The organism is Blastococcus saxobsidens (assembly GCF_010682065.1).
In the GTDB taxonomy this organism is placed as follows: Bacteria; Actinomycetota; Actinomycetes; order Mycobacteriales; family Geodermatophilaceae; genus Blastococcus; species Blastococcus saxobsidens_B.
On record NZ_JAAGWG010000009.1, the window covers coordinates 1 to 56265 of the forward strand.

Consider the following 56265-nt stretch of genomic DNA (forward strand, 5'->3'; position numbering starts at 1 on the left):
ACATTCCGGCGCTCAGCGCCTGACCGAACCGAAGATCACGCGGAAGCCGTCACACACCACGCCAGCGGACTTGACCGACCGTTCCAGCCGCTATCTGCGGGTTCGACTGCACGACGGCACGTGGGTGGCAGGGAAGTTCGCCGACCGTTCTTACGCGGGAGGGCATCCCCATCCCACCGATCTCCTGCTGGAGGAGTCGTGGGCGGTGGACCAGGAGACCGGAGAGCTCGCCGACGAACAAGGGCCGGCCTACCCTGTGTACATCCCGGCGGGGGAGATGGTGCTGCTCGAGCAGCTTCCCGCCGGGGACGGGACGAGGGAGGGAGCATGACCATGGCGCAGCGCCCGAACCTTCCGCGGCCGGCCAAGGGCTCCGACAAGTTCGGGGGATACAGCGGCTCCAAGCCGGCGGCTCAGATGCCTCCGCCGGCCAAGATCCCGTCGTCCTTCCCACGCCCGGCTTCCGCCGCCTCGACCAAGGGCGCTGCGCGGCCGAAGTAGCGCCCTGCTGGGCGTCGCCCGGACCTGAGGGTCAGTCGGCGTCGGACCTGTGCACCTTGGCGGCCACCCAGCCGGCCAGGCAGTGCAGCGCGGCGTGGCCCTCGGGGGAGGCGTAGCCCTTCTCGAAGGTGATGGCCTTCAGCAGCTCGGTGCTCTCCACCTCACCGCCCCGGTAGAGGCGGTCCATGAGCTGGCCGGAGTCGGTGGCGCTGGTGAAGAGCCCGGCGATGCCCAGGGCCACCGCGTCGTTGACCGCCAGGCCCACGGGGGGATGGGTCATCGACCCGCGGCGGTCCAGCACCTGCTGGATGCTGGCGATCATCTGGCTCTCGGTGGCGGGCACGGTGGCCCGGCAGGTGATGCGCACTGTTCCCTCCTGCGTTCGACGTCGTCGTCCCCCAGGTTTTCGGCTGATCCCGTCCGGAACTGAAGCTCAGGAGTCAGGCGGTCAGCAGGCCGTTGCCCTGCTCGGTGAGCCGGCCGGAGTCGAGCGCCGCCGCCAGCGCCTTCTCCAGCACCGGGGTGACCGACGCCGCCCGGCGCTTGTGGCCGAACACCACGGCGGTCGCCGTCAGCAGCTCGTCGCGCCGCATGCCGGCCGCCGCCCGGCACAGCGCCGCCATCGCGTTGCCGATCTCCTCGGGGGCCACGTGCTCGATCGGCCGGTCGGTGCTCGACACCTGCCGGCGGAAAGCGGTCCAGGTCTCCCGGTCGGTGCCCTCGGGCCACAGGTAGTCCCCGTCGACGGCCGAGGGGGGCAGCAGCGACAGCAGCGTCTGCTTGCGCGACTCGGTGGCCCGGTTGAGCCCGAACGCGCCGACGGTCAGCTTGGCCAGCCGGTCGACGTGGATCGGGCCCTCGGCCTTGATCCCGGCCAGCAGCACGCGGCGCACCGCGCGGGCCGGCCTGGACGCCGGCAGCTCGTCGAGCACCGACTTCTCCCCGGCCGCCTTCGGGATCCACGGCACGAACGCGGTCTCGCCCTCCAGTGCCACCGGCCCGGCCGGCTTCTTCGCGGCAGTCGCCTTCGGTGCCGGCCGGGACGGCGCGGCGGGCACGGCCATCGACGTCACCGACGAGCGCAGCGCGGCCACACCCTTGAACGACTCCAGGGCCGCGGTGGGCAGCTGCACCGGCTCAGGGACCCGGACCGAGGGCACCGGGGCGGCGTCGACCGCCGCCACCAGCCGGTCCAGCACCAGGTCCGCCGACGACAGCCACGTGGGCAGCCACACCCGCTCGACCACCGGCCAGCGCAGCATCTCGCCGAGCACCTCCACCGGCACGGCGTCGCGGTCGCCCACCGTGCCCCGGCGCGCCCACGCCGGGCCGTCGAGCAGCACGGCCATCAGCGGGGTGTCGGGGTCGACGGGCCGGGAGATCGACAGGTCGACCCGGAACTCCGACAGCCCGACGTCGGTGCGCACGACCAGCCCACGCTCGCGCAGCGCCGCGGCGATCTGCTCGCGGTGCCGGTCGACGACGGCGGCCGACCGGGCCGCCCGCGGCAGCACGTCCGTGCCCCGCTCGGCCATGTCCAGGTAGGCGCGCAGGTGCTTGATGCCGACCGACGACGTCTCCTCGGCCCGCAGCTGCTGCGGGTCGAAGGAGGAGAAGACGACGACCTGCCGCCGTGCCCGCGTGATCGCCACGTTGAGCCGCCGCTCGCCGCCGATCCGGTTCAGCGGCCCGAAGTTCAGCGGCAGCGTGCCGTCGGCGGTGGGGGAGAAGCCGGTGGAGAAGAAGATGACGTCGCGCTCGTCGCCCTGGACGTTCTCCAGGTTCTTGACGAACAGGCCCTCGCCGTCGGTGCGGTCCAGGGCGGCGGCCAGCCGGTCGTCGTCGGCGTCGCGCAGCAGCGCCTCGATGTAGGACCGCTGCTGGGCGTTGAAGGTGACCACGCCGATCGAGGGCACGACGTCCATGCCGTCCCACTTCGAGACGCTGTCGAACCGCCGGCGGATCTCCGCGACGATCGCCTTGGCCTCGATCGGGTTGGTGCGCAGCAGCCGGCCGGCGCCCGAGCGGTGGAAGGTGCCGGGCACCCGCACCAGCGACACCCCGCGACCATCGGGCTCCGAGGACGCCCGCCCGTGGGTGGGCGCCGGGAACGACGACAGCCGGTTCTCGTAGTACTGGGCGTTGGAGAACGCGATGAGCGACTCGTCCTGGCTGCGGTAGTGCCACGACAGCCAGTGCCGCGGCACCCGCGCCTGCACGCACTCGCTGAGGATCGACTCCTCGTCCTCCACCGCCGTCTCGACCTCGACCGAGTCGTCGGTGGTGGTCGCCGTCGGCTCGAGGAACGACGTCGGCGGCATCTGCTTGGAGTCACCGACGACGACGGCCGCCTTGGCCCGGCCCAGCGCGCCGACGGCGTCGGCCACCCGGATCTGCGAGGCCTCGTCGAAGACGACCAGGTCGAACTGGTGCCCCGCCGCCGGGAAGAACCGTGCCACCGAGTCCGGCGACACCAGCACGCACGGCATGACCGTGGTGATCAGCTCGCCGTACCGGGCCAGCAGCTGGCGCACCCCGAGCCCCCGGCGCTGCTTGGCCAGCTCGCGCTGCAGGGCGCCGACCTGGCCGGTGCCCATCGTGGCGTCGAAGGGCCGCGCGCCCAGCACCGAGGCCGGCAGCGCCGCCGTCAGGTGCTCGCGCACCGCCCGTGAGGCGGCGGTGAACCGGTCGATCGCCGACTCGTGCGCGTCGGCGTCGAACGTGTCCAGCCCGGTGGCGTCCAGCCGCTCGGTCACCGAGGCCATGGCCAGGCCGCGGTCGAGCGCGCGGACGGCGTCGTCGGCGGCGATCCGGCCGGTGACCAGCAGCCGCCGGGCGTCGAACAGACCGGCGTAGCGCAGCGGCTCGAGCGTGTCGAGGAAGGAGACCCAGCGGCGCAGCGACATCAGCACCGCGCCGGTCCCGCCCGACGCCGGCGGGGTCAGCGTCCCCCGCTCCGGCCGGGTCATCGACCAGCGCAGCACGAAGCCGTCCTCGCCGGCCCAGTCGGCCAGCTGGTCCGACGTGCTGCCGCACAGCGCCAGCAGCGCCGTCAGCGAGTCACGCAGCCGGGCCACCGCCGCCGCCGTAGGACCGCCCACCGGCATCCCGGCGACGATGAGCTTGCGCAACGCGACGTGGAAGGCCGAGCGGCCGTCGACGGCGATGCCCGCGCGGCGCAGCCAGGCGGTCCGGCGCTCGAGCAGCTGGGGATCGGTGAAGGGGTTCCAGTCGTCCGGGGCGGAGAGCCCCGGCACGGAGTTGGCCCGCGCCACGATGGCCTGCACCGCGGTCTGCACCCGCCACAGGTTCTCCACCAGGGCCGGCACGTCCGTGGGCCGCACCTTGGCGCCCGGCTTCAGGCACGTGGCGAGCTCGTCGCGGACGGCGGTCAGCCGGCGCCGGCGTCCCCACCAGCTGGACGCGGCCGCGGTCTGGGCGCGGACGTAGATGTCGGCCAGCGGCAGCGCCAGCGCCTCGGGGGAGGCGACGTCCAGGCCCGGGTGGCGGAAGGCGGTGAACCCGGCGGCCTCGCCGATGACAGCCCCGGTCGCCGTCGTCCACCGGCTGCTGAAGGTCTCGTCCAGCACGTCGATGCCGACCCGCGGGCCGGAGAGCAGGTGCACCAGGGAGTCGAGGTCCTCGGGCGTGCGGGCGTGCCGCATCACCCCGCCGAGCTCGGCGACGGCCGCGACCTCGCGCACCGCCGCGTCCACCTCCGCGGCGGCCTCGCGGGCGGCGACCAGGTCGATCCCGGGGGAGTCGACGAAGGCCCAGGGGTGCCGCAGGGACGGGCGGGTCAGGTCGGCGATGTCCGGAAGCAGCGCGAGCGCCCGGCGCACCGCGGTGAGCACGTCGGCGGGCGCGTTGGCCACGAAGGGCAGCGGGACCGGCAGCGGCTCGATGTCGGTGCCGGCGGTCAGCTCGGCGGTGCGGGCGGTGTAGAGCGAGAGCCCGACGGCGTTCTCGCTGTGCAGCCGGTCGGCGTAGCGGGCCAGCTGGCGGCGGGCGGAGCGCAGCGTCTCGGAGTCCGCGGCGAGGCCCTGGTCGTCGACGGCGACGGCGTGCTCCAGGGCCAGCCGGATCTGGGCGCGCACCATCGAGGCGCGGCTGCCCTTGTCGTGCAGGTCGAGGGCGAACATGCCCATGCCGACGGCGTCCAGCCGCCGGGCCACGACGTCGAGGGCAGCGCGCTTCTCGGCGACGAACAGCACCCGCTTGCCGTCGGCCACGGCGCGGGTGAGCAGGTTGGTGATGGTCTGCGACTTGCCGGTTCCGGGCGGGCCCTCGAGCACGAAGGTGCGCCCGGCGGCGGCCTCGGCGATCGCGCGCAGCTGCGAGGCGTCGGCCGGCACGGGCAGCTCGGCGGCCAGCGAGTCGAGGTCGACGTAGGCGCCGGAGTCGCGCGCCGGGTCGGGAAACGGCTCGGTCGGCTCGTGCACCAGATGGGCCACCAGCGGGTTCTGGGCGAAGTCCGACCAGTGCTCGTCGAGGTCCTTCCAGAGCCGGTACTTGGCGAACTGCAGGATCGCCAGGTCCGCCGTCGCCTCCACCCGGTAGGGCAGGCCGTGGCCGACCAGGCCCACGCGCATCGCCTCCAGCGCGGCCTCGACGTCCAGCGTCGTCTCGGCGGACTCCGCCAGCGTCGGGACGACCAGCCCGTGCACCTGGCGCAGCTTCTCCAGCAGGCAGTAGTTCGGCGTGCTGGAGCCGGCCTCGTCCAGCGCGAGGCGGTAGGAGCCGGTGCGCCCGACGGGGGTGAGGACGACGGGCACCAGCACGAGCGGGGAGCGCAGCGGACGGCCGTCGAGCTCCCACACCAGCGAACCCATCGCCAGGTACAGGTTGTTGGCGCCGGTTTCCTCCTGCACCGTCTTGGCGCGGTAGGCGAGGTTCCGCAGCCGCGGCAGGTAGCCGCCGGAGGTGACGTCCGCGTGCACCTCGCGCCGCTCCACCAGCAGCTCGGTCAGCTGCTCGGCGGGCAGCTCCCCAGCGGCGGTGAGCCCGCGCTCCTCCTGGACCGCGGCCAGCTGGTCCCCGGGCAGCAGGGTGACCGGCGTCCCGTCCTGGACGAGGTTGTCCAGAACCGGCAGCGCGGCAGGCGGCAGGGTCAGCGGCAGGCCGGACCGCTCGCTGTAGTTGATCAGCCGGTTGCGCAGGCTGAGGTCCAGCAGCGAGTTCTTCCACTGCTGCACCCGGGCCGGTGCCTCGGGGCGGGTGCCGGACTGGTGCGGAGACGTCCCGGCAGGGAACGCCGGGGCGCTGTGCTCGGCCGGGCGGTACTCGACGACCTGGAGCAGGCCCTCCGGCGTCCGGGCGCGGGCGGGCAGCGGCAGGATGCCGTCGCGCCGGGCGCGGTGGACGTCGGTGACACCGAGGACGCGGTCGAGCTCGCCGGCCAGCCAGCCGTCGTAGGCCGGGGTGTGCAGGTCGGTGCCGGGGTCGTCCGTGCTCGTGAGCAGGGTGGTCTCGACCAGGCCGATGAGACGGAGGTCGACCAGGTTCACCAGCGAGGAGACGTCGGTCGTGGCGGCGCTCTCCCAGCTGCGCTCCTCGCGCCAGTAACCCAGGAACGCGTGGCCGTCCGCGAGCCACAGCAGCGGCCGGATGCCGGCCTGCTCGCAGGCGGCGGCGAGCAGGACGACGGTGTCCAGCGGCGTGCCGACGCGCCAGGTCAGCACGTCGCCGGGGGAGCGGACCTGCTGGCCGAGGTCCGACCAGCTGGCCGGCGGCTCGGAGTGGCGGATGCCGCGGCCCCGCACCGCGGCGGCCAGCGCCTGCACGACCTCGTCGACCCGCTCGGCGGTGGCCGCGTAGCCGACCATCGCGCCGCTGCCGGTCCGCTGCTCCAGCAGCTCGGCTGCCTCGGCGACCAGCCCGCTGACGGCCGGGTGGTTGGGCATGACGTGCGCGGCCAGCATCTCCAGCGCGAGCGGCAGGGGAGTGGCCAGCCACTGGTTGGCCGCCAGCACCTGGACCGGCGCCTCGGCCTCGCCCAGCAGCAGGCCGTCCAGCTCCACCTCGACGTCGACGACGCCGGGGCGCTGCTCCTCGACGTGCAGCATCGCGGCCGGGTCCATGACCAGGCCGATCGAGCTGAGCACCGTCGTCCGTCCGGCGTCGACGTCGGCCAGCAGCTCGACCGTCCGGGCGATCGGGCCCTCCGCGTCGCGCACCGACAGCCGGACGGTGAGCCCGCGCAGCGTCTGCTCGCTGGTCAGCGCCAGGCGGGAGACGACCGGGATGCGGTTGTGCGCCAGGGCGTAGCTGAGCACCGGGGTGGAGGTGAGCTCGATGGAGACGCCCGCCGACGGCGCGACGACATCCCCGAGCTGGATGTCGGCAGTGCTCTCCATGTCACCTGTCTACCGGGTCGGACGGACTGGTCCTCCCATGATCCCCGACGGGAGGGGCGGATGTGACGGGTGCGCATGATCGTTGCCCGGGATCACAGGCCTCCGGGCCGTCCGCGGTTCCGACCCCGGGCGGTCCTGCCGATAGGGGTCTCCCGACCCGGGCTTGCCGACGGCCGGCGTTGGCCGCAGGTTGCACCCATGACCGACGCGCACCGCCACGACTCCGGACTGGCCGTCGAGGACCGCGGGCACGTCCGCCTGCTCACCCTCGACCGGCCGGACGCCCGCAACGCGCTCTCCACCGAGCTGCAGGCCGACCTGGTGGAGGAACTGCTCCGGGTCGCCGAGGACGGCGTCCGCGCGGTGGTGCTCACCGGCAACGGGCCGGCGTTCTGCGCCGGCTTCGACCTCAAGGAGATCCGGGCGGCAGACCAGCGGGGGGAGCGCTTCCGCCCGCCGATGAACCGGCCCGCCCGTGCCGTGTTCGAGGTCGTCACCGAGACGCCGGTCCCGGTGATCGCGGCGCTCAACGGCCCCGCGGTGGCCGGTGGCTTCGAACTGGCGCTGGCCTGCGACCTGCGGGTGGCCTCGCCGTCGGTCCGGTTCGCGCTGCCCGAGGCTCAGATCGGCATGGGCGCCAACTTCGGTTCCGTCGTGCTGCCCAAGCGGATCCCGGTCGGCATCGCGATGGAGCTGCTGTTCACCGGGGATCCGATGAGCGCGGAGGAGGCCCAGCGCTGGGGGCTGGTGAACCGGCTGGTCGAGCCCGCGGCCGTGCTGCCCACCGCGCTGGAGCTGGCCGACCGGATCACCGCCAGTGCACCCGTCTCGGTGCGGCGGATGAAGGAGACGGCGGTCAAGGCGCTGGAGCTCCCGCTCTGGCAGGGGCTGCGACTCGACGTCGGCCCCAACCCCTACCTGAGCGAGGACCGCAAGGAGGGCATCGCCGCCCGCCTGGAGAAGCGCCCCCCGCGCTGGACCGGCCGATGACCGGCGACTGTTCCCGACCGGCGGCCGATCGCGACCGCGTGCGCAGCGGAACCGAACCGTTCCCATGACAGTCGGATAACGCCTCGTCACACCAGGCAGAAGTACGTGACGTGCAGGGGTCGTGACTGCCAGTGTCCGGATCGAGCGCCCCGACCGGGGCGTCGAGGAGGTCCCCATGAACTGTGCGCACTGTGGAGCCCTGGAGCAGCGTGGCCGGTACTGCATCGGCTGCGGCAAGCTCGTGCCGCCCGCACCCCGCTCGCCACGGCGCGTGCGGCTCGCGCCGCGCCCCGCGTACGAGATCACCGACGAGATGACCCAGCCGGTGCTGCGCTTCGACGTCCGCCCGCGCCGCCCGGCGGTTCCGGAACGCGTGACCGCCGACGCCAGCTGACCGTCCCGTCCATCGAGGGCGCCACTCCTTCCCGGAGTGGCGCCCTCGTGCGTTCACCCGTCCGGGTGACCAGGCTCACTGCTAGCAATGTGCTTGCTCTAGTTAGCGGTCGGGGGTTCCGGGGCACACCAGTACCCGTCAGGTCATCCTCGATCTCTCTGGAGCTGATCCCCTCATGACTGACAACACCAAGATCATCAACCAGCTGCGCGCCCTCGTCCTGCTCACGCAGACCGAGGAGCAGGTCGCACGTACCCGTGTCTCCCAGGCCCGCACCGACGCCGTGCGCCGGGAGCTCACCAAGAACGCCGACAACGCCGCGGCCCGCAGCCTCGAGATCACCGACGCGCTGCGCTCCCTGGGTGGTGTCCCCGACGTCGTCACCCCGGCGATCGGCCGCCTGTCGGCCGTGCTGAAGGCCACCTTCGAGCAGGCCACGCCCATCGAGGAGGCCCTGCTCACCGACCTGCAGCTCGAGCACCAGCTGCTGGACCGCGCCACCTACGTCAAGGTGCTGGCCCAGTCCGCCGAGCAGCCGAAGGTGGAGCGGCTCGCCGAGAAGCTCGTCACCGCGCACAAGGCGACCGTCGAGTGGCTGACCGTCGTGCTGGCCGAGGAGGCCCTCGGTGGCCCGGCCGCCCTGGTGGCGACCCCGCTGCAGAAGGTCGCCGGCGGCGTGGCCAAGGCCGTCAACGCCCCGGTGCGCTTCGTGGCCAACACGGTGAACCAGGCCGTGGACACCGTGCAGCAGGCCGGTGAGGAGACCAGCGACAACGTCCGCGGGGTCGTGGGCCGGGCCGCCGCGCTCGCCGACGCCGCCCGAGAGACCCTCGTGGTCGGCCGCGCCGCCTCGCTGCGCCGCGCCGAGCGCATCGCCCGGCGCGAGGGCAACAAGGAGGCCGCCGACGTGGCCCGGTCCGCCCGCGAGGAGCTCGGCGACGTGACCGCCGACGAGCTGCCCGTCAAGGGCTTCGACTCGCTGAACACCACGGACGCCGCCAAGGCGGTCAAGGGGCTCACCGAGCCCCACGACATCCGGGTGATCATCCGCTACGAGGAGACCCACAAGAACCGGTCGAGCGTAATCAGCGCCGCCCAGGTCGCCCTCGCCGCGGTCGCCAAGGAGGCCGTCGGCGTCGACGCCTGATCCGGTCGATGCCTGATCCGGTCGACGCCTGATCCGGCAGCGCCTGCAGGGCCCGCACTCCCGCTCGGGAGTGCGGGCCCTCGCCGTCGGTGGGGTCAGGTGCCCCGGGTACGTCCGGTTCCCCCACCGACGGTCAGCGGTTCGGACCGGGGAAGCCCGAGACGTCGACGTAGTCGGCGATCGTCTGCAGTTCGGTGCACGCCTCCAGGGCGGTGATGCCGTGGCCGCGCCCGATGCCGCTGCCCTTGAACCCGCCGAAGGGCATGGACACGTCGGAGGCGCCGATGCGGTGGACGTTGATGAAGACGCTGCCGGACTCCAGTCGGCGGGCGATCCGCAGCGCGTGCTCCCGGTCCTCGCTCCAGACGGAGGCGGCGAGACCGAACTCGGTGGAGTTCGCCATGCCGACGACCTCGTCGTCGGAGTCGAACGGGAGGATGGGGACCACCGGGCCGAACTGCTCGCATGTGACGAGCTCGGCGCCGGGCTCCACGTCGGTCACGACCGTGGGGTGGAGGAAGTAGCCGGCGTCCCAGGTGTCCGGGTCCAGTGCCGTCCCGAGGGTGCGCACCGTCGCGCCGGCCGCGCGGGTGCGGTCCAGGAGGCCCTGGACCCGTTCGAACTGCGGCCGGTTGTTGACCGGCCCGATGGTGCTGCGCGAGTCGAGGCCGTCGCCCACCACCAGCTGGTCGACGGCCGCGGTGTACCGCTCGACGAACTGCTCGTAGTGCGATCGGTGGACGTAGATCCGCTTGACGTTGAAGCAGATCTGGCCGCTGGCGGTGAAGACGCTCTGCACCAGCTCGTCGACGAGGCGGTCGGTGACCACGGCGCTCTCCAGCACGATGGCCGGGTCGTTGCCGCCGAGCTCCAGGCTCACGTTCTTGAGGTTCCCGGCCGCGGCGCGCATGACGTGCTGGCCGGTGGCCGTGCTGCCGGTGAAGAACACCTTGCGGATCCCGGCGTGGGCGGCGATGGCCGCGCCGGCCTCGCCGCCGCCGGGCACGACGTTGACGACCCCCTCGGGCAGCTTCGCGGCGAGGATCTCCAGCACGGCGCTCAGGGTCAGCGGCGCCAGCTCCGAGGGCTTGACGACGACGGTGTTGCCGGCCAGGAGGGCGGGGGAGATGCCGAGGAAGGCCAGGTAGACGGGGCTGTTCCACGGCACGATGACGCCGGTCACGCCCATCGGACGGCGGCCGGAGAAGATCGTGCCGCGGGAGTCGGAGCGGAACACCTCGTCCTCGGCCAGTCGCTCGGCCAGTCCGGTGTAGTACCCGAGGATGTGCGCCGCGCCGCCGACGTCGACCCGGGACTCCCAGAGGACCTTGCCCTGCTCGCGGGTCAGCAGCTCGGCGAGCGGGCCGGCGGCCGCGGTGATGGCCTCGGCGGCCCGGGCGAGGTGCTCGGCGCGCTCCGAGGCGGTCAGCTGCGACCAGGCGGGGAATGCCGCCGACGCCGCGGCGACCGCGCGGTCGACGTGCTCGCCGGTGCCCATGGCCACCTGGCCGACCACCTCGTGCACGCGCGCGGGGTTGACGACGGGCTGGAAATCGGAGTCCAGCCGCTGCCCGGCGACCAGGACGGCCGCCTCGTGCAGGACGGCGTCCTCCCGGTCGGCGACGGCGGTGCGGCTCGGCGTCTGCGCCATGTCGGTGCTCTCTCTCGTCTCGTCAATCGGGCGGGAAGTCGTCCACGAGCGGGGGTCACCGTCGCTCGGCTCGCCGCCGTCCTCGGGGAGCTGCGTGCGAGTTCCGGCGCCGAGGAGACGTGCGCCACAGTAGGGGCGGGGACATGCGCTGTCCACCAGTGCGAAGACCGCAGGCGCCGGTTTCCGCATGCCAGAACGGTGTGTTGGTTCGGCAGGGTCTCGAGCCGGAGCTCGTCCGTGTGCGGTGGAGTGGAGCCGGATCGGCGACTGAGTCCGGTCGTGACCGTCGGAGTACTCGGATTCCGGTGTACGGAATATGTTGGCGGCAGGTTTCCTCCGGGCGCTAGACCCATTAGTGTCCGGGGTCACTACGGCGTCGAGCCAGCTGCCCGTCCCGCGGTTCCTGCCGGAGGCCTTCCGAGCCCGCACGCGGCTTCCACCTGAACTCCGGCCCCCCGTCTCTGCCCGAGGAGCACCACGAATGAGCACCGACCCCGCCACGCCCCGCACCGGCGGCGCCCAGGGATACCTGCGCATCGCCACCGAGGAGGCCTTCGCCACGCCGGATCTCTTCGACGCCTGGGCGCGGACCATGGAGCGGTCCGACGTGGACCCCGGTTTCGCCGGGCTGGCCGGCTTCTACACGACGAGCCAGGCCGAGCGTCCCCGGACCATCAAGCGGCGGCTGCTCGACCTCGGCGAGGAGCGGATCGCCGACATGGACGCCGCCGGCATCGACCGGGCCCTGCTGCTCCTGACCGCCCCGGGTGTGCAGTGGCTCGACCCGGCGGAGGGCGTGGCGCTCGCCGCCTCGACCAACGACCAGCTGGCCGATGCCTGCCGCCGGCACCCCGACCGGTTCAGCGGTCTCGCGGCGGTCGCCCCGCAGGACCCCGCGGCGGCGGCGGAGGAGCTGCGCCGGGGCGTGACCCAGCTGGGGCTGCACGGTGGGGTCATCAACGGGCACACCCAGGGCCGGTACCTGTCCGACCAGGAGTTCTGGCCCATCTTCGAGGCCGCCGAGGACCTGGACGTGCCGATCTACATCCACCCGACCGGCCTTCCGCGGACCATGCTCCAGCCCTTCCAGGAGGCGGGCCTGGACGGCGCCATCTACGGGTTCGGCGTCGACACCGGACTGCACCTGCTGCGGATCATCACCGCCGGCGTCTTCGACCGGTTCCCGCGACTGCGCATCGTGGTCGGGCACGCGGGGGAGGCCCTGCCGTTCTGGCTCTTCCGGCTGGACCACATGCACGCCGCCACGGTCCGCGCCGAGCGGTACGAGTCGATGAAGCCGACGCAGCGCACGATCAGCGAGTACATGCGCGAGAACGTCTACATCACCACCAGCGGCATGGCCTGGGAGCCGGCGATCCGGTTCTGCCAGCAGGTCCTCGGCGCCGACCGGGTCATGTACGCGATGGACTACCCGTACGAGTACGAGGTCTCCGAGGTCCGGACCCACGACGACCTGGACATCGATGCGGAGACGAAGCGGATGCTCTTCCAGACGAACGCCGAGCGCGTCTTCGGTCTGAACGCCACCGCCCAGGTGTGACCCCGGTGGGTGGGAGCCCGGCAGCGGGGGAGTCCGTCCGGTCCCAGGTCGTCGTCGTCGGCGGAGGGCCCGTCGGGACCGGGCTGGCCATCGGGCTCGGGCAGCTCGGCATCCGGTGCGCGCTGATCGAGCGCCGCGCCGAACCCCAGCTCGTGCCGAAGGGGCAGAACCTGACCCAGCGGACCATGGAGCACATGCGGGCCTGGGGGGTCGAGGACCGCGTCCGGGCCGGCCGCACCATCCCGGCCGGGCACTCCCGGGGGCTCACCGCCTACGGGTCGCTGCTCGGGCAGTACTCCTACGAGTGGCTGCGGCGCGGCGCCGTCCGCCGCTTCTACGCGACCGACAACGAGCGCCTCCCGCAGTACGCCACCGAACGGGCGCTGCGCGCCCGCGCTGCCGAGCTGCCGACCGTCTCGGTTCACCACGGCTGGCGGGCGGAGGACGTGAGCCAGTCCGGCGAGGGGGTGGTGGTCCGGGCGCGGGACGCGTCCGGCGCGGTGCTGGAGGTGGCCGGCGAGTACGCGGTGGGTTGCGACGGCAGCCGCTCGACGGTCCGGGAGTCAGCGGGCATCGGTCAGGACCGGACGGACCACGAGCAGTTGATGGTCCTGCTCGTCTTCCGCTCGCGGCAGCTCGACGGCCTGCTGGCGCGCTTCCCCGGCACGTCCTTCTTCAACGTCCTGCACCCCGACCACGCGGGGTACTGGCAGTTCCTGGGTCGCGTGGACGCGAGCGAGACCTGGTTCTTCCACGCGCCCGTGGACGTGGCCGATCCCGGGACCGACTTCCGCCCCCTGGTCTGGAAGGCGGTCGGGGACCGGTTCGACGTCGAGATCGAGCACGTCGGCTTCTGGGACATGCGCTTCGCGCTCGCCGACCGGTACCGCCGGGGCCGGGTCCTCCTCGCCGGGGACGCCGCGCACAGCCATCCGCCGTACGGCGGCTACGGGATCAACACCGGGTTCGAGGACGCCGCCAACCTCGCCTGGAAGCTCGCCGCCACGCTGCGCGGATGGGGCGGCCCCGGCCTGCTGGACTCCTACGACGCGGAACGACGGCCGGTCTTCGCCTCCACCCGGGACGACTTCATCGCCCGCTCCATCCAGGTGGACGGGGACTTCCTCGCCACCCACGATCCCGGCACCGACCGGGCGGCCTTCGAGGCCGAGTGGGGGGCGCGCGCCGAAGCAGCCGCGGCGGAGGTCGCCGCCTACGAGCCGCACTACGAGGGGTCGCCCGTCATCGCGGGATCCGGCGGGGGGCGCTCCGGCGCGTACGGCGACCACGAGACCCGTGCTCGCCCGGGGCACCACCTGGCGTCCCAGCCGGAGGGCACGGACGCCGACCTGTTCGACCGGCTGACCGGCGACGGGTTCGTGCTGCTGCGTGCCGGGGGGAAGGGTGACGAGCTGGTCGCGGCCGCCGAGCGGGCGTCGGTCCCGTTGCGGGTCGTCGACATCGGTGAGGACGTCCGCGCCGCCTACGGTGCGGACCTCGTGCTGGTGCGCCCGGACCAGTACGTCGCCTGGGCGGGGAACGGGTGCGAGGACCCCGGAGCGGTTCTCGCCGTCGCCACCGGGCACGGGTCCGCGCCGGGACGCTGAGCCGCGGCCGGCTCAGGTGGCGGTGCGCAGCGAACGGGTGATCTGGTCCCGGGCCTGGAGCAGCAGGGGGGCGAGCGTCCGTCCCGCCGCCGCGTCGGGGAGGCGGCCGGACGGAACGACGATGGCCAGCGCCACCAGGGGGGTTCCGTGCAGGTCCGGTACCGAGGTGCCGACGGCGCTGATGCCGTACTCGCCCTCCTCGATGTTGATCGCGAAACCGCTGTCGCGGATGCTCTGCAGCTCGTCGAGGAGTTCGTCCAGCGTGGTGATGGACGACTCCGTGAGGCCGGTCAGTTCGCCGTCGGGGTACAGCCGCCGGAGATCGCCGGGTGACATGCCGGCGAGGACCGCCTTGCCCGCCGCCGTGCAGTGCGCAGGCATGACGACGCCGGTGCGGTCGCCGACGCGGACCGGCCGCGGGCTCTCGACGCAGTCGATGAAGCGGACGCTGCGCCCCTCGAGGAGGCACAGGCTCACGGTCTCCTGCGTCGACTCCGCGAGGTCCTCGAGGATGGGCCGGGCGATCCGCCGGATGTCGATCCGGCCGATCGCTGCCAGCCCGATGGCGTTGAGCGCCGGCCCGGGACGGTAGGCGCTGTGCGGCTTGTCCTGGAGGACGAACCCTCGCTGGCGCAGGGCCGTGAGCAGCCGGTGTGCGGTGGAACCGGCGACGCCGAGGGCCTCGGCCGCCTCTGCCACCCGCAGCACCTGGCGCTGGCCGATGAGGTCGAGCAGGCGCAGCGCGTTGTCGACGGATCGCAGACCTCCCCGATCGGCAGGCGAATTCCCCATAGCAGAACGCTATCAGTCGATGCGTCCGTGGCCCGGTCCGCCGCGGCACATTCGAGTTGTCGGCGTCTCGCCATCGCTCTGCGTTGCGGAACCGTTCCGGGGGCCCCGTGGACCCGAGTGCAGACCTGCGAGCACGCCCGGCCGAGACCCTGGCGTGACCATGCTTCCGCAAAGAGGAAAGTCGGAGCTGTTTCTTGTCTCGCTGGGGAAGAGTGAGCTAGCTTACGTGGCGTCCGACACACTCCCGCGCCATTCCGCAGGGGGCAGCCGGACGCCGCGCGCGGCTTCCCGCCGCGCCGGGGGACGAGGCCATCGAGGCCGAGCGACCGGACGGAGAAGCGGGTGCTGCGTTGGCCATGCGGGTAGCCGAGAAGGTGACGACCGCGCCTTCCCCGCAGCCCGGGACGGGCCCGGTGGCAGGGCGGAGCCGTGAGGGCTCCCTCCGACGGCGCGCCCTCGACTGGGTGCCGCGTCTCCTGGGCATCGCGGCGATCCTCGTGGTGCTGGAGGTCTGCTCCCGCACCGGTGTGCTGCCGCGCGAGTCCTTCCCGCCGGTGAGCGAGATCTACGGTTCGCTGCTCGGCCTGGTCGGGGACCCGGGACTGTGGGTCGAGATCGGCCGGACCATGCGCGGATGGGCCGTCGGCCTGCTCCTCGCCGCCGTCCTCGCCGTGCCGCTGGGCATGCTGCTCGGCGCCAGCCGGCGGGCGTTCCAGATGAGCCGGCTGGTCATCGAGTTCCTGCGCCCGGTGCCGTCCGTCGCGCTGATCCCGCTGGCCGTCCTGGTCTTCGGGGTCGGCCAGGACATGAAGGTCTTCCTCGTCGCGTTCGCCTGCTTCTGGCCGATCCTCTTCCAGAGCATCTACGGCGTCCAGGACGTCGACCCGGTCGCGAGGGACACGGCCCGGTCCTACGGGTTGCCCCCGCTGGCCCGCTTCGCCCGGATCATCCTGCCGAGCGCTGCTCCCTACATCGCCACGGGCCTGCGCATCTCGTCGGCCATCGCGCTGATCCTCGCCCTCACCGCGGAGCTGGTGGTCGGCGCACCGGGACTCGGCCGGGCCATCGTCGTCTCGCAGGTCTCGGGGTCGATCACCCAGATGTACGCGCTCATCCTCGCCACCGGCCTGCTCGGCTGGCTGCTCAACACGGTCTTCATCGCCGTCGAGCGCCGGCTGCTGCGGTGGCACCCCTCGCACCGGGAGGTGGCCCTGTGAGGACCGCACCGCGGGTCGGCAACTTCCTGCTGCAGTTCCTGCTGCCCGCTGCTCTCCTCCTCGGCTACGGGGTCTGGAGCGCGCAGGCCGACAGCTTCTACTTCCCGCCGCTGACGGAGATCGGATCCACGTTCGCCGAGACCTGGCTCTTCGAGCGGGTGCCGGTCGACCTCCTGCCCAGCGTGTCCCGGCTGGCCGCGGGCTACGGCCTCGCCGTCGTCGTCGGCGTCACCGCGGGCATCGCGCTGGGGCTCTCCCGCCGGGCGCGGCTCACGGCGGAGCCGGTCGTGGAGTTCCTGCGCGCCCTGCCGGCACCGGCGCTGATCCCCTTCGCCCTGCTGCTGTTCGGCACGGGGACCAATTCCAAGGTCTTCATCATCGCGCTGGGCACGGTGTGGCCCATCCTGCTGAACACCATCGACGGCGTGCGGGGGCTGGAGAGCCAGCAGCTGGACATGGCGCGCTCCTACCGCATCCCGTCCCGCAGCGTCCTGCTGCACATCATCCTGCCCGCGGCCAGCCCGCGGATCTTCGCCGGCATGAGGACGAGCCTGTCGATCGGCATCATCCTCATGGTCATCTCGGAGATGGTCGCCAGCGCCAACGGCCTGGGCTACTTCATCCTGCAGTCCCAGCGCGGGTTCGAGATCCCCGAGATGTGGACCGGCATCGTGGTGATCGGGCTCCTCGGCTTCGTCCTCAACTGGCTCTTCCTCCGTGTCGAGGCCCGCGTCCTCTTCTGGCACCGGGGCGCCAAGGGCCTGCTCGGCGAGTCCGCCGCCGCACCCACGGCCGACGCCGCACCCACGGCCGACGCCGCACCCACGTCCGCTGCCGCACTCACGGCCGACGCCCCGACCCCGGTCGCGGCCACCGCCGACGGCCGTGGGCCGGACACCGCCACCACACCGAACGTCCCGTCCACCGCGCGCTCGTCGCGCCCCGTCTCGTAGTTCTCAGGAGGTCCGGCGTGCTCGAGGTGTCACACCTGCGCAAGGTCTACGGCAGCGAGGAGACCGGCAACGTCGCCGTCGGCGACCTGTCGTTCGTCGTGGGGGAGAAGGAGTTCGTCTGCATCCTCGGCTCCTCCGGCTGCGGCAAGACCACCATGCTCCGCTGCCTGTCCGGGCTGGCGCCCGCCACGAGCGGCCAGATCCTCGTGGAGGGCAACCCGGTCGACGGTCCCCCCGAGGACCTCGCCTACGTGTTCCAGGACTACAGCCGGTCGCTGCTGCCGTGGATGACGGTGGAGCGCAACGTGTCGTTCCCGCTGCGCTACAAGGGGATGTCCAAGCAGGAGGCGAAGAGCGCCACGGCGGACGCCCTGGATGCCGTCGGGCTGGGCGACCGGACCAAGGCCTTCCCCTGGCAGCTGTCCGGCGGCATGCAGCAACGGGTCGCCATCGCCCGGGCCCTGGCCTACCGGCCGCGGGTGCTGCTGATGGACGAGCCCTTCGCCTCCGTCGACGCCCAGACGCGGTCGGACCTCGAGGACCTCCTGCTCGGGATCTGGGAGCGCTATGCCGTGACGATCCTCTTCGTCACCCACGACATCGACGAGGCGGTCTACCTGGCCGATCGGGTGCTCGTGCTCAAGGCGCCGGCGACCGTGACCACGGTGGCCGAGGTCGACCTGCCGCGGCCGCGGGACCAGATCACGACCAAGGCGCTGCCCGAGTTCGCCCGCCTCCGCAGCGAACTGCTCTCCGCCCTCCGGCACTGAGGCGCGGTCGTCCCACCCCGCTCCACCCGCACGGCTCCTGATGGATGGGCACCGACGCCCCCACGCACGTCCCGAGTCACCTGGAGAAACGTCATGAAGTCCTCGATGTTCGCCCGCACGGCCCTGACGGCCAGCGCGCTCCTGCTGCTCTCCGCCTGTGGCGGATCGGAGGGTGGCGGCCTGTCCGACGCCCCGGACGCCGGCTCGGGCGGCGGCAACGCCGACAGCAGCGGCGAGTGCGGCGGCGAGGGGCTGACCGCGCTCACGATGGCCGAGACCCCCGGCGGTCCGCTCTCCTTCGTGTCCTACGGCCTCCAGCAGGGCCACTTCGAGGACGAGGGCATCGACCTGACGCTGACGCCGAGCCCCGGAGGTGGCACCACCAGCGTGCCGGGGCTGCTCCAGGGCGAGTACGACGTCATGGGCCTGGACATGGTGTCGGCCATCACCTCGATCGAGGCGGGCCTGCCGCTCAAGATGATCTCGGGCGGCAGCTCGACGTCGGACGAGCCGGACGGCGACTTCTCGGCGGTGCTGGTGAAGCCGGACAGCCCGATCCAGAGCCGGGAGGACCTCCAGGACGTCCGGATGGGTGTCAACGCGCTCGGCAACGTCAACGAGCTCGCGATCAACGACATCATCGAGGAGAACGGCTCGGCCGAGGGTGCCATCAGCCCGGTCGAGCTGCCCTTCCCGGAGATCATCGCGGCCATCGGCCGGGGGGACGTCGACGCCGGCATCCTCATCGAGCCGTTCGTCACGATCGGTGCGAACCAGGGCCTCCGCGTCGTCGACCGCCCGTGGGTGGGCATCAAGCCCGGTCTGCAGATCGGCACGATGGTCATGACCGAGGAGAAGATCGACGAGTGCCCGGAGGTGGCGGAGAACTTCGCCGCTGCCGTGCAGACGACCGCGGACGACATCCGGGAGGACCCGGAGTCGTTCCGGGCGGCGCTGCCCTCGCTCATCGACCTGGACCCGGCGCTGGCCGAGGAGATCAACCTCATCCAGTGGCGCGGCGCTTCGGACATGGAGTCGGTCGAGCTGACCGGTCAGCTGATGGCCGAGTACGGCCTGATCGACGAGGAGATCGACTACGAGGACGCCGTCATCGGCTGACCGGTCGCTCCACCGGCACCAGGGCCCCGGGGCGGCCGCACGGCCGCCCCGGGGACGTCCGCCGCGCCCGCCGGCGGCCCAGCTCTCGACCCGGTCCCCGCCGGGGCACCTGGAGGACATGCCATGACCATCCCCGCGCAGACCCACGACGACGGCGAGCTCGAAGCGCTGTACCGGGACCTCGCCGCGGTCGACCTGCGACCGCTGTGGACGATCACCGAGCAGCTGCTGACCCCGACCCCGCGCCCCCGGGCCATCCCGTGGCTGTGGTCGGCGGCGACCATGAAGCCGCTGGCCCGGCGGGCCATCCAGCTGGTGCCCGTCGAGCGCGGCGGCGAGCGGCGGGTGCTGTCCCTGCAGAACCCGGGTCTCGGCGGCAAGCCCTATGCGGCCGGCTCCCTCTGGGGGGCGCTGCAGTGCCTGGGCCCGCGGGAGACCGCCCCGGCGCACCGGCACACCCCGGGAGCGGTCCGGTGGGTGCTGGAGGGCGAGGGCGTCTGGACGACGGTGAACGGCGACGCCTGCGACATGCACCCCGGGGACCTCGTGCTCACGCCGTCGTGGAACTGGCACGACCACGTCAACGGTGGCGACTCGGAGATGTTCTGGTTCGACGGGCTCGACCTGCCGATGATCGACGCCCTGGACGGGGTGTTCTTCCAGGAGTACCCGGGTCCGGGGGAGAGCCAGCCGGAGCCGGCCGAGCACAACACCTCCGAACGCACCCACGCCGGCGGCACCCGCTACGTCGAGGGTGAGGTGGCCGACGTCCTGTCCCCGACGGCGTCACCCCTGCTGGTCTACCGGTGGGCCGACACCGCCGCCGAGCTGGACCGGCGTGCCGCGGCGTCGGACGAGCCGCTGATCGCCGTGGAGTACGTGAACCCGACGACCGGGGCCAGCGTGCTGCCGACGCTGGGCTGCGCGGTCCACCGCGTCCGCGCGGGGGCACGCACCCCGGCGGTCCGCCGCTCGGGCAACGCCGTCTACGTCGCCTTCCAGGGGTCCGGATCGTCGGTCATCGACGGCCAGCGCTTCGACTGGGGACCCGGCGACATGTTCGTCGTGCCGTCGTGGTCGGCCGTGGAGCACGCCGCCGACGAGCAGGCCGACCTCTTCCTCCTCACCGACGCACCGGTGCTGCGCGCGCTCGGCATCTACCGCACGGAGTCGCTGCCGGAGCCCCAGCCGGTCACCGGGGTCTTCGTCCCCCGGTGACCGCACCCGACGTCCTCCTGCCCACGCCCGCGCCGACGGCGGTCGTGCCGCCTCCTCCCGTCGTCTGGAGTCCTTCGTGAAGCTCGCGCTGTTCGACGACCACCGGTTGGGTGTGGTCTCCGTCGACGACCGGACGGTCGTCGACGTCACCGACGCCCTGCCGTGGCCGCACGACCCCGACCCGCTGACCGCCGGGTGGTGGCGGGCGCTCTGCCGGGACTTCCGCGCCCTGGCCCCGGCGCTCGCGACGGCCGCAGCGGAGGGCACCCCGCGTGCGGTGACCGACGTGGCGCTGCGCGCGCCGGTGCTGGGCCCCACCAAGGTGGTGGCGGCGGCGAGCAACTACGGCGAGCACGTCGCGGAGATGCACGGGGTCCAGGAGCGCACGCTGGGCCGCGTCGAGGCCTGGATGATGGAGTTCGACGTCTTCCTGAAGGCCCCGTCGTCCATCGTCGGACCGGGCGCGGACATCGTCCTGCCCCGCGACGTGGTCGCCGCCGGGCACGAGGTGCACCACGAGTCCGAGCTGGTGATCGTGATCGGCTCCGGGGGCAAGGACATCCCGGTGGCCTCGGCCATGGAGCACGTGCTCGGGTTCACCGCCGGCCTCGACATCACCGTCCGCTCCGCGGCGGACCGGTCGCGGCGCAAGAGCTACGACTCGTTCAGCCCGCTGGGCCCCTGGATCACGACCACCGACGAGATCGGCGACGGCTCGGGGCTGGACATCCGGCTGACCTGCGGGGGAGAGGTGCGGCAGTCGGTCAACACCGGCGACCTGCTGGTGCCGGTGCCGCAGATCGTGGCCTACGCGTCGACGATCATGACCCTCAACCCCGGTGACGTGCTGTTCACCGGAGCCCCGCCCGGGGTCGGCCCGATCGCCGCCGGAGAGCAGCTGGAGATGTCCATCAGCGGCATCGGTTCCATGACCGTCCAGGTGCGGTGACCGAGATGACGAACGCCGACGTCCTGGTGGAACCGCAGTCCTCCTGGACCACGCCGGTCCGGGTCGGGGTGGAGCTCGTGGAGCTCCGCCGCGACGACGGCCTGCCGATCGACGCGCTCTGGTACGCCGCGGACGAGCCGACGGTCGGGATGCTGCACGTCCACGGCAAGGGCAGCAGCGTCCTCACCGGTCCCGGGCGGTTCCTGCCGCCGCTCCTCCCGGGGATCGCGCACCTGGCCGTCAACATGCGCTGCCACGACCTCGGTTACACGGTCGGCACCGACGACTGGGCCGTCGAGGGCGGCATGTGGGAGGACCTCACGACCGGACACCTGGACCTCGCCGCCGGCGTCGCGCACCTGCGCGAACGCGGCGTGCAGCAGGTGGTCGTCTGCGGCCACTCCTCGGGCGGCTTCTACGCAGCCGACCTGATGCCGCGGGACCCCGCGATCGCCGCTTGGATCCTGCTGTCGCCCCTGACCACGAACAAGAACCCGTTCGCGCTGTGGTGGCCGGACCCCGCCGACCAGGCGCGGGCCGCCGACCTCGCCCGGACGATGGTCGCCGAGGGCCGCGGGCGCGACCTCATCCCGGTGTCCGGCTGGTACCACGCCATCAGCGCCGGCAGCCTCGTCCAGCGGCTGGAGGAGCCCGACGGCATCTGGCTGTCCGACCTGCGGCAGCGCACGGCACCGGTGCTCCTGGCGTGGGGGGACGCCGAGCCGAGGGACGCGCTGTGGAACGAGCTGTTCGCCGAGTTCGCCGGCGACGGCGACCAGCGGCTCGTGCTCCGGGGCGCGGACCACTACTACCGCGGCCAGGAGGGGGAGCTCGCCGCCGGCATCGCGAGCTTCCTGGAGCTCGTGGGGCTCCGTCCGGGGTCCTACCAGCGCGGACCGGAGGCCTGACGCATGGCGATCTGCAATCCCATCGAGCCCATCACCGAGGACGACGAGACGCTGCGTCGCGTGCTGCGCGACGCGGACCTGCCGCCCTTGCTCCCGGCGCTGGCGCACATCACCGGCGACCTCGGCCTGATCGCCTCCGACCTGCGACCACCGCGCCGGGCCAAGGACGCGTTCATCGCGCCCCAGGGCGGCATGGACGAGGAGACCCAGGAACGGGCACGGGAGGCCGCGTTCCAGGCGCTGCGCCGGTTCCGCGACGGCGGCTGCCAGGTCGCCGGTGAACCCGGGACGGAGGAGATGCGGCAGCTGATGCGCTTCCTCACCGGCGAGGTGTCGGAGGACTACGAGCCGCTGCTCATGCAGGAACTCGGCCTGGCCGGCGAGGTCCGGACCCGGTTCGGGCCTCCGCCCGAGGGCGGTGCCGACGTCGACCACGCGGTCGTCGTCGTGGGCGGCGGCATGTCCGGTCTCGCCGCGGCCCATCACCTCGACCAGGCCGGCCTGTCGTTCGTCGTCCTCGAGCGCAACGACGACGTCGGCGGGGTCTGGTTCGAGAACAGCTACCCCGGGTGCCGCCTGGACACGAACAACTTCGCGTACAGCTACTCCTTCGCGCAGAAGGACGACTGGCTCCAGCAGTACTCCCGGCAGAGCGCCATCCACGGGTACTTCCGCGACGTCGCGGCGGAGTTCGGCCTGCGCGACCGGATCCGGTTCGGCACCCAGGTGGTGGAGGCCAGGTACGACGACGAGACGTGCACCTGGACCGTGCTGACCCGGGACCGGGACGGCGTGGAGTCGTCGGTGACCGCGCACGCCGTCATCACCGCCGTCGGCCAGCTGAACCAGCCCAACTACCCGGACGTCCCGGGGCGGGACCGCTTCGCCGGACCGTCCTTCCACACGGCGCGGTGGGACCACGACGTGAAGCTCGCCGGGCAGCGGGTGGCCGTCATCGGGACCGGCGCCAGCGCCTACCAGGTCATCCCGTCGATCGCCGACGAGGTCGCCGAGTTGCTGGTCCTCCAGCGCACCCCTCCGTGGGCGCTGCCGGCCCCCACCTACCACGACGACATCGCGCCCGGGCTGCAGTGGCTGTTCCGGCACGTGCCCTACTACGCCCGCTGGTTCCGCTTCTACCAGTTCTGGATCGCCGTGGACGGCATGCACGCCTTCGCCGTCGTCGATCCCGAGTGGCGGGAGCCCGGATCGGTGTCGGCCCCGAACGCCCGCCTCCGTGCCCAGCTGGCCGAGCACATCCGCGGCCAGTACGCCGATCGCCCCGACCTGCTGGACAAGGTGGTGCCGTCCTATCCGCCGTACGCCAAGCGGATGCTGCGGGACAACGGTGTCTGGGCCGCCACCCTGAAGAAGGACCACGTCTCCCTCGTCACCGAGGGAATCGCCGAGATCACCGAGCGGGGCATCCGGACCCGCGACGGGGTCGAGCACGAGGTCGACGTGATCATCTACGGCACGGGGTTCCGAGCCTCGGACTTCCTGTCCTCGATGACGGTCATCGGACGGGACGGCCGCGACCTGCACGAGCAGTGGAACGGCGACGCGCGGGCCTACCTGGGCATCACGGTCCCGGGGTTCCCGAACTTCTTCTCCCTGTTCGGGCCCAACACGAACCTCGTCCTCAACGGCAGCATCTTCATGTTCTCCGAGCTGGCGATGAACTACGTCCTGGAGTGCCTCTCCCTGCTCAGGTCCACCGGGCGACAGGCCATGGAGGTGCGCCCCGACGTCGTCGACGCCTTCAACGAGCGGATCGACCAGGCGAACCGGTCGATGGCCTGGGGGATCCCCGAGGTCCACAACTGGTACAAGAACGCCACCGGGCGGGTCTCGCAGAACTGGCCGCTGCACACCCTGGAGTACTGGCGGCTCACCCGCCGGCCGGCACCCGACGACTACCTGTTCCTGTGACGGTCGAGCAGCAGCCGCGGACGACGACGCTCGACGTGGACGGCGTGGGCGTCCACGTGCTGAGCGCCGGGCACGGGCCCCCGCTGGTCTACCTGCACGGAGCCGGCGACCTCGGCGGCTGGCTGCCCGCGCTCGGGGCGCTGGCGACCGGCCACCGCGTGCTGCGCCCGGACCACCCGGGCTTCAACCGGAGCGGCGACGACCCCACCGTGACCTCCGTCGGTGACCTCGCCCGGCGCTACCCGGCGATCCTCGACGCCCTCGGGGTCGACCACTTCTCCCTCGTGGGCACCTCGCTCGGCGGCTGGCTGGCCGCCGAGCTGGCCCTCCTGGCGCCCGAACGGGTCGAGCACCTGGTGCTGGTGGATCCGGCGGGGCTGCCGGCCGACCGGCCGATCCCCGACATGTTCCGCACGCCGCCCGGTGAGCTCCTCGCGCTGCTCTGCGGCGACGCGGACTCCCTGGCCGCCGGGCGGGCGCGGGCCGCCGCGGTGCAGGCCGACCCGGCGCTCGTCGAGCGGCGGACGCGGAACACGGCGACCGCTGCCCGCCTGGCCGGGGAGCCGTACATGCACGACCCCGGCCTGGGCCCGCGACTGAGCGGCCTCCGGGTGCCCACCCTCGTGGTGTGGGGAGCGCTGGACGGCCTGTTCCCGGTCGACCTGGCGCAGCAGTGGCTGCGGGCGCTGCCCTCGGCGCGGCTGCACGTCGTCGAGGGCGCCGGGCACCTTCCGCCCGCCGACCGGCCCGAGGAGTTCGTGCGGGTCGTGCGGGACTTCCTGGCCGCCGGCCCGCCCGGGTGATCGGTTCCGGGGGGCCCGGGGTGCCGCAGATCGCGCCCATCGGGGTTTGCCACGCCGGGCAGGGCGGGGAACCACGAACCATGAGCATCACACCCGAGGCCCTCGAGGCGGAGTTCTCGCTGACGACGGCCGCCACCCGGCTGGACTTCCTGAGCCGGCGCGACAACGGCGACACCGCCCTCAACACCGTGCGGGACGACGACGCCGACTCCTGGTCCACCCTGCTGGACGAGCAGACCCAGCTCGACGTGCACGAGTCCCTGGAGCTGCTGGCGCTGGGCGAGGTGATTGCCCGCAAGGCGCACGACAGCCAGCTGGTCGGCATGCGCGCCGCGCTGCGGGGCGGCGCCGGCTGGGACGAGATCGCCGTCGCCCTGGGCGTCACCCCGCAGCAGGCCTGGGACTCCTACACCGAGTCGGTCGCCCGTCAGCTCGACGCCGACGCGGCGGCCTCGGCCCGCGAGCTCGCCGGCAGCCGCCCGAGGCGCTGACCCGTCCCCGCAGGGTCAGCGCACCTCGACGCCCTTCCAGAACGCCACCCGCCCGGTGATCTCCCGGGCGGCGTCCTTCGGCTCCGGGTAGTACCAGGCGGCGTCGGCGTTGACCCGGCCGTCGACCTCCAGGCTGAAGTAGGACGCCGTGCCCTTCCAGGGGCACACGGTGTGCGTGTCCGACGCCCGCAGGACGTCGTCCTTCACCGCCTCCCGCGGGAAGTAGGCGTTGCCCTCGACGGTGACGATGTCGTCGGACTCGGCGATCACTGTGCCGTTCCACGATGCGGTGGTCATGCCCCGATGGTCCTCCCCGGAGGAGGATCGGTCATCCCCGCCGGCCGCTGAACCCCGAGCCGACCCGGCCACGAAGACGAGACAGCAACGGACCGGCCACCGCGGCCGCGGCCGACGACGATCGGAGACCCCCCATGACCGGTGCCCACCCCGTCGGCCGTCCTGACGACGACCGGGACCCGGCCGATCGCGCCGAGCCGCCGATGTCCACCCAGGGCGGCCGCCGACGCGGTCCCTACCTGCTGCTGGCCGTCTTCCTCGGCGGGATCGCGCTGCTCGTCCTGTTCATGGTCCTGGTCGGCACGCTGGCCGGCTGACGCCGGCGGGGACGGTCAGCGCTGCAGCAGGGCGAAGGTGGCGACGGCGTGCACGAGGTCCTTGCCGTCCTGCTCCACGTCGGCCTCGCACACCGTCAGGTGCTCGCCGCGGGTACGCAGCCGGGCCGTGACGGTCAGCGGCCCCGGCTTGCCCGGGCGCAGGTAGGTGACGGTCAGCTGACTGGTCGCCGGCACCTCGCCGTCGTCGGTGGTGGTGCGGACCGCCGCGCCCATCGCGGTGTCCACCAGGGTGGCCAGCACGCCGCCGTGCAGCGTGCCGGCGGGGTTGAGGTGCTCGTCGGTCACCTCGAAGGAGATCCGCGCCGTGCCGTCGTCCGCGGCCTCCGCCCGTGCACCCAGTCGCCCGGCGAACCCACCCGCTGCCACGTTCTCGCTCATGGCCGGGCCCTACCCCCGGTTCCGTCCGCGCACGCCCACGGCCGCACGGGCCCCGGTCACTCCGGCGCGGTGACCGGGGCGGCTTCCCGGCGCTCCAGGAAGTAGGCGCCGAGGGCGCCGGCCACCGTGGCGAAGACGGCGACGGAGTAGACGCCCAGGACGACGTCGAGGAACCGGGCGAGGGTGGTGTCGGCGGACAGCGGCTCACCGCTGATGGTCGCCAGGGCCGCGTCGTAGAGCGCCTCCCCGTAGGAGCCGTACATGCCCAGCACGTAGAGCAGCTGGCTGACGGCGAGCACCACGACGACGGTGACCGCGCCCAGCCAGCCGATCCGCCCGCTGAGCAACCGGCCGGCCGAGCGCGACCCGCGCACGGCCGCCGAGAGCACACCGCCCACCCGGGCGGCCCGCAGCAGGGTGAGGGCGCGGGCGAAGCGCAGGAACGGGAGGGCGAGGAAGAGCAGCTGCCACCAGTTGCGGGCCCAGAACCGGCGCCGGTCCCGGGCGGTGGCGGCCCGGAACACGAACTCGGCGACGAACACCGCCCACAGCAGCCAGCCGACGACGCTCAGCGTGGTCACCAGCCAGGTCTCGCGGGCGAGCGACTGCCCCAGCACGACCAGGATGAAGACCAGACCCAGCACCCCCATCGGCTTGTCCAGCCGCCGCGCCAGCCCCTCCTGCTCGGGCGCGGCCGGATCGTCCACGGCGAGCTCGGGGCCCTCTGGTCCGGGCGTCGGGTGTCGTCGCATCCCCGACGGCTACCCAGCCGGCACGGTTCGACCGCAGTTCGACCGCCGGGGGTCGGTGGGACGAGTGGTGCGGGCGGGTCCGCCGTGGGGTCCCCGCGTGCCCGTCCGGTGGAAAACGACCCTGGTCAGGGTGGCATGGGTCAAGATCTGCGCGTACGCACGTCGACGAATCACCAGGAGCACCCATGAGCCACCCCGGACACGGCCCGGACATGAACCCGTCCGGCGAGCAGCCGGGCCAGGCCGGTCAGCCCGTCCCGCCCGGTCAGCCGTACCAGCCGTTCGACCAGCAGCCGGGGCAGCCCGCCGGAGCCTGGACCCCGCCCGGTGGCGCCTCGGCCGCCGGTGGACCGCAGAAGAGCAGTGTCGTGAAGAAGGTGCTGCCGATCGTCGGTGGCGTCGTCGTCCTCGGGGTCGCGGCGTCCGCGTTCGGCCTGTTCGGTGCCGGTGAGCCCGAGGTCGGGGACTGCGTGAAGGGCGCCATGGGCGAGGACGTCGAGACCGTGGACTGCGGTTCCGACGAGGCCGAGGCCAAGGTCGTCGGGGTCGAGAAGGAAGAGATGACCTACGACGAGTTCATGGCCAACGACGTCTGCCTGGACTTCGCGTCCGCCCAGTCGGCCATCTGGTACGGCCCCGAGGGCGACGACGTGGACGGCACCGTCTACTGCGCCGAGCCCGTCTGATCCCTGCTCCGCCCGAGTGCCCCGCCGGTCCGCCGGCGGGGCACTCGTCGTCTCAGGGGGCCGGCGGTCCCTCGGGCAGCCGGCCGAGGAGCACCCGCGCCAGGGCGACCGCGGCCGGATCGGGCCCACCGGCGGTGGCCGCGGCGGTGAGCCAGGTGGCCAGCGGCTCGGCCACGGCGGGGGAGAGGGCGGTGATCCACGCGGCCGAGCGGGTCCGCGCCTCCGCCACGTGCTCGGTGCCGCCGTCCGGCGCGTGCGCGATCACCTCGGGCCGGCTGGCGAGCAGCCCGCCGATCCGCCAGTCCCCGCCCGTGGTCCGCGCCGCCAGCGTCCTCAGCCGGTCCGCGGCCGCCAGCAGCGTCGTCGCGTCGTCCCCGGTCACACCGCCTCGCGGCGCATCGGCACGTGCGGGATGCCGTCCTCGACGTAGCCCGGCCCGCTACGCCGGAAGCCGAACCGCTCGTACCAGTTCTCCAGGTGGGCCTGTGCGCCGAGCGTCAGCGGGCCGTTCCCGTAGTCGGCCAGCGCGGCCTCGACGAGCTGCGCGGCCAGGCCACGCCCACGGGCGGAGGCCGCCGTCGCCACCCGGCCGATGGCGCGGGTGGCGCCGTCGTCCAGCACCCGGATGGTGGCCAGCACCTCCTCGTCCTGCTCGAACCACAGGTGCTCGGTCCCCGGCTCAAGGTCCCGCCCGTCGAGCTCGGGGTAGGGGCACTCCTGCTCGACGACGAACACGTCGACGCGGAGCCGGCACAGCCGGTAGACCTCGAACGGGGTCAGCTCGGCGAAGCGGGCGCGGCGCAGGATCGGGGCGGAGCTCATGCAGCAGTTCTAACCCAGGCCCACGGCCGCCCGACGCGCGGTGGTCGATCCGGGAAACATCCCGGGCAGCAGGGGACTGCCGGGCCACGGCGGGGTAGGGGAGCGCACATGTCGATGTCCACGCCCTTCGAACCGCACCTCGGCCGTCCCGACGAGGGCATCCCGGCCGCCGACCCCGGGGCCGGCGCACCGCCGCCCGCGGAGGGCTTCGGGGTGGGGGGCGAGGAGCCCGACCGTCCCGAGCAGAGCGACGCCCCGGACACCGGGGACTCCGATGGCCGGGGCGATCCGCCGTTCCGCACCCCCGATCCGGACGAGGTGCGTCGGGACTGACCGGTCAGAGGCCGAGCGCCGTCGTCGCCTTGTCGACCAGCTGGAAGTGGCCGACGGCCCAGAAGGCGACACCAGCGGCGGCCAGTCCACCGACGGTCACGGCCAGCGAGCTGACCGGGTGCTGGCGGGCGTGCCGCCAGGCGGCGACCGCCTTGCGCTTGAAGGTGGCGAAGAACCGGCGGGCCCAGTCGAACTCCGTCGACCACACCCAGAGACCGGCCAGCACCGGCGGGATGGTGAGCGGCCCCGGCAGCACGGTGAGCGCGATGCCGAGCATCACCAGCAGCAGCCCGGCGGTGAACACGGCGACGCGCCAGGTGATGGCCACGGCGGTGTTGCTGTGCACCTTCGCGCGGAACGAGCCCGGCTTGACCTCGCGCGGCCTGCCGAGCCCGTCGGTGCAGTGGGCGCAGACGGTGGAGCCGTGGCGGTTGCGCGCCTCCTCGGCGGTGTTGCCGCTGACGCGGAACTCGGGAGCACGGGCGGTCTGCGGCGCGGTGGGCATGCACGCGTCGTTACCCGCGGTACCACCCGGTCATTCCAGTTGTGGGCAACCGGACTGCTCGGGCCGGTTCAGGTGCCGTACCGGGCAGCGGCCCGGGCCCGCGCCTTGGCCGCCTCCACCTCGCGGTCCTTGGGCGGGGCGGAGGAGACCAGCGACTCGAGCAGCCGGGCCGACGCCGCGGTCACCTCGGCCACCGCCCGGTCGAACGCCTCGGCGTTCGCCCGGGACGGCTTGACCGTTCCGCTGATCTTGCGGACGTACTGCAGCGCGGCGGCCTGGATCTCGTCGTCCGTCGTCGGCGGCTCGAAGTTGGCCAGCGGTCGGATGTTGCGGCACATGCGCTGCAGCGTATGGCCGCGGCCCCCTGCCGGGGCCCGCCGCGAGCGTGCGAGTGGCGGGGAGCAGGGGGTCCTTCTAGGCGTCGAAGCCCGCCCGGTCGACCTTCCGGTGGTAGCGCTCGCCGAGCTTGCCGCCGAGGATCGCGCCGAGCAGCGTGACCAGCAGGATCGCGACGAGGGTGATGATCCCGGCGGTGGTGGCGGTGCCCTCGTCGATCGGGATGCGCGGCAGGTTGAGCTGCTCCAGCACGTTGTACTGGCTGCCGAAGAAGAAGCCGGCGGCGGCGAGCGCGAGCACCACCAGCAGGCCGATCAGCCACACGGCGAGGCCCTGGCGGACGCCGTCGAAGCGGGCCATGCGCCCGGCGACGTACCCGCCGGCCAGGTAGGCCAGGAAGAGGATGACGAGGAGGGCGATGCCCCCGCCGATGCCGACGCCGCTGTTGACCTGGTCGGCCACGTCGTCCGCGTCGTCGATCTCCTGGGCCAGGCCGATCGCGACACCGGCCGCCGACACCAGGGCGATCAGGATCACGGCCAGGCCGTTGGCCGACAGCCAGCCGAAGAAGGCCGCACCCCACTTGATGCCGCCGTAGCGGTCGTGCTGAGCGGTGACGGCGTCCCGGGCGGTGCCGCGGGTGGCCGAGGCGCCCTCGGTGGCGCCCACGGTGCCGTCGCGGTCGGAGTGCGTGTGGTCGTGGTGGTTCCCGGCCATGGTGGTTCCCTTCGTCGGGGCCGCCGTGATCCCCCGGGCGGCAACCGGGTTGCATGCCCGAGCGCAGGGGCCGGGAAACGACGTGGGGCGGAGGAGCCCCGGGCGGAGGACGGATGACGGTGCTGCTGGTCGACGTGGCCAACGTCGTCGGGTCGCGTCCCGACGGCTGGTGGCGGGACCGCGCCGCCGCCGCCGGCCGGCTGCTCGCGGGCCTCGCCGCCCTTCCGGGGCGGCTGCCCGGACCGGACGGCGCCTGGGTCGAGCCGGCGGCCACGGTGGCGGTCGTGGAGGGTGCGGCGCGCGACGTCCCCGGCCCCGACGGGGTGAGGCTGGTCCGGGCCACCGGCTCCGGCGACGACGCCCTGGTCGCCGTCGCCTCGGAGCTGGCCGGCGGCGGGGCGGACCTGCTGGTGGTGACCGCCGATCGCGGCCTGCGGGCGAGGCTGCCCGCCGGGGCGCGCTGCGCGGGGCCAGGCTGGTTGTGGGCGCGGATCGACGAGAACGGCATGACCACGGGACCCGCCGGGTAGTCGGTTGCGGACAACGGATGTCGGTCCCGACGTCCGCCGCCGTGGCGAGGAGAACCCGTGCCGATCCCCGAGACACCCGGAACACCGATCACCGCGCTGGTCACCGGTGCGTCCAGCGGCATCGGCCGGGCGACCGCCGTGCAGCTGGGGCAGCGAGGCGCGAACGTCGTGCTCCTGGCGCGTGGGCGCGAGGCGCTCGAGGACGCGGCGCGCGAGGTGAAGGAGGCCGGGGCCGCCTCGGTCACCGTCTGCCCGGCCGACGTGCTCGACGACGATGCGCTGCGCGCCGTGGTCGAGACCACCGTCACCCAGCACGGCGGGCTCGACGTCGTCGTCCACGCCGCCCAGGTGATGGCCTACGGGCGGATCGAGGACGTGCCCAAGGACGTCTACGAGACGGTGGTGGACACCGCGGTGCACGGCACCGCGAACCTCGCCCGGCACGTGGTCCCCGCCTTCCGGGAGCGGGGTGCCGGGCACCTGGTGATCGTGAACTCCCTGCTGGGCAACGTGGCCACGCCGCTGATGGGCAGCTACATCGCCGCCAAGTGGGGCCAGATGGGCCTGGCCCGGGTGCTGCAGCAGGAGACGCGCGACGTCCCGGGCATCTCGATCTCGATTGTCCAGCCCGGCGGCGTGGACACCCCGATCTACGTCCAGGGTGCTTCCTACGTGGGCAGCACCGGCCGGCCGCCGCCGCCGGTCTACTCCCCGCAGCGGGTGGCGCGGTACATCATGGCGACGCTGGACCGCCCGCGGCGGGTCGTCCAGGCGGGGGTGCTGAACCCGCTGATCACCGCCGGGTTCCGGCTGCTGCCCGGGGTGTTCGACCTGCTGGTCGGCCCGCTGATGAAGGTGGGTGCCCTCTCCAACGAGAAGACGCCGCCGACCGAGGGCAACGTCTTCCGGTCCAACCCCTCGGGCAACGCCACCGAGGGGCGCTGGCGCAGCATCTGAGGGCCGTGCTCCGGCTGTGTGAACAGCGTGTTCCGTCCCGTCGCAGGCCATTGCCCGCGCCGGGGGAACAGGGCCAGGCTGGCAGCCCCGCCGCCGGCGCGGGCTGACCGGAGAGGCCCTCGCCATGACCGCGGAACCAGGAGTCCGGTCCGACCGGACCGCCCACCACCACGCCGGCGTCGAGGCGGAGGCCGTCGACGCCGGCTACCTGCAGAAGCGGCAGCTGCGGACCGGGACCGCGGGCTGGGTGCTGCTGGCCGGGCTCGGGGTCGCGGCGGTCATCTCCGGTGACTACGCCGGCTGGAACTTCGGCCTGGCCGAGGGGGGCTTCGGCGGCCTGCTCATCGCCGTCGCCCTCATGGCGGTCATGTACTCGGCGATGGTCTTCGGGCTGGCCGAGCTCGGGTCGGCGCTGCCGACCGCCGGCGGCGGCTACACCTTCGCCCGGCGGGCGCTGGGCCCGTGGGGCGGGTACGCCACCGGCGTGGCCGTGCTCATCGAGTACGCCATCGCACCCGCGGCGATCGCCACCTTCATCGGCGCCTACGTGGAGTCCCTCGGCCTGTTCGGCATCACCGACGGCTGGTGGGTCTACCTCGTCGTCTACGCCCTCTTCGTCGGCATCCACCTGATGGGCGTCGGGGAGGCGCTGAAGGTCATGCTGGTCATCGCGGGCATCGCCGTCGCCGGGCTGGTCGTGTACCTGGCGGGGGCCATACCGGCGTTCGACTCCGCCAACCTGCTCGACATCGTCCCCACCGACGCCGCCGGAGCCTCGGACTTCCTGCCGTTCGGGCTGATGGGCATCTGGGCGGCGTTCCCGTTCGCCATCTGGTTCTTCCTCGCCGTCGAGTGCGTCCCGCTGGCCGCCGAGGAGGCGCGCGACCCGGCCCGGGCCATGCCCCGCGGCATCGTCGCGGCGATGGGCCTGCTGCTGGTGCTGGCGGTGCTCATGCTGGTCTTCACCGCCGGCGCCGGGGGATCGGAGGCGATGTCGGCGAGCGGCAACCCGCCGGTGGAGGCGCTGCAGGTGGCCGGGTCGTCGGCGGCGCTCACCTCGGTGGTCAACTACGCCGGCCTGTTCGGGCTGGTCGCCAGCTTCTTCTCGATCATCTACGCGTACTCGCGGCAGACCTTCGCGCTGTCGCGGGCGGGCTACCTGCCGCGGGTGCTGTCGGTGACCAACGGTCGCAAGGCGCCGGTGCTCGCGCTGCTGGTGCCCGGCGCCATCGGCTTCGCCCTGTCGCTCACCGGCCAGGGCGCGATGCTGCTCAACATGGCCGTCTTCGGGGCGACGGTCTCCTACGTGCTCATGATGGTCAGCCACATCGTGCTGCGCCGCCGCGAGCCCGACCTGCCCCGGCCGTACCGCACCCCCGGCGGCACCGTCACCACCGGGATCGCACTCGTGCTGGCCGCGGCCGCGGTGGTCGCCACCTTCCTGGTCGACCCGGTCGCCGCGCTGTGGACGCTGGCCGCCTACGCGGTCTTCCTCGGCTACTTCGCCGTGCACAGCCGGCACCACCTGGTCGCCTCCGCGCCCGAGGAGGAGTTCGAGCTGCTCGCCGCCGCGGACGAGGACGTCCGGTGAGCACGCGCCGGACGACGCTGTCCGGGCACACCTTCGAGTTCCCCTCGCTGGTGGAGCTGATGGCGAAGGCCACCCCGGCGCGGTCGGGTGACGTGCTGGCCGGGTGCGCCGCGGAGTCGGCGGCCGAACGGGTGGCGGCCCAGACGGTGCTGGCCGACCTGCCGCTGGCCACCTTCCTGGAGGAGCAGGTGGTCGGCTACGAGGAGGACGACGTCACCCGGCTGATCCTGGACACGCACGACGCCGCCGCCTTCGCGCCGGTGGCCTCGCTGACCGTGGGCGACTTCCGCGACCGGCTGCTCGCGTGGGCCGCGGCCGGGGACGAGGCGGCGATCTCGGGACTGGCCCGGGGGTTGACGCCGGAGATGGTCGCGGCGGTGTCCAAGCTGATGCGCAACGCCGATCTCGTCGCCGTCGGCCGGCGGACCCGGGTGGTGACCGGCCTGCGGTCGACCCTCGGCCTGCCCGGGCGGCTGGCGTCGCGGCTGCAGCCCAACCACCCGACCGACGACCCGGTCGGCGTGACCGCGTCCATCGTCGACGGCCTGCTGCAGGGGTCCGGCGACGCGGTCATCGGCATCAACCCGGCGACGGACTCACCGGCCCGGACGGTGGCGCTGCTGGAGCTGGTCGACGCGGTCATCCGGCGCTACGACATCCCCACCCAGTCCTGCGTGCTCGCCCACGTGACGACGACGCTGCGCGCCCTGGAGCAGGGCGCGCCGGTCGACCTGGTCTTCCAGTCGGTCGCCGGCACCCAGGCGGCCAACCGCGGCTTCGGGGTGACGCTGGACCTGCTGGCGCAGGCACGGGCCGGTGCGCTGGAGCTGGGCCGGGGGACGGTGGGCCGCAACGTCACCTACTTCGAGACCGGCCAGGGGTCGGCGCTCTCGGCGGATGCGCACCGCGGGATCGGCGGCCGGCCGGTGGACCAGCAGACCCTGGAGTGCCGCGCCTACGCGGTGGCCCGGCACTTCGAGCCGCTGCTGGTCAACACCGTCGTCGGCTTCATCGGCCCGGAGTACCTCTACGACGGCAAGCAGGTCGTCCGGGCCGGGCTGGAGGACCACTTCTGCGGCAAGCTGCTCGGCCTGCCCATGGGGGTCGACGTCTGCTACACCAACCACGCCGAGGTCGACGCCGACGACACCGACTCGCTGATGCTGCTGCTCGGCGCGGCCGGCTGCTCGTTCCTCATCGCCGTGCCCGGGTCCGACGACGTGATGCTGCACTACCAGTCGCTGTCGTTCTCCGACGTCCTCACCGCCCGGCAGGTGCTCGGCCTGCGACCGGCGCCGGAGTTCGAGGAGTGGCTGGCGCGGATGGACCTGCTCGACGACGGCGGCCGGGTGCGCGACCTCGCTCCCGATGCCCCCACCGCCCGCGCCCTCCTCGCGGCCGCCGCCCGATGAGCACCCTCCCGGGCCGAAGTGGCGACAATGGCCCTGATCCGTGGGCCGTGCTGCGGGGCGCCACCAGGGCACGGGTGGCGCTGGGCCGGGCCGGGGACGGCCTGCCGACGGCCCGGGAGCTGGAGTTCCGGCTGGCGCACGCGGTGGCCCGGGACGCCGTGCACACGGCCCTGGACCCCGAGGTGGTGCGGGCCGGGCTCGACGGGCTGCCGGTGGTCGAGGTGCACTCGGCCGCCGCCGACCGCGCCGAGTACCTGCAGCGGCCCGACCTCGGCCGGCGGCTGGCGCCGGGGTGGTCGCTGCCGCGACCGGAGGCCGACGTCGCGATCGTGCTCGCCGACGGCCTCTCGCCCCGGGCGGTGCACGAGCACGGCGCGGCGCTGACCACCGCACTCCTGGACCGGCTGGCCGACTGGTCGGTCGGCCCGGTGGTCCTCGCCGCCCAGGCCCGGGTGGCGCTCGGCGACGAGATCGGCGCGGCGCTGGGCGCCCGCGTGGTGCTGGTGCTGATCGGGGAACGGCCCGGGCTCTCCGCGGCGGACTCGCTCGGCATCTACCTCACCTGGGCGCCGCGGCCGGGCCGCACCGACTCGGAGCGCAACTGCGTGTCCAACGTCCGGCCACCGCACGGGCTGGGCTACGCGGAGGCCGCCGACCTGGTGCTGCGGCTGCTGGAGGGCGCCCGCGAGCTGGGCGCCTCCGGTGTGGCGCTCAAGGACGAGGGGCCCTCGCTGCCGTCGGAAAGCGGGCATCGTTCCCCGCCGGGGATCCCTGCGGGGGCCGATCCACGGACCGGATGACCGATACGCACGCAATGCTGACGCCGGCGGTCCGGTGCGGGAAGCTCTCGGCATGACGATCGTCGTGGGCTACGTCCCCACTGCCGAGGGCGAGGCGGCACTGACCGCGGCGATCGCCGAGGCGCGCCGCCGCGCCGAGCCACTGCACGTGCTCAACACCTCGCGCGGCGACGCCTACGTCGACAACCGGCTCCTGTCCGAGGAACTCCTGGTCGCGCTGCGGGAGCAGCTCGGCGCCACGGGCGTCGACTACGAGGTCGAGCAGCGGGTGCGCGGTCACGAAGCGGCCGAGGAGCTGGTCGAGACAGCCGACCGGGTGCAGGCCAGCCTGATCGTCATCGGTATCCGCCGGCGGACCGCCACCGGCAAGTTGCTCACCGGCAGCCAGGCGCAGCGCATCCTGCTCGACGCCAACTGCCCGGTGCTCGCGGTCAAGGCCGGCTGAGCCCGGCCTCGGCCGACGTCGCCGTTCAGCGCCGGCGGCGCAGGACGCGGGCCAGCCGGTGCCGGCGGCCCGCGGTGAGCTCGCCGGCGGTCGCCGGGGCCGGCTCCGGCGGCTCCGGGGCCGCCGCCGCACGCTCGTGCAGGCGGGCCCGCACGTCGTCGGGGGTGTAGGCGCGGCGCTGCCGCTCGTTGCGGGCCAGCACGACACCGCCGGCGGTGACTCCGGCGAGGCCGGCCAGTCCGAGCAGCTTCCAGAGGCGCACGTCCGTACGGTAGCGCCGTGCCGACGCTGACCCTGGACGAGGCGGTCGACCTCACCCGCACCGGCGACGTGTGGATCTTCCGCGGCGCGTCCGTCGCCGACCGGGCCATCCAGACGCTGACCAACGCCCCGGTCAACCACGTCGGGATGGCGGTGGTCCTGGAGGACCTGCCGCCGCTGCTGTGGCACGCCGAGCTGGGGCGCTCGCTGCCCGACGTCTGGACCGGGAAGCACCAGCGCGGCGTCCAGCTGCACGACCTCGGCGACGCCGTCCGCACCTGGCGGCACAAGTACGGCCAGCGACCGTGGCTGCGCCAGCTGGTCGGCCCGTCCGACGACGGCGGCGTGACGCCGGCCATGGAGGACGCGGTCCTGCGCACGATCGCCCGGATGGACGGCCGGCCGTTCCCGACCACCCGGCACCTGGCCGGTGGCTGGATCAACGGGCGGCTGCGCCGCGGGACGACGACGGAGGCCGTCTACTGCGCCGAGCTGGTGGCCGCCACCTACACCGCGATGGGTCTGCTGCCCGCCGACCGGCCGGAGAACTGGTACGACCCGGGCAGCTTCTGGTCCGGCGACCAGCTCGACCTGCTGCAGGGCGCGGCCCTCGGCCCGGAGGTCGCCGTGGAGGTGCCGCCGGCCTGACCGGTCAGCGGCGCACCCGGTAGGTGGTCTGCACCATCCCGCCGGGGAAGGTGCGGGTCCGCTCGTGCTCCAGCCGGATGTCGGCCGGCAGCTCGCCGAAGGGCGTGTGGCCCGTGCCGATGAGCACCGGGACGCGGGAGAGCGTGAGGTCACCGACCAGCCCGGCGGCCAGGAAGGCGTGCACGGTGCGCCCGCCGTCGACGTAGACCCGGCGGTGCCCCGCGGCGGTCATCGCCGCGACCGCGTCGTCCAGCGAGCGGTGCACGGTGATCCGCGCATCGTCGCCGGGCGTCAGCGTCGTGCTCAGCACGTGCACCGGCCTGCCCTGGTAGGGCCACTCGGCGAACGGCGCGATGAACTCGTAGGTCGAGCGGCCCATGACCAACGCGTCGACGCCCGCGACGAACTCGCCGAAACCGAAGTCACCGCCCTCGCCGTCGTCGGGCGCGCCGCCGGCGTCCTGCCCGCCGGTGAGCCAGGAGAGGTCGCCGTCGAGCCGGGCGATGAACCCGTCGACGCTCATGCCGAGGAAGACCGAGCCGGTGAAGGAAGCGTCCATGCGGCGCAGCGTGCCGCACACCTACGACAACGCCCTGCGTCCGGGCCCCGCCTCCGGATGCTCCGCCTCCGGATGCTCCACCTCTGCCCACCCGAGCTGGGCAGAGGTGGAGCTCCCGGACACCACGTGTCCCTCACGCGGTGGTGCGGGCCGCCGTCTCGCCGAGCCGGACGACGGTGTCGCCGGGGCGTTCCACCTCGTCGTCGTGGGTGACGCAGACGACGACGCGTCCGGCCAGCGCCGCCCGCAGGTCCCGCAGGAGCGCGTCGGCGGTCGGCCGGTCCAGGTGCGCCGTCGGCTCGTCGAGCAGGACGACGTCCCGCTCGGCCAGCAGCGCGCGGGCGGCGGCCAGCCGTCGGCGCTCGCCACCGGACAGCGCCGTGCCGCCCGCGCCGACCGCCGTGTCCAGCCCGTCCGGCAACCCGGCGAGGAGCCCGGCGAGCCCGGCGGCGGACAGCGCCGCGCGCATCCGCGCCTCGCCGACGGCGCCGGACAGCTCGCCGCGTGGCGCGGCCAGGGCCAGGTTGGCGCGGATGCTGGAGGAGAACACGTGCGCCTCCTGCGGCAGCCACGCCATGCGGGCGCGCAGGTCGTCCCCGCGCAGCCGGTCGGCGGGCAGCCCGTCCACCGCGTACTCGCCGGCCCGTGGCCGCAGCGCCGCCATGAGGACCGCCAGGAACGTCGACTTCCCGGTGCCCGACGGCCCGCGCACGACCAGCCAGCCCTCGCCGGCGTCGGCCCGCGCGTCCACGCCGCGCAGCACGTCCGGCCCGCCGGGCCAGCCGGCGACCAGCCCCTCGGTCCGCAGCGAGGCGACCGCGGACGGCGCGGGCAGCGGCCCGGCCGGGTCGGCGGCCACGGGAGCGCCGAGGACGGCGTCCAGCCGCGACCGCGCGTCGGCCAGCGCACCCCGCCGCTGCAGCCCGCTCACCAGACCGGCGAGGGGCTCGGCCAGCGCCAGCGGGGCCAGTGCCAGCACGGCGAGCGAGGGGCCGGCCGGCCCGGACGCGGCGGCGACGGCCGTGCCGAGCACCGCCGCCAGCCCGGTGCCCAGGACGACCAGCCCGGTGCCGAGGGCGGCCGCACGGGCGCCGCTGTGCGCGGCTCGCGACTGCCGGTCGGCCAGCGCCGCCAGATCCGCCGCCGCCCGGTCGCCCAGGCCGTGTGCCCGCAGGTCGCCCAGCCCGTCGAGCACGGTGCCGGTCTCCCGCAGGGCGGCGACGCGCAGGGTGCTCTCCGCCCGGGCCGCCCCGGCGTCGACCCGGCGGTGCACCAGCACGACCAGCGCCCCGGTCGCGGCCAGCACCGCACCGGCGGTCGCGGCGGCCGGGAGGTGCACCAGCGCCAGCGCGAGCACGGTGAGCGACGGGACGACGACGGCCACGGCCAGCGGGGTGCGCACCCGGACGGTCAGGTCCTGGACGACGCCGACGTCGCCGACCACGCGGGCCAGCGCCGATCCGGGGGTGCGGTCCGCGGCCAGGCCCTGGGCGGCCAGCGCCCGCCACACCCGCACCCGCAGGTCCGCGGCCTGCCGCAGCGCCGCGTCGTGCGCCGTCATGCGCTCCAGCCAGCGCAGCAGCGCCCGGCCGAGGCCGAAGAAGCGGACGCCGACGATCGCGACCAGCAGGGTGAGCACCGGCGGCATCTCGGCGGCCCGCACGATGAGCCAGCCGGACACGGCGGTCAGCGCCACGCCCGCGCCCGAGGACAGCGCACCGGTGAGCACCGCGCGTCGCATCGCCCCCGCGGTCGGCGCGGGCGTCGTCGGCCCCCCGCCGGCACCCGGGGCCCCGACCGCGGCGGTTCGTGCACTTTCCGCCGCGGCGGAACGTGCACGAACCGCCACTGGGGGAGCGGGAGGTGACGCGGCGGGCAGGTCGACGGTCCGGTCGGCGAGGGCGGCCAGCACCGGGTCGTGCGTGACGAGGACGACGGTGACCGTGCCGTGCAGCGCGGCCAGGAGCGCGGTCACCCGGTCCCGGGCGGCGTCGTCGAGGTGGGCGGTGGGCTCGTCGAGCAGCAGCAGCCGGGCCCCGCGGCGCACCCGCACCAGGGCGCGGGCCAGGGCCACCCGCTGCAGCTCGCCGGGGGAGAGGGACTCCGGTGCCCGGCCGGCCAGGTCCGCGGCGCCGACGCGGTCGAGGGCGTCGATGACGAGGGCCTCACCGGCGATCTCGTCGGGTCCCGGCTCCGAGGCCGCATGCCGGCGCAGCTCGTCGGCGACCGTCGCGCCGGTGGTGCGGGGGAACTGCGGCACCACGGCGACCGCGCCGGCCGGCACGCCCGAGACCGACCCGGTGACCTGGGCCTCCGGCCCGATCAGACCGGCGAGCGCGGCCAGCAGGGTGGACTTGCCCGACCCGCTGGGCCCGCGCAGGGCGACCAGCTCGCCGGGGCGCACCACGAGGTCGGTGGGCGGCAGCGCGGCGGCCGCCCGGCCCGGGTAGCCGACGGTCAGGCCCGCGACGGCCAGGTCGGCGCCGCGCGGGTCGTCGTCGGCGGCGGACACCGGGGCGGACGGGGTCGCCGGCGCGGCCAGCACCGCGCGGGCCTCGGCGGCCGCGAGCGCGGCGTCCTCGGCTGCGTGGTGGGCCGAGCCGAGCGCGCGCAGCGGGGCGAACGCCTCCGGGGCGAGCAGCAGCGCGGTCAGCCCGAGGCCCAGCGCGAGGTGGCCCTCGACCAGCCGCAGCCCCACGGTCACCGCGACCAGCGCCACCGACAGCGTGGCGATCAGCTCCAGCACCAGCGCCGAGAGGAATGCGACGCGCAGGGTGGCCAGCGTGCGGGTGCGGTGCGCCTCGCCGAGCGCGGCCAGCGCGGCGGTCTGCTCCGCGGCGCGGCCCAGCCCGACGAGCACCGGCAGCCCGCGCACCAGCTCGGCGACGTGTCCGGCGATCCGGTCCAGGGCCCGGGCGGAGTCCGCCGTCGCCACCTGGGTGTGCCTGCCCACCAGGACCATGAACAGCGGCACCAGCGGCAGGGTCACGGCCACGAGCACGGCGGAGAGCAGGTCGGTGAAGGCCAGGACGAGCAGCAGCACCGGGGGGACGACGATCGTCTGGGCGAGCGCCGGCAGGTAGGTGGCCAGCGCCGGCCCGAGGTCGTGCAGCCGGGTGGTCGCGAGCACGGCCGCGGGAGCCGGTCCACCCGCGGCGGCGAGGGCGGCGGGGGAGGTGGCGAGCCGGTCGAGCAGGTGGCGGCGGAGCAGGTCCTCGGCCCGGCGGGCGTCCCGGGCGGCCATGGCCTCGCCGGCGCTCCCGGCCCCGGCCCGCAGCGCCGCGCCGACGGCGGCGAGCACCAGGGGAGCGGTCGGCGAGCCGTCGGCCTGCCCGGCGGCCCGCGCCACCGCGTGCGCCAGACCGGCGGCCAGCAGGACCAGGCCGCCGGTCTGGAGGAGGGCGGCGAGCGCGGCCCGCACGAGCGCGCCGGTCAGCCCCGGGACGCCGGCCAGCGCACCCAGCGGCCCTCGAGGGGCCATTGTGGCGATATCGGCCCTGCTCATGCCGTCGCGACCTCGGCCGCCTCCTCGTGCACCGGCTCGGCGGTGAGCCGCTTCCGGAACACCCAGTAGGTCCAGGCCTGGTAGCCCAGCACCACCGGCAGGCCCACGCCAGCGGCCCAGGTCATGACGGTGAGGGTGTAGTCGCTGACCGAGGCGTCGGCGATCGTCAGGTCGAAGGCGGCGTCGACCGTCGAGGGGACGACGACCGGGTAGGCCGCCCCGAAGATCGTCGCCGCCGCGGCGACGAGGAACAGCGCCCAGGCGGTGAACGCGGCACCCTCGCGGTCGAGCTTCATCCGCGTCCACGCCCCGACGACCGCGACGGCCGCGAGCACCCACAGCGCGGCGGTGATCGCCGTGCCGTACCGCAGGTGCACGATCGCGGCCCACGCCAGCAGCGGGAGCGCGGCGGCCGGTGCCCAGCGGAGCGCGAAGGCCCGCGCCCGCAGCCGCACGTCGCCGTCCACCTTGAGCGCCAGGAACAGGGCCCCGTGCACCATCGAGAAGGCGAGCACCGCGACCGCGCCGAGCAGCGCCGGCCAGCCCAGGCCGGAGAAGGCCCCGCCGACCCGGTTGCCGTCGCCGTCGATCGGCAGCCCGAGGGTGGTGGCGCCGAGCGCGGCGCCGATACCGAGGGCGGCGATCAGCGAGCCGGCGGTGATCACGTGCGTCCAGGTGGCGTCCCACTGGGCGGTGTGGTGGGAGTGCCGCCACTCGAAGGCGACGGCCCGGATGATCAGGCCGAAGAGCACCAGCACGAAGGGCAGGTACAGGGCCGGGAGCCAGGAGGCGTACCAGCCGGGGAAGGCGGCGAACACCGCGCCGGCGGCGGTGATCAGCCACACCTCGTTGCCGTCCCACAGCGGGCCGATGCTGCGCAGCATCAGGTGCCGGTCGGCGGGTCGCCGGCCGAGCACGGGCAGCAGGGCGGCCACGCCGAAGTCGAAGCCCTCCAGCAGCAGGAAGCCGATCCAGAGGACGGCGACGGCGGCGAACCAGACGGTCTGCAGATCCATGGCTGTGCAACTCCTGCGGCTCAGTAGGCGAACTGGAGGACGTCGTCGTCGCGGTCGCGACGCGGTGCGCCGGCGTCGTCCGCGTCGTCCGGCGGTTCGGGCGTGAAGCCCGGCGTGGGGTGGCCGTCGCCGGTGGTGACGCCGGCCCGGACGAAGCGGCCGATCAGCCACAGCTCCACCACGGCCAGTGCGCCGTAGACCAGGGTCAGCGCGATCAGCGAGGTCCAGACCTCGGCGGCGGTGACGCCCGGCGAGACGGCCTGGGCGGTGAAGAAGTACACCTGGTCCTCGACCGGGACGTCGGGGTTCGGGTAGACGACGAAGGGCTGGCGGCCCATCTCGGTGAAGATCCAGCCGGTCGAGTTGGCCACGAACGGCGCGGCCACCGCCAGCAGCGAGCCGTAGACCCCCACCCGCGACGTCGGCACCCGGCCGCGGCGGGTGGCCCACAGGGCGTAGGCCGCGACCCCCGCGGACACCGCACCCATGCCGATCATGAGCCGGAAGCTCCAGTAGGTGACCGAGAGGACCGGGGTGTAGTCGATCGGCTCGCCGGCCTTGTTCCCGAACGACGGGTCGTCGGGGTAGGTCTCGCCGTAGACCGCCGCGTACTCCTCCTGCAGCTCGTTGACGCCCGGGACGGCGGTCGAGAAGTCACCGTGCGCCAGGTAGCTGAGGATGTACGGGATCGTGATCGAGTGGACCTCGTCGCACTCGTTGGAGCCGAGCTTGCCCCAGGCGAAGACCGAGAAGGACGCCGGCGCCTCGGTCTCGCACAGCGCCTCGGCCGAGCTCATCTTCAGCGGCTGCTGCTCGTACATGAGCTTGCCCTGCCAGTCGCCGGTGAGGGCGACGAGCACGAACGCGGCCAGCGACACCCAGCCACCGAGGCGGACCGACCGGCGCCACACTCCCTGGTCGGGCTCCTCGGTCGAGCGCTCCTCGAGCTTCCGCTTGCGCAGGTGCCACAGCCCGATGCCGACCAGCAGGGCGCCGGCGACCATGAGCGCGGCGACGATCGCGTGGCTGAAAGCGGCCAGCGCGGTGTTGTTGGAGAGGACGGCGAAGAAGTCGACCTGCAGCGGGCGGCCCGTGGCGTCGTCGGTCACGACGCCGACCGGGTGCTGCATCCAGGAGTTCGCCGCGATGATGAAGTACGCGCTGACGATCGAGCCGATGACCGCGGCCCACAGCGCGGCCAGGTGGACCTTCTTCGGGATCCGGCCCCAGCCGAAGATCCACAGGCCCAGGAACGTCGACTCGAGGAAGAAGGCCAGCAGCGCCTCGAGCGCCAGCAGCGAGCCGAACACGTCGCCGACGAAGCGCGAGTACTCGCTCCAGGCCAGGCCGAACTGGAACTCCTGGACGAGGCCGGTGGCGACCCCGAGCACGAAGTTGATCAGGTAGATGCGGCCCCAGAACCGGGTCATCCGCAGCCACTCGGGGTTGTCGGTCCGCACCCACATCGTGTGCATGACCGCGACCAGGACGCCCAGGCCGATGGTCAGGGGAACCATCAGGAAGTGGTAGACGGTGGTGATCCCGAACTGCCACCGTGCGATGTCGAGTACGTCCACCGGGGTCTCGCTCTCCTTCGTGCTGCGCCGACGTACTCTTTTCTACGCCTTGTAGAAGACAAAGTTCTACGTCTCGTAGACAATCGGCGTGTGACCCGCCGGACAGGGAGGGACCTTTGGCCTCACTTGGAGAGCTGGAACGGACCGTGATGGACCGGCTGTGGGCGGCCGAAGGTCCCGTGGCCGCCGCGACGCTGCGTGACGAGCTCGCCGATCGCGGTCTCGCGCTGACCACCGTGCACACCGTGCTGACCCGGCTGGAGCAGAAGGGGTTCGTCGTCCACGACGACGGTCGCCCCCGCCGCTTCTCTCCCTGCGCCAGCCGCGAGGAGCACGCCGCCCAGGTGATGCGCGAGGTGCTCGGTCAGGCCGCCGATCGTCAGGCGGTGCTCGCCCGCTTCGTCGGGGGCGTCGACGCCGACGAGGTGCGAATCCTCCGCGACCTGCTCGCCGGGGCCCGCCCGGACGACGCCCCGCGCGACTGACCAGCGGCCCCGCCACCGGTGCTCCCCGCCACTGCCCTCACCCTGGCCGTCCTGGCCGCGCTCCTGGCCTGGCCGGTCCCGGCGGCGCTCGCCCATTCCCGCTGGCCGGTGCGCGACCCGCTGGTGGCGCTGCTGTGCTGGCAGGCCGTCGGGCTGGCCGGTGGCCTGTCGATGATCGGCGCGCTGCTGGTGCACGGTCTCGCGCCGTGGGGGCACTCGCTGCCGGAGGCGGGATGGGCGGTCCTCGTCTCGCGGCCCGCCGAGGGGGCGGTGCGCGGCGACCACTGGGTCGCGCTGACCCTCGCCGCGGTGCTGGCGTTCCAGCTGGTCGGCGTCCTCGTGCTGTCCTGGGTGCGGATCGCGCGCACCCGGCGCCGGCACCGGGAGCTGCTGGAGCTGGTGGTGCAGCCGGCGCCGCAGGAGGACGCGCGGCTGCTCGAGCACCCGGCGCCGGTCGCCTTCTGCATCCCGGGGGCCCGCCCGCTGCTGGTGCTCTCCTCGGGGATGGTCGCGGAGCTCGACGAGGAGCAGCTCGCCGCGGTGGTGGCGCACGAGCGGGCTCACCTGGCCGAGCGGCACCACCTGCTGCTGCTGCCGTTCGTGGCGTGGAAGGCCGCCCTGCCGGTGCTGCCGGCCGCGGAGCGCGCCCACGGTGCGGTGCGCGAGCTGGTCGAGATGCGCGCCGACGACGTCGCGCTGGGCTCCCTGCGCGGCGCCGCGCCGCGCCGCACGCTGGCCGAGGCCATCGTGGCCGCCGCGGGGGGACCCGGGGGAGGGGTGGTGCCCACCGGCGCGCTGGCCGTCGGCGGAGCGGGGGTCCGCGCCCGGGTGGTGCGCCTGCTGGAGCCGGCCGACCCGCTGCCGGCGCCCGCCCGCTGGGCGGCGCTCACCGCCGCCGTCCTGCTGCTCCTGCTCCCCACGGCGCTGCTGCTCCTGCCCGCGGTGGGCTGAGCGGGGCCGGGTCGGTCAGCGCTGCTGGTAGGCCAGCAGGTGCTCGCGCAGGTAGGTGAGGTGCTCGATCATCGCCTCCTCCGCCGCGGCGGGGTCCTGCTCGGCGAGCGCGCGCACGATCCGCTGGTGCTGGCGCACGGTCGTCCGGCCCACCTCGGGGGAGAGGTCGAGGTAGTGCACCGGCTCGGTCTCGAAGTGCAGCGCGCTGACGAACGAGGCCAGGACGCGGTTGCCCGAGGCGCGGGCGATGGCCCCGTGGAACTGCTCGTCCAGCGCGGGGACCCGGGGGTCCTCCACGGAGATCGACTTCTGCAGCGCCACGATGTCCCGGAGCTCCTGCAGGTCCTCCTCGCTCCGGTGGGCGGCCGCCAGGCGCACGGCGGGCACCTCGAGGTGCTGCCGCACCAGCGCGACCTCCTCGAAGTCGATCGTGCCGAGCGCGAGCAGGTGGTGCACCGAGTCCACCAGCGCACTGCGCAGCGCGGAGTGGTCGACCTTCTGGACGAAGCTGCCACCACCGGCCCCAGGGGTCTTGGTGATCAGGTTCTGGGTGGACAGGGAGCGCAGGGCCTCGCGCACCGTGGTGCGGCTGACCGCGAACTGCCGGGCCAGCTCCAGCTCCCCGGGCAGCCGGTCGCCCGGGCGCAGGGAGCCGGACAGGATCGCCGCCTTGATCTGGTCCTCGACCTGCTCGCGCGGGCGCAGCACCTTCTTGCCGATGCTCCCGTGCACCGCGACGGATTCCGTCACTGCGTCCCCTCGTAAGTCGGTCCGGCGCCGAGATGGTACGTCGCCGAGCGGGCGGCCCCGGTTCCGAGGAACCGGGGCCGCCACTGGTGGAGTGCCATCGCTCGTGCGGTGACGTCAGGAGTCGAGCGCCGGCTCCTTGTCCGCCGCGGCGAAGTCGACGTCCTTGGTCTCGGGACCCATCGCCGCCCCGATGGTGATGAACGCGCAGCCGATGACCAGCAGCGGCAGCACCGTCCACTCGAAGGGCATGACCGACTCCAGCCCCGACTGGTAGAAGGCGTAGAACGACGGGATGACCACTGCGAGGCTGTAGCCGAGCCCGAAGCCGGTCGCCCGGACCCCGGTCTGGAAGCGCTCGTTGATGTAGACCGTCGTGAGACCCCACACCGACACGACCAGCACGGCGATGAGCGTCACCACGATCATGACGACGAAGAGGTTCTGCGGCTTCATCGCCAGGTAGGCGGCGTAGACCGCGGTGCCGCCGATGCCGGCGATCCCGCCCCACACCATGAGGAACGGCCGGCGACCGGTCCGCTGGCTGATCACGGCGCAGACCACGTAGCCGACGGCGACGATGAGGTAGGCGACGATCAGGGTGGCGCTGACCTGGGTCGGCGTCAGGTTGCTCTCCGTGCGCAGCAGGCCCGGCAGGATCGCCGTGACGCAGTTCAGCGACAGCCAGAAGCCGGTCATCAGGACGAAGACCTGGATGAAGTTCTTCCGGTTCTGCCCGGTGAACAGGTCCTTGACCGGCGTGCCGCCACCGCCGCTGCCCTCGAACAGCTCCGACTCGCGGACGCTCTTCAGGTAGTAGCCGACGAAGGCCAGGGCCATGATGCCGCCGAGGAAGAACGGGATCCGCCAGCCCCACTGGGTGTAGGCGGAGTCGATGTCCCCGGCCGGGGCGATCTGCAGCATGATCAGGGTGATCACCGCGACCGCCACGTAGGCGAGCGGGAAGCCGGTCATGATCAGCCCGCCGTTGAGGCCGCGCTTCTCCTTGGGGGAGTACTCCATCGCCAGCGGGCTGGCCGCCGTGTACTCGCCACCGACGAAGATGCCGATCACGAAGCGCAGCAGCACGAAGACGACGACCGAGGCGATGCCCCAGGTCTGGTAGCCGGGCAGCAGGCCGACGACGATCGTCAGGATGCCGAAGCCGCCGACGGCGATGACGGTCGCGTTCTTGCGACCGTGCATGTCCGCGTAGCGGCCGAAGATGAGCGCGCCGAGGGGCCGGCCGATCAGCGTCGCGGCGAAGATCATGCCGGTGATGACGGCCGTGGTCGACGCGTCCAGGTCGGGGGAGATGAAGTACCCGATCGCGGGCGCCAGCGCGATGATCGGCAGGTAGATGTCGAACATGTCGACGAAGAAGCCCAGGAACGCGCCTCGCTGGGCGTGCTTGCGATTCCGTTCGTGCTCGTCGGTGGCCTGCGCGGCTGTCGTCATGCCTTCTTCCTCCGTATCAGGGCCAGGTTCCGCGAGCGCGGATCCTGCTGTCGGAACCGGGGGACGCCCGAGGGAGTCCGCTGCCGTACCGCGCGCCCACCGGTCGCTCGCCGAGCGGCCGAGGAACGCGTGCCGGGAGAATGTCGGTCATTAACCAGGTGTGTCAAGGGTCACCGCCGGATCGGGGGCCCGCCGACGAGCGGATCGGGTCGGTCACGACACGCCGTCGGGACCATAACGCCTGGTGAAACGTGCTGGACAGCGCCTTGTCGAGACGTGGGTCACCCGCCGAGGCGTGCGGTCGATCACGATTGCGTAAATGTCCGACATTGACACCGCCGCCGCTGACTGCCTACGTTTCGGCCCAGGCCGCGAGACGCGAGAGGGCGGTGCCGAACAGTGCAACCGACGACGACCAGGGCGGGCTCCCCGCCACCCCTGGACGGGCTGCGGGTGGTCGACATGTCGACCTCCTACGCCGGCCCGACCGCCTCCATGTACCTCGCCGACCTCGGTGCCGACGTCGTCAAGGTCGAGCGCCCGCGGACCGGCGACGACGCCCGCTCGTGGAGCCCGCCGAGCGTGGACGGGGCGTCGGCGTGGTTCGCCTCGGCCAACCGGAACAAGCGCAGCGTGGCGATCGACCTGCGCTCCGCCGACGGGATCGCCGTCCTGCACCGCCTGCTGGCCGACGCCGACGTCCTCATCGAGAACCTCAACCCCTCGAAGCTCGCGGCCCTCGGGCTGACGCCCGACGAGGTCCGGGCCCGCCACCCGCGGCTGGTCTACTGCGCGATGTCGGGCCTCGGCCTCACCGGGCCCGACGCCGCGCTGCCGGGCTACGACCTCGTCGCGCAGGCCCGGTCCGGCCTGATGTCGGTCACCGGGCCTGCTGGTGGCTCACCCCAGCGCGTCTCGACGGCGCTGTCCGACATCGTCACCGGGATGGCCGCGGCGCTCGCCGTGACCGCCGCCGTCGTCCGGCAGCGCGCCACCGGGCTGGGCGACCTCGTCGACGTCTCCCTGCTGGACTCCGACCTCGCCCTCCTCGCGCCGCGGGTGGCCGCCTACCTGGCCGGGGAGCCCGAGCCCGCCCCCAGCGGCGGGACCGACTCGGTGCTGGCCGTCTACCAGCCCTTCCCGACCGCCGACCGGGACATCGTCATCGCGATCGGCAACGACGTGATCTGGCGGCGGTTCTGCGTCGCCGTCGGCCTGCCCGCGCTCGCCGAGGACGACCGGCTCGGCGACAACGCGGGCCGGCGCGCGCACCGGTCCGAGCTGGTCGACGCGATCACCGAGGTCCTGGCCCGGCGGCCGGCGGCCGAGTGGCTGACGGTCCTGGCCGACGCCGGCGTGCCCGCCTCCCTCGTGCAGGGCCTGTCGGAGGTGACGGCCGACCCCCAGGTGGTCGCGCGGGGTGCGATCCTGCCGGTGCCCGGCTTCGACGGCGTGCTCAACGGCGTGCGCAGCCCGTTCCGGCTGGCGTCGATCGCCGAGCCGCGCAACGAGCGGTTCCCCGACCTCGGAGAGCACACCGTCGAGGTGCTCCAGGAGGCCGGCTTCGACCGCGGGGCCATCGACTCCCTCCTGGCCTCCGGCGCGGTCGCCGCGCAGGCGCCCCTCCCGACCCGGAGGGTCTCGTGAGCGGCGCAGCCGTCGTCGAGGTCGACCGGGACGGGCCGGTCGCGACCGTCCGGATCACCCGGCCCGAGGTGCACAACGCGCTCAACGCCCGGGTGCTGCGCGACCTGGACGCGGCGATCGCGGGCCTCCCGGCCGACGGCGTCCGGGCCATCGTGCTGACCGGTACCGGGCAGCGGGCGTTCAGCGCCGGCGCCGACCTCGACGAGCTCGCCGGGCTGTCCGCCGACGACGCCTACGACGTGCTCGCCGCCGGCCAGGCCGTGGTCGGGCGGATCGAGCGCTGCCCCGTCCCGGTGATCGCGGCGGTCAACGGGCTCGCCCTCGGCGGCGGCTTCGAGGTGGTGCTGGCCTGCACCTTCGCGGTCCTGGCCGACACCGCCCAGCTCGGGCTGCCCGAGGCCGGCCTCGGGCTCATGCCCGGCTACGGCGGCACCCAGCGGCTGGCCCGCCGGGTCGGGCAGCCCGTGGCGGCGCACACCATGCTCACCGGGGCCCGGATCCCGGCCGACCGCGCCCACGCCCTCGGCCTGACCCCGGTGCCGCCGGTCCCGGTGGCGGACGTGCTGGCGACGGCGCAGGAGCTGGCCGGCCAGATCGCGGCCCGCGGACCCCGGGCGGTGCGCTCGGTGCTGCTCGCGCTGCGGCACGGGGCCGACGCCCCCCTCGAGACCGGGCTGGCCTTCGAGACCGCCCTGGCCGGCCTGGTCACCGGGGGCGCCGAGGCCGCCGAGGGGATCGCCGCCTTCAAGGAGCGCCGCCCGCCGCGGTTCGACGCCGCCCCCGCCCCCCAGGAGGACCAGGCATGACCGGGCCCACCGCCGTCCCCGCGTCGTTCGAGACCGATCCCGACGCCTACCTGGCGCTGCACGGCGCGCTCGACGAGGAGGTCGCCGACGCGCTGCTGGACCCCCGGGAGCGCGCGGTGCGCGACCGCACCCGCGCGGTGGTCGCCGAGCACGTCGCCCCCGGCGCGGCCGCCCGCGACCGGGACCACGTCTTCGCCCACGACAGCTACCAGTCCCTCGCCCGGGCCGGCCTGGGTGGACTGCTGGTGCCGGAGGAGTACGGCGGCACGGCGGACAGCACGGTCGCCTACGCCGCGGCGATGGAGGAGATCACCGCCGGGTGCCCCGCCACGAGCCTGGTCTACATGACCCAGATGCACGCGGCGTACCCGATCCTGCACGCCGGCAGCCCGGAGCTCGCGCGGCAGTACGTCCCCGGCCTGGTCGACGGCAGCCGGTACGGCTCGCTCGGCGTCACCGAGCCCGGGGCGGGCAGCGACGCCTCCTCGCTGCGGACTCTGGCGGTGGCCGAGACGGACGCGACCGGGGAACCGACCGGGTACGCGATCACCGGGTCGAAGACCTTCATCACCACCGGCGACCGCTCCGACGTGGTGGTCTGCTTCGCCACCGTCGACCCCCGCGCCGGCCGGCGCGGCGTCACCGCCTTCGTCGTCGACGGCGACGCCCCCGGCCTGTCCCGGGGCGCGCCGATGGCCAAGACCGGGATGCACGGGTCGACCACCGCGGAGGTCTTCTTCGACGCGACGCCGGTCCCGGTGTCGCACCGGCTCGGGGGTGAGGGCGAGGGCTGGGCGATCGTGGTCAGCTCGGTGACCAAGTCGCGGATCAGCGCCGCCGCCCAGGGGGTCGGCCTGGCCCGCGGGGCGTACGCCGCCGCGCTCGCCGCCCTGCACCGGGCGCACGGCGCCGACGTCCCGCCCGACGCCGCGTTCGCCCTGGCCGACATGCGCTCGGCGGTGCTGCGCGGACGGCTGACGCTCCTCGGCGTCGCCCGCGAGGTGGATCGGACCGGCGGGGCGACCGGCGGCGCGATCGCGCTCATGAAGCAGGCCTGCACCGACATCGGCTGGCAGGTCGCCGTGGCGGCCACGAAGGTGCTCGGCCGGGTCGGCGACCTGTCCGCGCTCGGCGTCGAGCGGTACCTGCGGGACGCCAAGGTGACCCAGATCTACGACGGGACCAACGAAGTGCAACGACTACTCATCGCCCGCGACACCGCCGGACGGCTCAAGGGGGTGCTCCGGTGACCGCCGCGCAGCCGCAGACCCTGCAGGGCAAGGTCGCCGTCGTCACCGGCGCCGGCCGCGGGCTCGGCCGGGAGATGGCGCTGGCGCTGGCCGGCGCGGGGGCCGACGTCGCGGTCGCCGCGCGCAGCCGCGACCAGCTGGAGTCGGTCGCCGCGGAGATCGAGGCCACCGGGCGGCGGTCGCTGGTCGTGCCCACCGACGTCACCGACGCGGCCGCCGTCCAGCGGCTGGTCGACACCACGCTGGCCGACCTCGGCGGCCTGGACGTCCTGGTGAACAACTCCGGCGTCATCGACAGCACCCCGCTGCTGGAGCAGGACCCGGCGGACTGGGACCGGGTGCTCGACACCAACGTCCGCGGCACCTACCTGGCCACCCGCGCCGCCGGCGCGCACATGGTGGCCCAGGGGTCGGGCAAGGTCGTCAACATCGCCTCGAACTTCGCGTTCAAGGGCGTTCCCGGGCATGCGGCCTACTGCGCCTCCAAGGCCGCGGTCGTGGCCTTCACCCGGGCGATGGCCGTGGAGTGGGCCCGCCACGGGGTCCAGGTCAACGCCCTCGCGCCGGGCTACTTCGCCACCGACATGAACGCCGACCTGCGGGCCGACGGCGAGGCGCTGTCGCGGGTGCTGCGCGCGGTCCCCGCCCGTCGGATGGGCGAGGCGTCCGAGCTGGCCCCGTGGCTGCTGCTCCTGGCCGGCCCGGCCTCGGACTTCATGACCGGGGAGGTGGTCGTCGTCGACGGCGGCCAGACCGCCCGATGACCGCCCGACCGCACCCGAGCACCGCTCCGACGAGGAAGAAGGCGCAACCGATGACCCAGGACAAGCTCACGGTCGCCGTGGTGGGCGGCGGCACCATGGGGGCAGGGATCGCCGTCGTGGCCGCCCGCGCCGGGCACCGCACCATCCTCCGGGACCTCGACGACGCCGCCGTCCAGCGCGGCCTCGACACCGCCGAGGCGTTCCTGCGCCGCAGCGCCTCCCTGGGCAAGCTCACCGAGGACCAGCTCTCCGCCGCGCTGGGCAACCTGACCGGCACCACCGAGCTGCGCGACCTCGCGCCGGCCCAGGTCGTGATCGAGGCGGTGTTCGAGGACCTCGAGGTGAAGAGGACCCTCTTCGCCGAGCTCGACGACATCGTCTCCCGCGACGCGCTGCTGCACACCAACACCTCGACGCTCTCGGTCACCTCGATCGCCTCGGGCTCGCGCCACCCTGAACGGGTCGTCGGCACGCACTACTGCAACCCCGCGCAGCTGATGAAGCTCGTCGAGGTCGCCGAGGGCCGGCACACCGCGTCGGAGGCCACCAAGCGGTCGATGGAGTTCCTCGCCGGGGTGGGCAAGACGACGGTCCTCACCAAGGACCGGCCCGGCTTCATCCTCAACCGCTTCCTCATCCCGTGGGAGAACAACTGCATCCGGGCGCTGGAGGCGGGGCTCGGCACCGTCGAGTCGATCGACCGGGCGGTGCTGGGCGCGCTGCGGCACCCGATGGGCCCCTTCCAGCTGCTGGACGTCGTGGGCCTGGACGTGCACAAGGCGGTGTCGATGCGGCTCTACGAGCAGCTGCGCGAGCCGCGCTTCGCACCGCCGCCGCTGGTCGACCGCATGATCGCCGCCGGCGACCTGGGGCGGAAGACCGGCCGCGGCTTCTACACCTACGACAGCACCCGGGCCTTCGGTGCCTGAGCCGGGCACGCCCGGCCCCACCACCGCCGACCACGAACGGAGCACGAGCATGAGGACCTTCCCGAAGGTCGCCGTCCTGGGTTTCGGGACCATGGGGGGCGGCATCGCCCAGGTGGTCGCCGCCTCCGGCCGCGACGTCGTCGTCCTGGAGACCGAGCAGGCGCGGATCGACCGGGGCACTGCGGCGGTGCGCACCTTCCTCGACGGCGGCGTGAGCCGCGGCAAGACCACCGCCGAGGAGCGGGAGGCCGTCCTCGGCCGGATCCGCGGCACCACCGACGTCGCCGACCTCGCCGGCGTCGACCTGGTGATCGAGGCGGTCGTCGAGCAGCACGACGTCAAGGTGGAGCTGCTCGGCCGGGTCGCTGCGATCGTCGGGCCGGACGCCGTGCTGACGACGAACACCTCGGCGCTGTCGGTCACCGACCTGGCCGCGTCGCTCGCCGCCCCCGGCCGCATGGCCGGCCTGCACTTCTTCAACCCCGCGCCGGTCATGGCGCTGGTCGAGGTGGTGCGGGCGCTGCAGACCGACGCCGACGTCGTCGCCGACCTGGTGGCCTTCGTCGAGGACATCGGCAAGTCCCCGGTGGAGGTCAAGGACCGGCCCGGCTTCCTGGTCAACCGGCTGCTGATGCCCTACCTCAACGACGTGGTGCAGGAGTACGACGACGGCCTGGCCAGCGCCGAGGACATCGACGTCGCCATCCAGCTGGGCCTGGGCTACAAGCTCGGCCCGCTGGCGCTGCTGGACCTGATCGGCATCGACGTGCACCGGCACGCCACCGAGTCCGCCTACGAGGCGACGCTCGACCCCCAGTTCGCCCCGCCGCCGTTGCTGCACCAGATGGTCGCGGCCGGCTACCTCGGCACGAAGAGCGGCCGAGGCTTCCGCGCGGGCGCAGAAGAGCACGGAGAGGTTCGATGAGCGACTACACCGACATCCGGAGCGAGACCTCGGGGCCGGTCCTGACCCTGACCATCGACCGGGAGGCCGCCGGCAACAAGCTGCGCGTGCAGACCCTGCTGGAGCTCAAGGACGCGCTCCAGCGGTTCCGCACCGACCCGGCGCTGCGGGCCGCGGTGCTCACCGGGGCCGGCGACAAGTTCTTCTGCATCGGTGGGGAGCACGACGAGACGACGTCGCTGGACTACTCCCAGGTGCTGCCGATCATCGACGTCTACGAGGCGATCGACACCATCGCCAAGCCGGTGATCGCGGCCGTGAACGGCTTCGCGGTGGGCGGCGGCAACGTGCTGCACAACGTCTGCGACCTGACCATCGCCGCGGAGAACGCCGTCTTCCGGCAGGTCGGGCCCATGGTCGGCAGCTTCGACGCCGGCTACGGCACCTGGTACCTGGAGGACTCCATCGGCCGGAAGCGGGCCAAGGAGATGTGGTACCTCAACCGCAAGTACACCGCGGAGCAGGCGCTGGCCATGGGACTGGTCAACGAGGTCGTCCCCGCCGGCCAGGCGGTGACGCGGGCCCAGGAGGTCGCCGCGGAGATCGCCACCCGCAGCCCGATGGCCATCGGCGCGCTCAAGGGCGCCTTCTCCGCCCGGCACACCGGGGTGCTCGGTCAGGCCCGCATGGCCCACGACCAGCAGCTCACCCTCTACCTGGCCACCAAGGAGGCGCACGAGACGGGGAACGCCTTCGGCGCCAAGCGGGCGCCGGACCCGGAAACGTTCTGGTCGTGAGGCGGCCCTGGGCCGGCCCCCGGCTCGACGACGACCAGCAGGCGGTCCTCGACCTGGTCGACGACCTCGCCGCGGACCGGCTCGCCCGGCGAGGCGACGACCGGCCCGACGACGTGGACGCCGCGCGGCGGGTCCTCGCCGAGCAGGGGTTGTGGACGCTGGGCGTCGCCGAGTCCGACGGCGGCGGAGGAGCGCCGGCGCCCACCATGCTGGTCGCCCTCGCCCGGCTCGGCGGCACGTGGCCGGCCCTGGCGTGGGCGTCGGTCCAGGCGCACGCCGCGGCACCGGCCCTGGCGGCCGCCGGCCGGATGCCCGCGCTGCTCGACGGCCTGCACGACGGCGCCCCGGTGGCGGTCGCGGCGGCCGACCCGGGCTCGCTGATGCTGACCGGCGGGCGGCTGACCGGCACCCTGGACCGGATCGACCCGGCCGGCCGGGAACCCCGGCTGGTGGTGCTGCTCGACGCCGACACCGCCGTCCTCGTCCCGCCGGAGGGCATCTCCTTCGGGCCCCCGGTCGCCCGCACCGGGTTCGACGGCGCGCTGACCGTCGGCGTCCGGCTGGACGCTGCGGTGCCCGAGGGCGACGTGCTGCGCGGCCCGCAGGTGCGGCGGGCCCGCACCCTCCTGGACGCCGGGGCGGCGGCGATCGCCGCCGGGATCGCCGAGTCCGCCGCGGCGACGGCGCTGGACTACAGCGCCGGCCGCGTGCAGTTCGGCGCCGCGCTCACCGAGCTCCCGACCGTCCGAGCGTCACTGGCGGCGCAGGCCGCGACCGCACGGGCGCTGCTGGTCACCGCCGTCACCGCCGACCTGGACCGGCCCGACGCGGTGGCCGCGGCCCTGCTGCCGGCCTGCGACGCGGCCCTCGACGTCGCGGCCGCCGCGGTGCAGTCGCACGGCGGCTACGGCTACATGACGGAGTACCCGGTCGAGGGCCTGCTGCGCGACGCGGTGTCGCTGCGGGCCGCCGCGGGCGCCGTGGAAGCCGCCCGGACGGCGGCGCGCACGCTGGTGGGGGCGGACGGATGAGCGCCGCGGGCAACGGCCGGCCGGCACCGCCGCTGGCCGGCATCCGGGTGCTGGACTTCTCCACCCTGCTGCCGGGCCCGCTGGCCACGCTGGTGCTGGCCGAGGCCGGCGCGGAGGTCCTCCAGGTCGAGCGGCCCCCGCACGGCGACGAGATGCGCAGCTACGTGCCCCGGCTGGGGGAGAGCAGCGCCAACTACGCGCTGCTGAACCGGGGGAAGCGCAGCGCGGCCGTCGACCTCAAGGACCCCGCCGTCCGGGACCGGCTGCTGGCCCTGGCCGCCGAGGTGGACGTCGTCGTCGAGCAGTTCCGGCCCGGCGTCATGGACCGCCTGGGCCTGGGCTACGAGGACTTCCGGGCGGTCGCCCCCGGCATCGTCTACTGCTCGATCACCGGCTACGGCCAGACCGGACCGGCGGCCGGCCGGGCCGGGCACGACCTGAACTACCTCGCCGAGTCCGGCCTGCTGGGCGTGGTCGTCGACGAGCGCGGCGACCCGCACCTGCCCCCGACCGTGATCGCCGACATCGCAGGCGGCACGTACCCGGCGGTGGTGAACATCCTGCTGGCCCTGTTCCGGCGGCAGACCACCGGTGAGGGCTGCCACCTCGACATCGGCATGACCCCGAACCTCAGCACCCTGGCCTACGGCTACCTGGCCACGCACGCGGGCA

The 56265-nt window shown here is 73.8% G+C and carries 56 protein-coding genes (1 of these 56 only partly in view); 37 read left to right on the forward strand and 19 right to left on the reverse strand.

Annotation, left to right across the window (positions count from 1 at the left end; genetic code table 11):
- Positions 1-331: DUF6338 family protein (locus tag GCU60_RS07280; protein ID WP_204261622.1), on the forward strand; the 331-nt coding region annotated here is incomplete at its 5' end.
- Positions 332-532: 201 nt separating this feature from the next.
- Here GCU60_RS07280 and GCU60_RS07285 read toward each other — a convergent pair.
- Both GCU60_RS07285 and GCU60_RS07290 read right to left on the reverse strand, forming a co-directional pair.
- Positions 533-868 (reverse strand): hypothetical protein, encoded by a 336-nt coding sequence (locus tag GCU60_RS07285; RefSeq protein ID WP_163203723.1) that lies wholly within the window; start codon positions 866-868, stop codon positions 533-535.
- A gap of 73 nt (positions 869-941) precedes the next feature.
- Complete coding sequence (locus GCU60_RS07290) at positions 942-6857, reverse strand: DUF4011 domain-containing protein (protein WP_163203725.1); 5916 nt, start codon at positions 6855-6857, stop codon at positions 942-944.
- A gap of 198 nt (positions 6858-7055) precedes the next feature.
- Between GCU60_RS07290 and GCU60_RS07295 the strand changes: the two genes are divergently transcribed.
- The 3 genes from GCU60_RS07295 (at position 7056) to GCU60_RS07305 (ending at position 9388) form a co-directional block, all read left to right on the forward strand.
- Positions 7056-7847 (forward strand): enoyl-CoA hydratase/isomerase family protein, encoded by a 792-nt coding sequence (locus GCU60_RS07295; RefSeq protein ID WP_163203727.1) that lies wholly within the window; start codon positions 7056-7058, stop codon positions 7845-7847.
- Between the two features lie 121 nt (positions 7848-7968).
- Entirely contained in the window at positions 7969-8241 is a 273-nt protein-coding gene (locus GCU60_RS07300; protein WP_163203729.1) for a hypothetical protein, read from the forward strand.
- A gap of 175 nt (positions 8242-8416) precedes the next feature.
- Complete coding sequence (locus tag GCU60_RS07305) at positions 8417-9388, forward strand: ferritin-like domain-containing protein (protein ID WP_163203731.1); 972 nt, start codon at positions 8417-8419, stop codon at positions 9386-9388.
- Between the two features lie 133 nt (positions 9389-9521).
- Here the strand turns inward: GCU60_RS07305 and GCU60_RS07310 are convergent, their stop codons facing one another.
- On the reverse strand, positions 9522-11039 hold the full coding sequence (locus GCU60_RS07310; protein WP_163203733.1) for an aldehyde dehydrogenase family protein: 1518 nt from the start codon (positions 11037-11039) through the stop codon (positions 9522-9524).
- A gap of 481 nt (positions 11040-11520) precedes the next feature.
- On the opposite strand from GCU60_RS07310, the gene GCU60_RS07315 reads away from it, so the two are divergent.
- Together GCU60_RS07315 and GCU60_RS07320 are read left to right on the forward strand one after the other, a co-directional pair.
- On the forward strand, positions 11521-12600 hold the full coding sequence (locus GCU60_RS07315) for an amidohydrolase family protein (protein ID WP_163203735.1): 1080 nt from the start codon (positions 11521-11523) through the stop codon (positions 12598-12600).
- Positions 12601-12605: 5 nt separating this feature from the next.
- Entirely contained in the window at positions 12606-14207 is a 1602-nt protein-coding gene (locus GCU60_RS07320) for an FAD-dependent monooxygenase (protein WP_163203737.1), read from the forward strand.
- A 12-nt stretch (positions 14208-14219) separates the two neighbouring features.
- On the opposite strand, the gene GCU60_RS07325 is transcribed toward GCU60_RS07320, so the two are convergent.
- Positions 14220-14999 (reverse strand): IclR family transcriptional regulator, encoded by a 780-nt coding sequence (locus GCU60_RS07325; RefSeq protein ID WP_163203739.1) that lies wholly within the window; start codon positions 14997-14999, stop codon positions 14220-14222.
- Between the two features lie 464 nt (positions 15000-15463).
- On the opposite strand from GCU60_RS07325, the gene GCU60_RS07330 reads away from it, so the two are divergent.
- The 10 genes from GCU60_RS07330 (at position 15464) to GCU60_RS07375 (ending at position 25359) form a co-directional block, all read left to right on the forward strand.
- The gene (locus GCU60_RS07330; protein WP_204261623.1) at positions 15464-16216 is read left to right on the forward strand and encodes an ABC transporter permease subunit; all 753 of its coding nucleotides are present in this window, start codon (positions 15464-15466) and stop codon (positions 16214-16216) included.
- Positions 16213-17169, forward strand: coding sequence for an ABC transporter permease (locus GCU60_RS07335; RefSeq protein ID WP_345770458.1), 957 nt, complete (start codon positions 16213-16215; stop codon positions 17167-17169). The genes GCU60_RS07330 and GCU60_RS07335 overlap by 4 nt, the downstream gene beginning before the upstream one ends.
- Before the next feature lie 17 nt (positions 17170-17186).
- On the forward strand, positions 17187-17939 hold the full coding sequence (locus GCU60_RS07340; RefSeq protein ID WP_163203741.1) for an ATP-binding cassette domain-containing protein: 753 nt from the start codon (positions 17187-17189) through the stop codon (positions 17937-17939).
- 93 nt (positions 17940-18032) lie between these two features.
- Complete coding sequence (locus GCU60_RS07345; RefSeq protein ID WP_163203743.1) at positions 18033-19058, forward strand: ABC transporter substrate-binding protein; 1026 nt, start codon at positions 18033-18035, stop codon at positions 19056-19058.
- 123 nt (positions 19059-19181) lie between these two features.
- Positions 19182-20276 (forward strand): cupin domain-containing protein, encoded by a 1095-nt coding sequence (locus tag GCU60_RS07350; RefSeq protein ID WP_163203745.1) that lies wholly within the window; start codon positions 19182-19184, stop codon positions 20274-20276.
- A 76-nt stretch (positions 20277-20352) separates the two neighbouring features.
- Positions 20353-21225, forward strand: a complete 873-nt coding sequence (locus GCU60_RS07355) for a fumarylacetoacetate hydrolase family protein (protein ID WP_163203747.1) — start codon at positions 20353-20355, stop codon at positions 21223-21225.
- 5 nt (positions 21226-21230) lie between these two features.
- Positions 21231-22133, forward strand: coding sequence for an alpha/beta fold hydrolase (locus GCU60_RS07360; protein ID WP_239520678.1), 903 nt, complete (start codon positions 21231-21233; stop codon positions 22131-22133).
- Between the two features lie 3 nt (positions 22134-22136).
- Positions 22137-24065 (forward strand): flavin-containing monooxygenase, encoded by a 1929-nt coding sequence (locus tag GCU60_RS07365; protein WP_163203751.1) that lies wholly within the window; start codon positions 22137-22139, stop codon positions 24063-24065.
- Positions 24062-24868, forward strand: coding sequence for an alpha/beta fold hydrolase (locus GCU60_RS07370; RefSeq protein WP_163203753.1), 807 nt, complete (start codon positions 24062-24064; stop codon positions 24866-24868). Before GCU60_RS07365 ends, GCU60_RS07370 begins: the two co-directional genes overlap by 4 nt.
- An 80-nt stretch (positions 24869-24948) precedes the next feature.
- On the forward strand, positions 24949-25359 hold the full coding sequence (locus tag GCU60_RS07375) for a hypothetical protein (RefSeq protein ID WP_163203755.1): 411 nt from the start codon (positions 24949-24951) through the stop codon (positions 25357-25359).
- A 15-nt stretch (positions 25360-25374) separates the two neighbouring features.
- Here the strand turns inward: GCU60_RS07375 and GCU60_RS07380 are convergent, their stop codons facing one another.
- Positions 25375-25656 (reverse strand): DUF427 domain-containing protein, encoded by a 282-nt coding sequence (locus GCU60_RS07380; protein ID WP_163203757.1) that lies wholly within the window; start codon positions 25654-25656, stop codon positions 25375-25377.
- A 134-nt stretch (positions 25657-25790) separates the two neighbouring features.
- Between GCU60_RS07380 and GCU60_RS07385 the strand changes: the two genes are divergently transcribed.
- The gene (locus GCU60_RS07385) at positions 25791-25973 is read left to right on the forward strand and encodes a hypothetical protein (protein WP_163203759.1); all 183 of its coding nucleotides are present in this window, start codon (positions 25791-25793) and stop codon (positions 25971-25973) included.
- A gap of 15 nt (positions 25974-25988) precedes the next feature.
- Here GCU60_RS07385 and GCU60_RS07390 read toward each other — a convergent pair whose 3' ends face one another.
- Both GCU60_RS07390 and GCU60_RS07395 read right to left on the reverse strand, forming a co-directional pair.
- Positions 25989-26372 carry a PaaI family thioesterase gene (locus GCU60_RS07390; protein WP_163203761.1) on the reverse strand — a complete coding sequence of 128 codons (384 nt, stop codon included), beginning with the start codon at positions 26370-26372 and terminating at the stop codon, positions 25989-25991.
- A gap of 56 nt (positions 26373-26428) precedes the next feature.
- A complete protein-coding gene (locus GCU60_RS07395; RefSeq protein ID WP_163203763.1) occupies positions 26429-27124 on the reverse strand; it encodes a hypothetical protein in 696 nt (231 codons plus the stop codon).
- Positions 27125-27309: 185 nt separating this feature from the next.
- Between GCU60_RS07395 and GCU60_RS07400 the strand changes: the two genes are divergently transcribed.
- Positions 27310-27810, forward strand: coding sequence for an LppU/SCO3897 family protein (locus tag GCU60_RS07400; RefSeq protein ID WP_163203765.1), 501 nt, complete (start codon positions 27310-27312; stop codon positions 27808-27810).
- Positions 27811-27862: 52 nt separating this feature from the next.
- Here GCU60_RS07400 and GCU60_RS07405 read toward each other — a convergent pair whose 3' ends face one another.
- Positions 27863-28192 carry a hypothetical protein gene (locus tag GCU60_RS07405; protein ID WP_163203767.1) on the reverse strand — a complete coding sequence of 110 codons (330 nt, stop codon included), beginning with the start codon at positions 28190-28192 and terminating at the stop codon, positions 27863-27865.
- Positions 28189-28632, reverse strand: a complete 444-nt coding sequence (locus GCU60_RS07410) for a GNAT family N-acetyltransferase (protein WP_163203769.1) — start codon at positions 28630-28632, stop codon at positions 28189-28191. The genes GCU60_RS07405 and GCU60_RS07410 overlap by 4 nt, the downstream gene beginning before the upstream one ends.
- Positions 28633-28740: 108 nt before the next feature.
- Between GCU60_RS07410 and GCU60_RS07415 the strand changes: the two genes are divergently transcribed.
- Positions 28741-28965, forward strand: coding sequence for a hypothetical protein (locus GCU60_RS07415; RefSeq protein ID WP_163203771.1), 225 nt, complete (start codon positions 28741-28743; stop codon positions 28963-28965).
- 4 nt (positions 28966-28969) lie between these two features.
- On the opposite strand, the gene GCU60_RS07420 is transcribed toward GCU60_RS07415, so the two are convergent.
- The 3 genes from GCU60_RS07420 to GCU60_RS07430 all read right to left on the reverse strand — a co-directional run bounded on the left by GCU60_RS07420 (position 28970) and on the right by GCU60_RS07430 (position 30523).
- Complete coding sequence (locus GCU60_RS07420; RefSeq protein WP_163203773.1) at positions 28970-29470, reverse strand: PGPGW domain-containing protein; 501 nt, start codon at positions 29468-29470, stop codon at positions 28970-28972.
- Between the two features lie 68 nt (positions 29471-29538).
- A complete protein-coding gene (locus GCU60_RS07425; RefSeq protein ID WP_163203775.1) occupies positions 29539-29808 on the reverse strand; it encodes a DUF2277 domain-containing protein in 270 nt (89 codons plus the stop codon).
- 76 nt (positions 29809-29884) lie between these two features.
- Positions 29885-30523, reverse strand: a complete 639-nt coding sequence (locus GCU60_RS07430) for a hypothetical protein (RefSeq protein ID WP_163203777.1) — start codon at positions 30521-30523, stop codon at positions 29885-29887.
- A 113-nt stretch (positions 30524-30636) separates the two neighbouring features.
- On the opposite strand from GCU60_RS07430, the gene GCU60_RS07435 reads away from it, so the two are divergent.
- The 6 genes from GCU60_RS07435 to GCU60_RS07460 all read left to right on the forward strand — a co-directional run bounded on the left by GCU60_RS07435 (position 30637) and on the right by GCU60_RS07460 (position 36258).
- Positions 30637-31053 carry a hypothetical protein gene (locus GCU60_RS07435; protein ID WP_163203779.1) on the forward strand — a complete coding sequence of 139 codons (417 nt, stop codon included), beginning with the start codon at positions 30637-30639 and terminating at the stop codon, positions 31051-31053.
- Positions 31054-31110: 57 nt separating this feature from the next.
- The gene (locus GCU60_RS07440) at positions 31111-32010 is read left to right on the forward strand and encodes an SDR family NAD(P)-dependent oxidoreductase (protein WP_163203781.1); all 900 of its coding nucleotides are present in this window, start codon (positions 31111-31113) and stop codon (positions 32008-32010) included.
- Between the two features lie 124 nt (positions 32011-32134).
- A complete protein-coding gene (eat, locus tag GCU60_RS07445) occupies positions 32135-33601 on the forward strand; it encodes an ethanolamine permease (protein ID WP_163203783.1) in 1467 nt (488 codons plus the stop codon).
- The gene (locus GCU60_RS07450) at positions 33598-35013 is read left to right on the forward strand and encodes an ethanolamine ammonia-lyase subunit EutB (protein WP_163203785.1); all 1416 of its coding nucleotides are present in this window, start codon (positions 33598-33600) and stop codon (positions 35011-35013) included. Before eat ends, GCU60_RS07450 begins: the two co-directional genes overlap by 4 nt.
- Positions 35010-35813 carry an ethanolamine ammonia-lyase subunit EutC gene (eutC, locus tag GCU60_RS07455; protein WP_163203788.1) on the forward strand — a complete coding sequence of 268 codons (804 nt, stop codon included), beginning with the start codon at positions 35010-35012 and terminating at the stop codon, positions 35811-35813. The genes GCU60_RS07450 and eutC overlap by 4 nt, the downstream gene beginning before the upstream one ends.
- Positions 35814-35865: 52 nt before the next feature.
- Positions 35866-36258, forward strand: a complete 393-nt coding sequence (locus GCU60_RS07460) for a universal stress protein (RefSeq protein ID WP_163203790.1) — start codon at positions 35866-35868, stop codon at positions 36256-36258.
- A 25-nt stretch (positions 36259-36283) separates the two neighbouring features.
- On the opposite strand, the gene GCU60_RS07465 is transcribed toward GCU60_RS07460, so the two are convergent.
- A complete protein-coding gene (locus GCU60_RS07465; RefSeq protein ID WP_163203792.1) occupies positions 36284-36520 on the reverse strand; it encodes a hypothetical protein in 237 nt (78 codons plus the stop codon).
- A gap of 17 nt (positions 36521-36537) precedes the next feature.
- On the opposite strand from GCU60_RS07465, the gene GCU60_RS07470 reads away from it, so the two are divergent.
- Positions 36538-37167 carry a hypothetical protein gene (locus tag GCU60_RS07470; protein ID WP_163203794.1) on the forward strand — a complete coding sequence of 210 codons (630 nt, stop codon included), beginning with the start codon at positions 36538-36540 and terminating at the stop codon, positions 37165-37167.
- A gap of 4 nt (positions 37168-37171) precedes the next feature.
- Here the strand turns inward: GCU60_RS07470 and GCU60_RS07475 are convergent, their stop codons facing one another.
- The 4 genes from GCU60_RS07475 to GCU60_RS07490 all read right to left on the reverse strand — a co-directional run bounded on the left by GCU60_RS07475 (position 37172) and on the right by GCU60_RS07490 (position 43824).
- Positions 37172-37726 carry a dihydrofolate reductase family protein gene (locus GCU60_RS07475; protein WP_163203796.1) on the reverse strand — a complete coding sequence of 185 codons (555 nt, stop codon included), beginning with the start codon at positions 37724-37726 and terminating at the stop codon, positions 37172-37174.
- A 133-nt stretch (positions 37727-37859) separates the two neighbouring features.
- Positions 37860-41231, reverse strand: coding sequence for a thiol reductant ABC exporter subunit CydC (gene cydC / locus GCU60_RS07480; RefSeq protein ID WP_239520650.1), 3372 nt, complete (start codon positions 41229-41231; stop codon positions 37860-37862).
- Entirely contained in the window at positions 41228-42247 is a 1020-nt protein-coding gene (gene cydB, locus GCU60_RS07485; RefSeq protein ID WP_163203798.1) for a cytochrome d ubiquinol oxidase subunit II, read from the reverse strand. Before cydB ends, cydC begins: the two co-directional genes overlap by 4 nt.
- 20 nt (positions 42248-42267) lie before the next feature.
- Positions 42268-43824 (reverse strand): cytochrome ubiquinol oxidase subunit I, encoded by a 1557-nt coding sequence (locus GCU60_RS07490; protein ID WP_163203800.1) that lies wholly within the window; start codon positions 43822-43824, stop codon positions 42268-42270.
- A gap of 116 nt (positions 43825-43940) precedes the next feature.
- Between GCU60_RS07490 and GCU60_RS07495 the strand changes: the two genes are divergently transcribed.
- Positions 43941-44309 carry a BlaI/MecI/CopY family transcriptional regulator gene (locus GCU60_RS07495; protein ID WP_163203802.1) on the forward strand — a complete coding sequence of 123 codons (369 nt, stop codon included), beginning with the start codon at positions 43941-43943 and terminating at the stop codon, positions 44307-44309.
- Positions 44310-44327: 18 nt separating this feature from the next.
- A complete protein-coding gene (locus GCU60_RS07500; protein WP_163203804.1) occupies positions 44328-45260 on the forward strand; it encodes a M48 family metalloprotease in 933 nt (310 codons plus the stop codon).
- Between the two features lie 15 nt (positions 45261-45275).
- Here GCU60_RS07500 and GCU60_RS07505 read toward each other — a convergent pair whose 3' ends face one another.
- Positions 45276-46010 carry an FCD domain-containing protein gene (locus tag GCU60_RS07505; RefSeq protein ID WP_163203806.1) on the reverse strand — a complete coding sequence of 245 codons (735 nt, stop codon included), beginning with the start codon at positions 46008-46010 and terminating at the stop codon, positions 45276-45278.
- Between the two features lie 114 nt (positions 46011-46124).
- Positions 46125-47465 carry an MFS transporter gene (locus GCU60_RS07510; RefSeq protein ID WP_163203808.1) on the reverse strand — a complete coding sequence of 447 codons (1341 nt, stop codon included), beginning with the start codon at positions 47463-47465 and terminating at the stop codon, positions 46125-46127.
- Between the two features lie 399 nt (positions 47466-47864).
- Between GCU60_RS07510 and GCU60_RS07515 the strand changes: the two genes are divergently transcribed.
- The 9 genes in view from GCU60_RS07515 to GCU60_RS07555 are tightly spaced (at most 50 nt apart) and all read left to right on the forward strand, a layout consistent with a single transcriptional unit that may run on beyond the window.
- A complete protein-coding gene (locus GCU60_RS07515; RefSeq protein WP_345770460.1) occupies positions 47865-49112 on the forward strand; it encodes a CaiB/BaiF CoA transferase family protein in 1248 nt (415 codons plus the stop codon).
- A complete protein-coding gene (locus GCU60_RS07520) occupies positions 49109-49918 on the forward strand; it encodes an enoyl-CoA hydratase-related protein (protein ID WP_163203812.1) in 810 nt (269 codons plus the stop codon). The genes GCU60_RS07515 and GCU60_RS07520 overlap by 4 nt, the downstream gene beginning before the upstream one ends.
- Positions 49915-51168 carry an acyl-CoA dehydrogenase family protein gene (locus tag GCU60_RS07525; protein ID WP_163203814.1) on the forward strand — a complete coding sequence of 418 codons (1254 nt, stop codon included), beginning with the start codon at positions 49915-49917 and terminating at the stop codon, positions 51166-51168. Before GCU60_RS07520 ends, GCU60_RS07525 begins: the two co-directional genes overlap by 4 nt.
- The gene (locus tag GCU60_RS07530; RefSeq protein WP_204261624.1) at positions 51165-51932 is read left to right on the forward strand and encodes a glucose 1-dehydrogenase; all 768 of its coding nucleotides are present in this window, start codon (positions 51165-51167) and stop codon (positions 51930-51932) included. Before GCU60_RS07525 ends, GCU60_RS07530 begins: the two co-directional genes overlap by 4 nt.
- Positions 51933-51982: 50 nt before the next feature.
- Entirely contained in the window at positions 51983-52861 is an 879-nt protein-coding gene (locus tag GCU60_RS07535) for a 3-hydroxyacyl-CoA dehydrogenase family protein (protein WP_163203817.1), read from the forward strand.
- A 49-nt stretch (positions 52862-52910) separates the two neighbouring features.
- The gene (locus GCU60_RS07540) at positions 52911-53786 is read left to right on the forward strand and encodes a 3-hydroxyacyl-CoA dehydrogenase family protein (protein ID WP_163203819.1); all 876 of its coding nucleotides are present in this window, start codon (positions 52911-52913) and stop codon (positions 53784-53786) included.
- Positions 53783-54562, forward strand: coding sequence for an enoyl-CoA hydratase-related protein (locus GCU60_RS07545; protein WP_163203821.1), 780 nt, complete (start codon positions 53783-53785; stop codon positions 54560-54562). The genes GCU60_RS07540 and GCU60_RS07545 overlap by 4 nt, the downstream gene beginning before the upstream one ends.
- On the forward strand, positions 54559-55593 hold the full coding sequence (locus GCU60_RS21535; RefSeq protein ID WP_204261625.1) for an acyl-CoA dehydrogenase family protein: 1035 nt from the start codon (positions 54559-54561) through the stop codon (positions 55591-55593). Before GCU60_RS07545 ends, GCU60_RS21535 begins: the two co-directional genes overlap by 4 nt.
- A protein-coding gene (locus GCU60_RS07555; RefSeq protein ID WP_163203824.1) for a CaiB/BaiF CoA transferase family protein crosses the window boundary here: on the forward strand, positions 55590-56265 show its 5' portion. It continues 491 nt past the right edge of the window; 676 of the gene's 1167 nt are visible here — the first part of the coding sequence; its start codon is at positions 55590-55592; its stop codon lies beyond the right edge, outside the window. The genes GCU60_RS21535 and GCU60_RS07555 overlap by 4 nt, the downstream gene beginning before the upstream one ends.

Coding starts and splice junctions, on each gene's coding strand:
- GCU60_RS07325 (WP_163203739.1), bottom strand. CDS start 14,999: ATGGGGAATTCGCCTGCCGATCGGGGAGGTCTGCGATCCGTCGACAAC.
- GCU60_RS07395 (WP_163203763.1), bottom strand. CDS start 27,124: ATGCGACGACACCCGACGCCCGGACCAGAGGGCCCCGAGCTCGCCGTG.
- GCU60_RS07420 (WP_163203773.1), bottom strand. CDS start 29,470: ATGCCCACCGCGCCGCAGACCGCCCGTGCTCCCGAGTTCCGCGTCAGC.
- GCU60_RS07525 (WP_163203814.1), top strand. CDS start 49,915: ATGACCGGGCCCACCGCCGTCCCCGCGTCGTTCGAGACCGATCCCGAC.
- GCU60_RS07390 (WP_163203761.1), bottom strand. CDS start 26,372: ATGAGCGAGAACGTGGCAGCGGGTGGGTTCGCCGGGCGACTGGGTGCA.
- eat (WP_163203783.1), top strand. CDS start 32,135: ATGACCGCGGAACCAGGAGTCCGGTCCGACCGGACCGCCCACCACCAC.
- GCU60_RS07435 (WP_163203779.1), top strand. CDS start 30,637: ATGACGGTGCTGCTGGTCGACGTGGCCAACGTCGTCGGGTCGCGTCCC.
- GCU60_RS07545 (WP_163203821.1), top strand. CDS start 53,783: ATGAGCGACTACACCGACATCCGGAGCGAGACCTCGGGGCCGGTCCTG.
- GCU60_RS07345 (WP_163203743.1), top strand. CDS start 18,033: ATGAAGTCCTCGATGTTCGCCCGCACGGCCCTGACGGCCAGCGCGCTC.
- cydB (WP_163203798.1), bottom strand. CDS start 42,247: ATGGATCTGCAGACCGTCTGGTTCGCCGCCGTCGCCGTCCTCTGGATC.
- GCU60_RS07295 (WP_163203727.1), top strand. CDS start 7,056: ATGACCGACGCGCACCGCCACGACTCCGGACTGGCCGTCGAGGACCGC.
- GCU60_RS07350 (WP_163203745.1), top strand. CDS start 19,182: ATGACCATCCCCGCGCAGACCCACGACGACGGCGAGCTCGAAGCGCTG.
- GCU60_RS07305 (WP_163203731.1), top strand. CDS start 8,417: ATGACTGACAACACCAAGATCATCAACCAGCTGCGCGCCCTCGTCCTG.
- GCU60_RS07315 (WP_163203735.1), top strand. CDS start 11,521: ATGAGCACCGACCCCGCCACGCCCCGCACCGGCGGCGCCCAGGGATAC.
- GCU60_RS07430 (WP_163203777.1), bottom strand. CDS start 30,523: ATGGCCGGGAACCACCACGACCACACGCACTCCGACCGCGACGGCACC.
- GCU60_RS07380 (WP_163203757.1), bottom strand. CDS start 25,656: ATGACCACCGCATCGTGGAACGGCACAGTGATCGCCGAGTCCGACGAC.
- GCU60_RS07400 (WP_163203765.1), top strand. CDS start 27,310: ATGAGCCACCCCGGACACGGCCCGGACATGAACCCGTCCGGCGAGCAG.
- GCU60_RS07375 (WP_163203755.1), top strand. CDS start 24,949: ATGAGCATCACACCCGAGGCCCTCGAGGCGGAGTTCTCGCTGACGACG.
- eutC (WP_163203788.1), top strand. CDS start 35,010: ATGAGCACCCTCCCGGGCCGAAGTGGCGACAATGGCCCTGATCCGTGG.
- GCU60_RS07510 (WP_163203808.1), bottom strand. CDS start 47,465: ATGACGACAGCCGCGCAGGCCACCGACGAGCACGAACGGAATCGCAAG.
- GCU60_RS07360 (WP_239520678.1), top strand. CDS start 21,231: ATGACGAACGCCGACGTCCTGGTGGAACCGCAGTCCTCCTGGACCACG.
- cydC (WP_239520650.1), bottom strand. CDS start 41,231: ATGAGCAGGGCCGATATCGCCACAATGGCCCCTCGAGGGCCGCTGGGT.
- GCU60_RS07365 (WP_163203751.1), top strand. CDS start 22,137: ATGGCGATCTGCAATCCCATCGAGCCCATCACCGAGGACGACGAGACG.
- GCU60_RS07385 (WP_163203759.1), top strand. CDS start 25,791: ATGACCGGTGCCCACCCCGTCGGCCGTCCTGACGACGACCGGGACCCG.
- GCU60_RS07540 (WP_163203819.1), top strand. CDS start 52,911: ATGAGGACCTTCCCGAAGGTCGCCGTCCTGGGTTTCGGGACCATGGGG.
- GCU60_RS07475 (WP_163203796.1), bottom strand. CDS start 37,726: ATGGACGCTTCCTTCACCGGCTCGGTCTTCCTCGGCATGAGCGTCGAC.
- GCU60_RS07310 (WP_163203733.1), bottom strand. CDS start 11,039: ATGGCGCAGACGCCGAGCCGCACCGCCGTCGCCGACCGGGAGGACGCC.
- GCU60_RS07410 (WP_163203769.1), bottom strand. CDS start 28,632: ATGAGCTCCGCCCCGATCCTGCGCCGCGCCCGCTTCGCCGAGCTGACC.
- GCU60_RS07535 (WP_163203817.1), top strand. CDS start 51,983: ATGACCCAGGACAAGCTCACGGTCGCCGTGGTGGGCGGCGGCACCATG.
- GCU60_RS07290 (WP_163203725.1), bottom strand. CDS start 6,857: ATGGAGAGCACTGCCGACATCCAGCTCGGGGATGTCGTCGCGCCGTCG.
- GCU60_RS07460 (WP_163203790.1), top strand. CDS start 35,866: ATGACGATCGTCGTGGGCTACGTCCCCACTGCCGAGGGCGAGGCGGCA.
- GCU60_RS07425 (WP_163203775.1), bottom strand. CDS start 29,808: ATGTGCCGCAACATCCGACCGCTGGCCAACTTCGAGCCGCCGACGACG.
- GCU60_RS07415 (WP_163203771.1), top strand. CDS start 28,741: ATGTCGATGTCCACGCCCTTCGAACCGCACCTCGGCCGTCCCGACGAG.